Genomic DNA, 56,098 nt, shown 5'->3' on the forward strand with positions numbered 1-56,098 from the left:
TCCTGATCCCTCCATCACGCGTTCGTGTGATTTCATGATGACGGGCCGGGCAAATCCATTACAGATTCAAAAAAACCTTATTACGTCCATACAGACAACCCCATCGCGAGGCTGAATCCTGTATTTTGACGGCATCTGTACTGGTCAACTGAATCGATCGCCATCGAGAGTACGCCATGACGCTCTACGTCAATCTTGCCGCCCTGCTCGGCACTCGCATTGAAAACGGTTTTTATCGCCCTGGAGACCGGCTGCCCTCGGTCCGCGCACTGAGCCTGGAGCACGGCGTCAGCCTGAGTACCGTGCAACAGGCGTATCGCTTGCTGGAAGACAACGGGCTGGCATCGCCGAAACCTAAATCAGGTTATTTCGTCCCGTCCGGACGTACGATCCCCGCCCTGCCGGTGGTGGGACGACCGGCGCAACGGCCCGTCGAAATTTCCCAATGGGAACAAGTCCTCGAGCTGATCCGCAGTGTGCCCAATGCCAATGTGATCCAGCTCGGGCGCGGCATGCCAGACGTCAGCAGCCCGACCCTGAAACCCCTGCTGCGCGCGCTGGCCAAGATCAGTCGGCGCCAGGACATGCCAGGGCTGTATTACGACAACATCTACGGCACCCAAAGCCTGCGCGATCAGGTCGCGCGCCTGCTGCTGGATTCTGGGTGTCAGCTCTCGGCCAACGATCTGGTGATCACCACCGGCTGCCATGAAGCGTTGTCCACCAGCATCCGCGCCGTTTGCGAGCCGGGCGACATCGTGGCGGTGGACTCGCCAAGCTTTCACGGCGCCATGCAGACCCTCAAGGGCCTGGGCATGAAGGCCCTGGAAATCCCCACCGACCCCATTACCGGCATCAGCCTCGATGCGCTGGAACTGGCGCTGGAACAGTGGCCGATCAAAGCCATTCAACTGACCCCCAACTGCAACAACCCGCTGGGCTACATCATGCCCGAGGCGCGCAAGCGGGCCCTGCTGAGCCTCGCTCAACGCTTTGATGTGGCGATCATCGAAGACGATGTGTATGGCGATCTGGCCTACAACTATCCCCGACCGCGAACGATCAAATCCTTCGACGAAGACGGTCGCGTCCTCCTGTGCAGCTCGTTCTCGAAAACCCTGGCGCCAGGACTGCGCATTGGTTGGGTCGCGCCGGGGCGCTATCTGGAGCGGGTGCTGCACATGAAATACATCAGCACCGGCTCGACCGCCACTCAACCGCAACTGGCGATTGCCGAATTTCTAGAATCTGGGCACTACGAACCGCATTTGCGGCGGATGCGCGGGCAGTATCAGCGCGGTCGCGACCAGATGACCGATTGGGTCATGCGCTACTTTCCGGCAGGCACCCGTGTCAGTCGGCCCCAAGGCGGTTTTATGCTGTGGGTTGAGCTGGTTGAGGATTTCGACACCTTGCGCCTGAATCGCGCGTTGCTCGACCAAGGCGTACAGATCGCCGTGGGCAGCATTTTCTCGGCGTCCGGCAAGTACCGCAATTGCCTGCGGATGAACTACGCCGCCAAACCGACGGCGCAGATCGAGGACGCCGTGCGCAAAGTAGGCTCGACCATCACCCGCCTGCTGGCCGAGACGGAACCGGCCACCCACTGACGTTTGCCCCGCCATGCGGGGCTAGGGAAAAAAGGGCTCTAAGCCACGACCGGCTGCGCCCCGAACGCACCACGGCGCAGGGACAAAATCACCAGACCGAAGGAACCCGCGGCCATGAGCAATGGCAGGGCATGCCCACTGACCCATTGGCTGCCCGCGCCTGCCGCCAGTGGCCCGAGCAAGCAGCCGATCCCCCACAGCTGAGCGATGTGTGCGTTGGCACGAACCAGTGAATCATCGCGATAACGCTCGCCGATCAGAATCAACGACAAGGTGAACAACCCACCGGCGCTGGCACCGAACAACACCCACACTGGCCAGATCAGCACGGTATCAAGCAGCAGCGGAATCGCCAGACTCGACAGCATGAGTAACAGCGCACAGCCCGAAAACAGCGTGCGTCGAGAAACCCTGTCAGCCAGCGCACCAATCGGCAATTGCAGGAGCGCATCACCGACCACCACCGTGCTGACCATGAATAATGCGACTTCCGGGGTAAAGCCCTGGCGCAGGCAGTAGATCGGCAGCAAGGTCAGAATCATTGCCTCGAACGCCGCGAACAGTGCCACCGCCCAAGCAATCGCTGGCAGTCCTCGGCAAAAGCCAAACAGATCGCTGAAGGTCACGTTGCAGGCTTCAGCGCTGGGCGCGCCGGTACGCCCCAGCAGCAACAGCGGCGAACAGAGCAGCAGCACGACGCCAACCCAAAAACCGTAATCCGCTTCGGCGCCGATAATGCCCAGCAGCAGGGGGCCGGCCAGTTGGCTCAGGGCATAGCTGCTGCCATACAGCGCCACCAACCGGCCGCGCCAACGCTCGACCACCAGTTGATTGATCCAGCTTTCGCCAAGAATGAACACGATGGTCAGGATGACCCCGATCAACAGACGCAACCCTACCCAGACCCAATAGTTGGGCAACAAGGCCAGCAAACCGATGGACAACGCCCCGGCCCACAAGCACAGACGCATCAACAGTGGCGTCCCGAAGCGCGCGGCCAGGCGGCTGGCGAAACTCGCCCCGACCAGCACGCCAATCGCCGGCATCGCCGCCATCACCCCGATGGCAAAAGAACCGTAGCCCCAGCTTTCCAGGCGCAAGGACACCAACGGCATGCTCACGCCCAAGGCCAATCCGACACTCAAGACCGAGGCCAGAACAGCGAAATAAGTACCCCAACGCATTGCCCACGCTCCTGTGGATAACGTGTACCGACGATCAAAACAAAACAGCCGGGCTTCCTGATGTGGAGAGCCCGGCTGCTTTTCGGTTGTCTTGCACACCGCTTGCGCGAGTTTATTCGCGCCTACAGTGGATCAAAACCCTGAAGGAGCGAATTCATTCGCGACCTAGCCGGATTACAACTTGATCCAGGTCGCCTTCAGCTCGGTGTACTTGTCGAACGCATGCAGCGATTTATCGCGGCCGTTGCCCGACTGCTTGAACCCGCCAAACGGTGCGGTCATGTCGCCGCCATCGTACTGGTTGATCCACACGCTACCGGCACGCAGCGCCTTGGCCGTCAGATGAGCCTTGGACAGGTTAGCGGTCCACACAGCCGCCGCCAGGCCATAAGCCGTGTCGTTGGCGATCTGGATAGCTTCTTCCACGGTATCGAAGGCAATCACCGACAGCACTGGGCCGAAAATTTCTTCCTGAGCGATTTTCATCGCATTGCTGACGCCGTCAAAAATCGTCGGCTCAACATAAGTGCCGCCCGTTTCCTGCAGCGTGCGCTTGCCGCCTGCGACCAACGTGGCGCCATCGGCATGACCCGACTCGATGTAAGACAACACCGTGTTCAGCTGCTGGGTGTCGACCACCGCCCCCACATTGGTTTGCGGGTCCAGCGGATTACCTGGCTTCCAGGCCTTGAGTGCTTCGATCACCAGCGGCAGGAACGTGTCCTTGATCGACCGTTCGACCAGCAGACGCGAACCCGCAGTGCACACTTCGCCCTGGTTGAAGGCGATAGCGCCAGCAGCCGATTCGGCGGCGGCTTGCAGATCCGGTGCGTCGGCAAATACGATATTCGGGCTCTTGCCACCGGCTTCCAGCCAGATGCGCTTCATGTTCGACTCGCCGGAATAGATCAGCAATTGCTTGGCGGTTCTGGTCGAGCCGGTGAAGACCAGCGTATCGACATCCATGTGCAAGGCCAGCGCCTTGCCGACGGTATGACCATAGCCAGGCAGAACGTTGAGCACGCCCGCCGGGATACCGGCTTCAACCGCCAGTTGGGCGATGCGAATAGCGGTCAACGGAGATTTTTCCGACGGTTTGAGGATGACCGAGTTGCCAGTGGACAGCGCTGGACCGAGTTTCCAGCAGGCCATCATCAGCGGGAAGTTCCACGGCACGATGGCCGCCACAACACCGATGGGTTCGCGCGTCACCAGACCCAGTTGGTCATGGGGCGTGGCGGCCACTTCGTCGTAAATTTTGTCGATCGCTTCACCGCTCCAGCTCAGCGCCTGGGCGGCTCCAGGGACATCAATGCTCAACGAGTCGCTGATCGGCTTGCCCATGTCGAGGGTTTCGAGCAGGGCCAATTCTTCAGCGTTCTGTTTCAACAGACCGGCAAAACGGATCATCGCCGCCTTGCGTTTGACAGGGGCCAGACGTGACCACACGCCAGAGTTGAACGTAGCGCGGGCACTGTCGACAGCACGCTGGGCATCGGCAGCCTCGCAGCTGGCAACCTGTGCCAGGACGCGGCCATCGACAGGGCTGATGCATTCGAAGGTGGCGCCAGAAACCGCAGCGGTGTATTCACCGTTGATGTAAGCACGGCCTTCGATCTTCAGATCTTTGGCACGCTGTTCCCAGTCAGCACGAGTCAGGGTGGTCATACGAGTGTCCTCCTGTTGTTTTTTGAATACGGATGGCATCAGCCAAGGGCAAACCCCACCCTAAACCAAGTGACTGGGAAATTTCCAATATATTTGACACTTCAGGCCAAACGGCGTTTTGTTGTTCATTTTATTCAACATGAAACGCGTTAGCGGGGAGCGAATCACGATGAACATCGAAAATATTGTCGACTTCAGCCAGGCCAACACCACGCCAGAACGCTACGTGCCCGCGCCAGAAAAAATCCTCAAGGGCAACCCGGAGCAAACCGTCTACAACCATTACAACAGCCCCTGCGGCCAACTCAGCGCTGGCGTTTGGGAAGGTGCAATCGGTCAATGGACGGTGAATTACACCGAACATGAGTATTGCGAAATCGTGCAGGGCGTATCGGTGCTACGCGACGAGGATGGCAACGCCAAAACCCTGCGTGCCGGTGATCGCTTTGTGATTCCTGCGGGCTTCAAAGGCACCTGGGAAGTGCTGGAAGCCTGTCGCAAGGTGTATGTGGTGTTCGAACAAAAGGTCTGAGCAACAGCTGCTTTCACTGAAATTCAGGCACAAAAAAACCCGCCTTCTCAGGCGGGTTTTTTTGTAAGAAGCGAAATCAATTACTTGATTTTGGCTTCTTTGTAGATCACGTGCTTACGAGCAACCGGATCGAATTTTTTAATTTCGATTTTGTCCGGAGTGGTGCGTTTGTTCTTATCGGTGGTGTAGAAATGGCCTGTGTTAGCGCTCGACACCAAACGGATCAATTCACGCATGACTATCTCCCTTAGACCTTAGCGCCATTGGCGCGAATTTCGAGAAGAATGACATCAATGCCACGCTTGTCGATGATACGCATGCCTTTGGCAGATACGCGCAGACGCACAAAACGATTCTCGGACTCGACCCAGAAGCGGTGATGCTGCAGGTTCGGCAGGAAACGACGACGGGTTTTGTTGTTTGCGTGGGAAATGTTATTCCCGGTTACCGGACCCTTACCGGTAACTTGACATACTCTCGACATGCCTCAGCCCTCTAAAACCACATGCCCAACCCGGCATGGGTTGGCCGCTTAATCTCTCAGTCATTTGGCGCCAGGCGCCGCGTTTCTTTAGGGGTCTTACCGGCCACACCTACAAACGAAGGAACCGGGCCCCTAGAAAAGAGCGCTGCTTTATACCAGAAACACCGAGGTGCAACAACAGCGCATGCACATTACCTTGTTTTGGCAGACCGTGTTTTGCCTTCAGGCTCAACCTGGGCGGGCGCGGCAAGAAACATACCGCTCGTCGCACCAGACGGATTGTCCTGCGCCGATGCATAGTCTAGGGTGAGTCTCTCACCAGACTGCGCCCGCAGATGGGGCCCTCTCTGACAGGAATATCGCCATGCGTTTTACGCGTTTCGCAGCCCTTTCGCTCCTGCTCGCGCCCTTTTTCAGCACATTGCCGGCTCAGGCTGCGACCACCCTCAGCGTCTGCACCGAAGCCAGCCCCGAAGGGTTTGATGTCGTGCAGTACAACTCGCTGACGACGACCAACGCCTCCGCCGACGTGCTCATGAACCGTTTGGTGGAGTTTGATGCGCAGAGCGGCAAACTGCTGCCCAGTCTGTCTGAAAGCTGGAGTGTCTCGGCGGATGGCCTGATCTACGACTTCAAACTACGCGCCGGAGTGAAGTTTCACCACACTGATTACTTCAATCCGACCCGTGACCTGACCGCAGAAGATGTGCAATTCAGCTTCCAGCGCATGCTCGACCCGGCCAACCCGTGGCACAAGGTCGCCCAAAGCGGCTTTCCACATGCACAATCGATGCAGTTACCCACACTGATCAAGAATATAGAAGCACCTGACGCTCTCACCGTCCGCTTTACCCTCAACCACCCGGATTCGACCTTCCTGGCAACGCTGAGCATGGGCTTTGCGTCGATCTATTCCGCCGAATACACCGCGCAGCTGCTGAAGGCGGGCACCCCGGAAAAGCTCAACAGCCAGCCCATCGGTACCGGCCCATTCGTCTTCAAGCGCTTTCAGAAGGACGCTGTGGTGCGTTATGTCGCCAACCCGGACTACTTCAGCGGCAAGCCTGCCGTTGACGCGCTGGTGTATGCGATCACGCCGGACGCCAACGTGCGACTGCAGAAAATCCGCCAGAACGAGTGCCAGATCGCCCTTTCACCCAAACCTCTGGATATTCAGGCTGCCAGCAAAGACCCACAGCTGAAAATCGAAAAAACCGCAGCGTTCATGACCGCTTTTGTCGCGATCAACAGCCAGCACCCGCCGCTGGACAAGCCTGAAGTTCGCCAGGCGATCAACCTCGCTTTCGATAAAAACAGCTACCTCAAAGCGGTATTCGAAAACACCGCTGAAAACGCGACCGGGGTTTATCCGCCCAACACCTGGAGCTACGCCAAAGACCTTCCCGGCTATCAGCATAATCAGGCCAAAGCCCGTGAGTTGCTGGCCAAAGCCGGTATCAAGGATGGCTTCAAAACCACGATCTGGACTCGCCCATCCGGCAGTTTGCTCAACCCTAACCCAAGTCTCGGCGCGCAATTGTTGCAGGCAGACCTGGCTGCAGTCGGGATCAAAGCCGAGATCAAGGTCATCGAGTGGGGCGAGTTGATTCGTCGCGCCAAGGCTGGCGAGCATGACCTGCTGTTCATGGGCTGGGCAGGCGATAACGGCGATCCAGATAACTTCCTGACACCGCAGTTCTCCTGCGCCGCCGTGACCTCAGGGACCAACTTCGCCCGTTATTGCGACCAGGGCCTGGACAAACTGATCAGCGCAGGCAAAGCCACCAGCGATCAAGCCGAGCGCAGCGCCTTGTACCTCAAGGCTCAGACGCAAATCCAGCAACAGGCCTTGTGGCTGCCGCTGGCACACCCCACCGCTGCCGCACTGACGCGCAAAGACGTACAGGGTTATCAGGTGAGTCCATTCGGTCGCCAGGACTTTTCCCACGTCACATTGAAGTAGATACAGAACGAAAATAGCGCGCTGTACACTTTTCGTACGACCAACAGGCCGCGCACCCACCGTGCGCGGCCTGTACTTCTCACATCAAGCCGGCTTCCACCATCGACAACGGGTCGCCATCACCGATGATGAAGTGATCGAGCACCTTCACGTCGATCATGTCCAGGGCGTCCTTGAGCAGGTGGGTCAGCTTGCAGTCATCCTCGCTGGGGTCGGGCACGCCGGACGGATGGTTGTGGCACAGGATCAACGCCGCCGCATTGTGCGCCAGGGCGCGCTTGACCACTTGCCGGGGATGGACCTCGGCGCAGCTGATCGACCCTCGAAACAACGCCTCGAACGCCAACACCCGATGCTTGGTGTCCAGAAACAGGCAGGCGAAAACCTCGTGCGGCTCGTGCCTGAGCTGCGCCTTGAGGTAATCGCGCACCCCTTGCGGGTTCTCCAGGCTTGAATCGCGCTTCAAACGTTCGGCCATATGCCGACGAGACATCTCCATCACCGCCTGCAACTGTGCGAACTTTGCCGGGCCCAGCCCCAACTCCAGACAGAAGGTTTGCAGGTCAGCCTCCAGCAACGATCTGAGGCTGCCGAATTGCTTCAGCAAATGTCGCGCAAGGTCCACGGCGCTTTTTCCGGTAACACCCGTGCGCAAAAAAATCGCCAACAGTTCGGCATCGGAAAGGCTCGCCGCCCCCTGCTCAAGAAGCTTCTCCCGCGGACGCTCGGCCGCAGGCCAATCACGAATACTCATAGCACCTCCATGTGTGTGGGGACCGCTGTTCCCGTGCGGTCGCTGTGCTATCTTAGCCCATCTTTTTGCGCGGCGATCTGGCCTGGGGAGGCGTCATCGCCGTCGCGTTCACTCGACTAAAAGGCACGCCTATGCAGCGGCTGTATCGAAAACGCATCGTTCTCGGCGTCGGCGGCGGCATCGCCGCCTACAAGAGCGCCGAGCTGGTCCGTCGGTTACGCGACCAGGGTGCAGAAGTGCGTGTTGTCATGACCCGCGGCGGCAGTGAGTTCATCACACCTCTGACCATGCAAGCCTTGTCCGGTAATCCGGTGCACATGGATTTGCTCGACCCGGCAGCAGAAGCCGCCATGGGTCATATCGAGCTGGCCAAGTGGGCCGACCTGGTGCTGATCGCCCCGGCCACCGCCGACCTGATCGCGCGCCTGGCCCAAGGCATTGCCAATGACCTGTTGACCACCGTCGTGCTGGCCACTGATGCCTCTGTAGCGATTGCGCCGGCAATGAACCAGGCGATGTGGCGCGATCCAGCGACGCAGGCCAACACCCACCTGCTCGAAGAACGCGGCATGCGCATGTTCGGTCCAGCATCGGGCAGCCAGGCCTGCGGTGATGTCGGCTTTGGCCGCATGCTCGAAGCGGACGAACTGGTGCAACGCGCCGCCGATTGTTTCCGGCGCGAGTCGCTGACCGGCAGGCACGTCCTGATCACCGCCGGCCCGACTCAGGAAAACATCGACCCCGTGCGCTACATCACCAACCACAGCTCGGGGAAAATGGGGTTTGCCTTGGCCGAAGCGGCGGTTGAAGCTGGCGCACGGGTGACCTTGATCACCGGCCCGGTCAATCTGCCAACCCCGGACCGCGTCACCCGGATCGACGTAGTCAGTGCGCGCGACATGCTCGCCGCCTGCGAAGCCGCGATCCCCTGCGATCTGTTTATCGCCTCCGCAGCGGTGGCCGATTACCGCCCCGAAGTGGTCGCACCGCACAAGCTCAAAAAAGACCCCAACAACGGTGACGGCCTGTTGTTGCAGATGGTCCGCAACCCAGACATTCTTGCCACCATTGCTGGCCGCCCGGACCGTCCATTCAGTGTCGGCTTCGCTGCCGAAACCGAACATCTGCTCGACTACGCCGCACGCAAGCTCAAGGACAAGAACCTGGACCTGATCGTCGCCAACGATGTGGCTAACCCCAGCATCGGTTTCAATAGCGAGGAGAATGCGTGCAGCGTGATTGACCGGGCACTGCACGAAACTTTTTTTGCCCAGACCAGCAAAGGCAAGATTGCCCGCCAGCTGATCACTTTTATCGCCGACCGTCTGAACCAGGTTTAATCACGCATGTATGCTTTACAAGCCAAGATCCTCGACCCCCGCATTGGTAGCGACTTCCCTCTTCCGGCCTACGCCACCGAGGGCTCCGCCGGTCTCGACCTGCGCGCGATGCTGCAAGAAGACACGATCATCGAACCGGGCCAGACCCTGCTGATCCCCACAGGGCTGTCGATTTACATTGGCGATCCCGGTCTCGCCGCGTTGATTCTGCCGCGCTCGGGCCTTGGCCATAAACACGGCATCGTGCTGGGCAATCTGGTCGGTTTGATTGACTCCGATTACCAGGGCGAGTTGATGGTGTCCTGCTGGAATCGCGGCCAGACCGCCTTCAAAATCTCAATCGGCGAACGCCTTGCTCAACTGGTGCTGGTGCCGGTCGTACAAGCGCACTTCGAGTTGGTCGAAGAGTTCGACGAAAGCCAGCGTGGTGCTGGCGGTTTTGGTCACTCAGGCAGCCACTGAAACACCGTCTAAAATGGCCACTTGAACCCTGACCCGGCCGTTTGGGCTCTAACGGGCACCAAACGGCTCAGGAAAGACCCTTTGCGATTCAGGATGAATACCGGGGAGAGGTGATGTGAAAGGCTTTAACCGCACTGCCACAGCAAACAATCACTCGCAACCCCCCGACAGCCCGTCATCGGCTTCCCGTCAGCCCATTCTTTCGCCCGGCCTTGTTTCGGCTGTCGCAGGGCTACTCACGGCCAGCGTGTTGTTGTGGCTGGCGTTATTCAGCCAGCCGCACCAGCAAACCCGGCTCAGCCAGGCTTGGGGTTCTAGCCAGGCCAGCGCCTTGGGCCTGGCACTCAAACAACTGAACGCCGAGACGCAAGCCGCCGCGCTCGACGGCGCACTTACTCAAGCACTGCAAAGCAAAGACCCGACCTCGATCAGCCAGGCTGAAAATCAGCTGCGCTATCACGACAGTGTGGTGGGCGCACGGCTCAACCCTCTCGGCCGGACCGACGTGGATGCACAAGCTCCCGTGCCGGTGAATTTTTCCACCCTGGACATGCTCAACAAAGCCGCACTCGGCCAGACGCCCTCCCCCGAAGCGCGCAAAGTCGGCGAGCGCTGGCTGGTCTATAGCGTTGCACCGCTACGGGCGAGCCCGGGCGCACCGATCACCGGCACGCTGTTGCTGGCGTTCGACCTGCAACGGGTGCTGAGCGCGCTGCCGGTTTTGCTCGCTGATATTGGTCAGGTCCAGGTAACCCAACAGTTCGGCGCCAGTCCCGGGCAAGTTCTGCTACAACGCGGTCAGCCTGCAGCAGGTTCGTCACAGGCGTTCGATACCGGCCAGCCCAACTGGAAGCTCGACTTCACGCCGGGCCCGGCGCTCGACTCATCAGTGCCCTGGCTGTTTCTGGCACTGGCGGCGCTGGTCGCTCTAGCCGGTGTCGTGCTTGGGCTGTACCTCAACGACAGTGCCTTGCAGCGCCGCATTTCGGCAGATGCCCGACAGCTGGACCAACTGCTTCAAGAACTCTCAGGCGGAAAAGCCGTCAAAGCTTTCGGATTAAGCCTGCCGGCCCTGAACGGGCTGGCCCAAAGCCTGGCCAGATTTTCGCTGCGCAATGCGCCATCGACCACGGTCCAAGGCGCATCACGTGACAAGAACAGCTTCAATAACGACTTAGCGACAAGCAGTGCCCCAGCGTCGACTCAGCCCAATGCCCCGCGTACTGAGTGGGTCGATCCGCTGTTTCAAGATACCGACATTCTCGATATCGACTTCCTCGACGAAAACCAGGATTTCCTGAGATTGGAGCACCCCCCAGTTATGAGCAGTACAGCATTGGTGGCACCTAAATTTCCTGACACCATCTTCCGCGCCTACGATATTCGTGGCGTCGTCGGTGACACCCTCTTCGCAGAAACGGCTTACTGGATTGGTCGCGCCATCGGCTCCGAGAGTCTGGCCAAGAATGAACCTAACGTCTCCGTAGGCCGCGATGGCCGCCTGTCCGGCCCGGAACTGGTACAGCAACTGATTCAGGGCCTGCACGACAGCGGCTGCCACGTCAGCGATGTCGGCCTGGTACCGACCCCTGCGCTCTATTACGCCGCCAACGTGCTTGCCGGTAAAACCGGTGTGATGCTGACCGGCAGCCACAACCCGCGAGACTACAACGGCTTCAAGATCGTCATTGCTGGCGACACCCTGGCCAATGAACAGATCCAGGCTTTGCACACGCGCCTGAAAACCAACGATCTGACCACCGGCAAAGGCAGCATCGAGAAAGTCGACATTCTTGATCGCTACTTCAAGCAAATCACCGAAGACGTTGTCCTCGCCCGACGCATGAAGGTCGTGGTCGACTGTGGAAACGGCGCGGCGGGCGTCATCGCTCCGCAACTGCTTGAAGCCCTGAACTGCGAAATCATCCCGCTGTTCTGCGACGTCGACGGCAACTTCCCGAACCACCACCCTGATCCAGGCAAACCGGAAAACCTCGTTGACCTGATCGCCAAGGTCAAGGAAACCGGTGCCGACCTGGGCCTGGCCTTCGACGGTGACGGTGACCGCGTAGGCGTCGTCACCAACACCGGCAACATCGTGTTCCCGGATCGCTTGTTGATGCTGTTCGCCAAAGATGTAGTGTCACGCAATCCCGGTGCCGATATCATTTTCGACGTCAAATGCACCCGCCGCCTGACCCCGTTGATCCGCGAATACGGCGGTCGTCCGGTGATGTGGAAGACCGGTCACTCGCTGATCAAAAAGAAGATGCGCGAAAGCGGTGCGCTGCTGGCAGGCGAAATGAGCGGGCACATCTTCTTCAAGGAACGCTGGTTCGGTTTCGACGACGGCATCTACAGCGCGGCACGCCTGCTGGAAATTCTCAGCCAGGAGAAAGGCACCGCTGAAGAAGTCTTCGCGACCTTCCCGAATGATATTTCCACACCGGAAATCAATATCGATGTGACGGACGTGACCAAGTTCAGCATCATTGAAGCGCTGCAACGCGATGCCCAATGGGGCGACGCACAGTTGACCAGCATTGATGGTGTGCGAGTGGACTACCCCAAAGGCTGGGGTCTGGTGCGTGCATCCAACACCACGCCGGTCTTGGTATTACGCTTCGAGGCCGATACTGAAGCCGAATTGCAGCGCATCAAGGACGTGTTCCACGCCCAGCTCAAGAACGTTGCGCCCGACCTCAAATTACCGTTTTGAATGAACCCTTGTTTTCACTGGAGCCCTGAATGACCCTCGAACACGATGCCGCTGCTAATGTAGCCAAAGTTTTGTCCGAAGCGCTGCCTTACATTCGCCGATTTGTCGGCAAGACGCTGGTGATCAAATACGGCGGCAACGCTATGGAGAGCGAGGAGCTGAAAACCGGCTTTGCGCGCGATATCGTGCTGATGAAAGCCGTCGGTATCAACCCGGTAGTGGTTCACGGCGGGGGCCCGCAAATCGGCGACCTGCTCAAGCGCCTGTCCATCGAAAGCCACTTCATCGACGGCATGCGCGTCACTGACGCACAAACCATGGACGTGGTGGAAATGGTCCTGGGCGGCCAGGTCAACAAGGACATCGTCAACCTGATCAACCGCCACGGCGGCAGCGCCATTGGCTTGACCGGCAAAGACGCTGAACTGATTCGCGCGCGAAAGCTCACGGTCACCCGGCAGACGCCAGACATGACCAAGCCGGAAATCATTGATATCGGCCAGGTCGGTGAAGTGGTCGGGGTTAACACCGACCTGCTGAACATGCTGGTCAAAGGCGACTTTATTCCGGTGATCGCGCCCATCGGCGTTGGCCCTAACGGTGAGTCGTACAACATCAACGCCGACCTGGTTGCAGGCAAAGTCGCCGAGGCCCTCAAGGCCGAAAAACTGATTTTGCTGACCAACATCGCCGGCTTGATGAATAAACAAGGCGAAGTCCTGACCGGACTGACCACCGAACAAGTCGATGGCCTGATCGCCGACGGCACCATCTACGGCGGCATGCTGCCCAAGATCCGGTGCGCACTGGAAGCGGTTCAGGGCGGAGTCAACAGCTCGCACATCATCGACGGGCGCGTGCCCAATGCCGTGCTGCTGGAGATCTTCACCGACAGCGGCGTCGGCACCCAGATCACCAATCGCAAGCGGCATTGATTGATCGATACGTCACGCACAACTGAAAGGCCCCGTCCGGTTCACACCGGACGGGGCCTTTTTTTTCAGAGCCTATCAATGCTGTAACTGCTGAACCCGCACTCGATCAACCGCAAAATCGGCCTCAGCCTGTTTGCGCGAACCCTGATAACGCTCGACTTCAGCCTTGAGGCTTTGCTGGTCGTCACGCAGGCTGTTCATCTGATCGAGTAACGGCTGCGGTACGGCACGACCGGCACGTTCCTGGGCCGCAGCCTGCCCCTGAAGAGTGCTCTGCTGAGAGATCAAGCCTTGCAGATTGCCCTGTGCCACGGCAATCAAGGCATCCAGCTCGGCGAGCTTGCGGGTCTTGGCACTGTCGACATCGCTCACGCTGCTGTACAAATGCAGCAGTTGAGCATTGGCGTCGGCCTTGGCCTTGTCGGTCTGCTGACGCTGGATTTCCTCTGCCGTGGGGGCTGGCGGCACGACCTGTATCACTCGGCCTCGCTCATTGAGCACCTGGTAACCTTTGCCGACATACTCCGGCGGCACGCCTTGACGGTCGAGAACGATCCCACCCTTGTTGTCGACGTAGCGATAGAGCAACACAGGCGTTTTATCAGCAGCCTGTACAGCCATCACATTCAACGCCAATAGCAGCCCCGCGGTGTTCAGCTTGAGCATAAATGCAGCATCCTCAAATTCCGTACTGCGTCCGATAAGCCTCGACCGCAGGCAAATATTGCTTGAGTTGTGGGTCATCGGCCAAAAATTGCAGCACCTGATTCAAGGACACGATGCTGATCACCGGGATACCGAAGTCACGTTCGACCTCCTGAATCGCCGACAGCTCACCATTGCCGCGTTCCTGACGATTCAGCGCGATCAACACACCGGCCGCTGTCGCGCCCTGGTCCTTGATGATCTGCATGACCTCACGAATGGCCGTACCGGCAGTGATCACATCGTCGATGATCAACACGTTGCCTTGCAATGGCGCGCCGACCAGGCTTCCGCCTTCGCCGTGAGCCTTGGCTTCCTTGCGATTGAAGCACCATGGCAGATCCAGCTGATGATGTTCAGCCAAGGCCACGGCCGTCGTGGCCGCCAGGGGAATGCCCTTGTAGGCCGGGCCGAACAGAACATCGAAAGAAATGCCGCTCTCAACCACCGCCTGGGCGTAGAAACGACCGAGCTGAGCCAGGGCAGAACCGCTGTTGAACAGGCCGGCATTGAAGAAATATGGACTGGTCCGTCCAGACTTCAAAGTGAACTCACCGAAGCGCAAAACACCGCGATCGATGGCAAAACGAATGAAGTCGCGCTGATATGCCTGCATGAAAAAAGCCCCAAATACCACGGATTTAGCTAATTAGGTAGAGCTCGGGTATCATACACGCACGTGATTTTTGGGGCCATTTATGCGGATCATCAGTGTGAACGTAAATGGCATTCAGGCTGCAGTCGAGCGTGGTTTGCTCAGTTGGCTACAAGCCCAGAATGCTGACGTCATCTGCCTACAGGACACCCGCGCCTCTGCCTTTGAACTGGACGACCCAGCCTTCCAACTGGATGGCTACTTCCTTTATGCCTGCGATGCTGAAGTCCCTGCCCAAGGCGGTGTGGCGCTCTACTCGCGGTTGCAACCAAAGGCTGTTATCAGCGGACTTGGCTTCGAAACAGCCGACCGTTACGGGCGCTATCTGCAAGCGGATTTCGACAAGGTCAGTATTGCGACCTTGCTGCTTCCTTCGGGAATGAACGGCGACGAAGACTTGAACCAGAAGTTCAAGCTTATGGACGATTTCGCGCGCTACCTGGATAAGCAACGACGCAAGCGTCGTGAATACATCTATTGCGGCTCGCTGTATGTCGCGCAACAGAAGCTAGATATCAAAAACTGGCGTGACAGCCAGCAATCTCCAGGCTTTCTTGCGCCAGAACGCGCATGGATGGACGAGATTGTCGGCACCATGGGCTATGTCGACGCCCTGCGTGAAGTCAGCCGTGAAGGCGATCAGTACAGCTGGTGGCCGGATAACGAACAAGCCGAAATGCTCAACCTCGGTTGGCGCTTCGACTATCAACTGCTGACCCCGGGTCTGCGCCGCTTCGTACGCAGCGCTCGCCTGCCACGTCAGCCACGCTTCTCGCAGCACGCTCCATTGATTGTGGATTACGACTGGACGTTGACCATCTGACGTCCAGCCGCCCACAAAAAAGCCGACTTCGTGTCGGCTTTTTTGTGGCTGCTGGTTTTGCGTTACTTGATCAAGCGCCAGGTAAACGGATACCGATAGGCAATCCCGTCGTTGGCCTTGACCCCGCCGATAATGGTCAACACCAGCGCGCCGACGCCGACCAGTACCAACAGCGGGAAGCCGATAATCACGACCATCAACAGGAAGCAGATCATTGCGGCAATCGCCACGGTGATCTGAAAATTCAGAGCTTCCTTGCCTTGGGCATCAATGAAAGGATCGGTCTCTTTCTTGATCTGCCAGAGAATCAATGGCCCCAGCAGATTGCCGAAAGGGAAGATCAGGCCAAAAAACGCCGCAAAGTGACAGAGCATCGCCCATTGACGAACCTCGGCACTGGGGGTCGGTAGCGGAAGCTGGCTGTCACTCATGATGCTTATCCTTAGCAGGTGTGATGGCTGAATCTATACCCGTGCCGATCAGTCGGCCAGCGCAGCTCGCTGCAGTTCGAACAGCTCGGCCATGCCGATGTTCGCCAATGCCAGCATCGCGTTCAGCTCTTCTGGCTGGAACGGCGCGCCTTCAGCGGTGCCCTGGACTTCGATAAAGCCGCCAGCACTGGTCATCACCACGTTGAGATCGGTCTCGGCAGCGGAGTCTTCCAGGTAGTCGAGGTCAAGTACTGGCTCACCCTGATACATACCCACCGACACCGCAGCAATCATCTGCTTGAGTGGATCGCCACCTTTGAGGCCGCCGCGCTTCTTGATGACTTTCAAGGCATCGACCAACGCAACCATGGCACCGGTAATGGACGCGGTACGCGTACCGCCATCGGCCTGGATCACATCGCAATCGACATACAGCGTCACTTCGCCCAGCTTGGACATGTCCAACGCTGATCGCAGGGAACGACCGATCAAACGTTGAATCTCCAGGGTACGCCCGCCTTGCTTGCCACGGCTCGCTTCACGCTGGTTACGATCACCAGTGGCGCGCGGCAGCATGCCGTACTCAGCCGTCAACCAGCCTTGGCCCTGACCTTTAAGGAAGCGCGGCACGCCGCTCTCGACGCTGACCGTGCAAATCACTTTGGTGTCACCAAACTCGACCAGTACAGAACCCTCGGCGTGTTTGGTGTAGTTGCGGGTGATGCGGATCGAGCGGAGCTGATCGGCAGCGCGGCCACTTGGACGTTTCATTTGGGAATACCTGTACTGAGACGGAAAACTGCCGGGCATTATAGAGGTCACAACCCGAGCTGGGCACCTCTAATAAAGTTGCCGGGCCGATTCGGAGCTGCCAACAGCATTGCAGCCTGCACAAGAGCGACGCTCGGTAACGCCTTATGGCGTCGCCAGTTTGGGAGCATGCACCGCACTGCGCTACAATCCTGCGCCTTCGAAGCCTGTCGGCTATTTGTGACATTTATTCGGGCAGTCCTGCGCCCACGACAGTCTTCTCACCGACTGAACCCACGAGGTATTTCCCATGGTGCACAGCATGACGGCCTTCGCCCGAGTAGAACGGGCCGGCACCCAAGGCACGCTGAGCTGGGAACTGCGCTCGGTCAATCACCGTTATCTTGAGCCGCACCTGCGCCTGCCGGAGTCCTTTCGCGACCTGGAAGGCGCGGTCCGCGAAGCTCTGCGTCAGGGCTTGTCGCGCGGCAAGGTGGAATGCACGTTGCGCTTCACCGAAGAAACCGCTGGCAAACCGCTGCAGGTTGATCTCGAGCGCGCCGCACAATTGGTCGCCGCAGCAGAGACCGTAGCCAGCCTGATCAAGCAACCGGCCCCTCTGAATCCGCTGGAAGTACTTGCCTGGCCCGGCGTATTGGTGGCCGATGCCAGCGATCCGCAGGCGCTCAATAACGATGCACTGGCCCTGTTCAGCGAGGCGTTGAGCGAACTGAAAGCCGGTCGCGGCCGTGAAGGTGCCGACCTGGCCAAACTTCTAGACGAACGGCTAGTCTCGATAAACGAAGAAGTCGCAACCCTGCGTACGCTGGTGCCGCAGATGCTTGCGACCCAGCGCCAAAAGGTAATGGATCGCTTTGCCGACATGAAGGCCGAGCTTGATCCTCAGCGCCTGGAACAGGAAATGGTCCTGCTCGCACAGAAAAGTGACGTCGCCGAAGAACTGGACCGTCTCAGCACCCACGTTACCGAGGTGCGTCGCGTCCTCAAGACGGGCGGACAAGCAGGTCGGCGCCTGGACTTCCTGATGCAGGAACTCAACCGCGAAGCCAATACATTGGGCTCCAAAGCCTTCGACCCGCGCAGCACTCAAGCGGCGGTCAACCTCAAGGTGTTGATCGAGCAGATGCGTGAACAAGTGCAGAATATTGAGTAAGGCTACCCCAACATGACCCACAGTACCGGCACCCTTTATATCGTTTCTGCACCTTCTGGCGCGGGCAAAACCAGCTTGGTAAAGGCCCTGATCGACGCCCAGCCGCAGATCCGTGTCTCGGTCTCGCACACCACGCGCGCCATACGTCCGGGCGAAGTCGACGGGGTGAACTATCACTTTGTCGACCGCGCCGAGTTCGTGCGGATGATCGAGCACGGCGATTTTCTCGAGCAGGCCGAAGTCTTCGGCAATATGTACGGCACCTCGCAGAGCCGCCTGCAGCAAACGCTTGATGAAGGCCATGACCTGATTCTGGAAATCGACTGGCAAGGGGCTGAACAAGTCCGCAAATTGCTGCCGGACGCACGCTCGATTTTCATCCTGCCACCGACCCAGCAAGCGTTGCGTCAACGCCTGACCAACCGCGGCCAGGACAGCGACGAGATCATCGAAGGACGCATGCGTGAAGCCGTCAGCGAGATGAGCCATTATGTGGAATACGATTTCATTGTGATCAACGATGACTTCGCCACCGCCCTGGAAGACCTTAAAGCGATCTTCCGCGCCAACCAGTTAAAGCAGAAACCACAACAGCAGCGTTTCAGCGATTTGCTTCGTCAACTGCTGGCTTGAAATACCGCTTTCGGGCATTTTAAACGTGCGTAAGCAACGTATTGGGGTGCCCCTGAAAAATCAGCGCTTCCCTAAACGCTGGTGTTTTTTTAAACTGTTCAGTCCGCTCGCCCATCCGGGCACCGCGCATACTGCATTTGCTACGAGGAATACCCATGGCCCGCGTGACCGTTGAAGACTGCCTAGACCACGTCGTTAATCGCTTTGAGCTGGTCATGCTCTCTACCAAGCGTGCCCGTCAATTGGCGACCGGCGGTAAAGAACCGAAACTGCCTTGGGAAAATGACAAGCCTACCGTTATGGCTCTGCGTGAAATCGCAGCGGGCCTGATGAATTACGCAGTCATTGCAGAAGCTGAAATCGTTGAAGATGAGCCGTTGTTCGGTAACTTCGAGGACGAGTCCAACGAGGCCGTCTAAGTCTATGCCTGGTCGACGTAGTACGGCACAGGGCAAAAGCCATCGGCAGGGGGTAACACCTTGCCGAGCATAGACGCCCTCGCCGATCGTCTGTCGGCCTACCTCGGTAAAGACCAGGTCAATCTGGTCCGCCGAGCGTATTTCTATGCCGAACAAGCCCACGATGGCCAACGCCGTCGTAGCGGTGAAGCCTACGTCACGCACCCTCTAGCGGTCGCGAATATCCTTGCCGACATGCACATGGACCATCAAAGCCTGATGGCGGCCATGCTGCATGACGTGATTGAAGACACCGGAATTGCCAAGGAAGCGCTCTGTGCGCAGTTCGGCGAAACCGTGGCCGAATTGGTCGATGGGGTCAGCAAGCTGACTCAGATGAACTTCGAGACCAAGGCCGAGGCGCAAGCTGAAAACTTCCAGAAAATGGCCATGGCCATGGCCCGCGATATCCGCGTGATCCTGGTCAAGCTGGCTGACCGGCTGCACAACATGCGCACGCTGGAAGTCCTGTCCGGAGAAAAGCGCCGGCGGATCGCCAAGGAAACCCTGGAAATCTATGCGCCCATCGCCAATCGCCTGGGCATGCACAGCATTCGCATTGAGTTCGAAGACCTCGGGTTCAAGGCCATGTACCCAATGCGCTCCTCACGTATTGGCCAAGCGGTCAAACGGGCACGGGGCAATCGCAAAGAGCTGGTCAACAAGATCGAGGAGTCCCTGAGCCATTGCCTGGCCGTGGACGGTATCGAAGGCGAAGTCAGCGGTCGGCAGAAACACCTGTACGGCATCTACAAGAAGATGCGCGGCAAACGCCGGGCCTTCAACGAAATCATGGACGTTTACGCGTTCCGCATCATCGTCGACAAAGTCGACACCTGCTACCGCGTGCTGGGTGCTGTGCATAATTTGTACAAACCGCTGCCCGGGCGCTTCAAGGATTACATCGCGATTCCCAAGGCCAACGGCTACCAGTCCCTGCATACGACGCTGTTCGGTATGCATGGCGTGCCTATCGAAATCCAGATCCGCACCCGTGAAATGGAAGAGATGGCGAACAACGGGATCGCGGCGCATTGGCTGTACAAATCCAATGGCGACGAGCAGCAACAAGGCACGCATGCCCGCGCTCGTCAGTGGGTCAAAGGCGTGCTGGAAATGCAGCAGCGTGCCGGCAACTCGCTGGAATTCATCGAAAGCGTGAAGATCGACCTGTTCCCGGACGAGGTCTACGTGTTCACGCCCAAAGGCCGGATCATGGAGCTGCCCAAAGGCTCCACGGCGGTCGATTTCGCTTACGCAGTCCACACCGATGTCGGCAACAGCTGCATAGCCTGTCGGATCAATCGTCGCTTGGCACCGCTCTCCGAGCCGCTGCAAAGTGGCTCGACGGTTGAAATCGTCAGCGCGCCAGGTGCGCGTCCGAACCCGGCGTGGCTGAATTTCGTGGTCACCGGTAAAGCTCGCACGCACATTCGCCACGCCCTCAAGCTGCAACGCCGCTCTGAATCCATCAGCCTGGGCGAACGCCTGCTGAACAAGGTGCTCAACGGCTTCAATAGCACCCTGGAGAAGATTCCAGCCGACCGCGTGCAAATGATCCTTACCGAGTACCGCGTGGAGGTCATCGAAGACCTGCTCGAAGACATTGGCCTGGGCAACCGCATGGCCTATGTCGTCGCCCGCCGCTTGCTGACCAGCGAAGCCGAGCAACTGCCAAGCTCCGAAGGTCCATTGGCGATTCGCGGCACCGAAGGGTTAGTCCTCAGCTACGCCAAGTGCTGCACGCCGATCCCGGGCGACCCGATTGTCGGCCATCTGTCCGCAGGCAAGGGCATGGTTGTGCACCTGGACAACTGCCGAAACATCAGTGAAATCCGCCACAATCCGGAAAAATGCATCCAGCTGTCCTGGGCCAAGGATGTGACGGGCGAATTCAACGTCGAACTGCGCGTCGAACTGGAACATCAGCGCGGCCTTATCGCCCTGCTGGCCAGTAGCGTGAATGCCGCGGACGGCAATATCGAAAAAATCAGCATGGACGAGCGCGATGGTCGCATCAGCGTGGTCCAACTGGTAGTCAGCGTGCACGACCGCGTGCACCTGGCCCGCGTGATCAGAAAACTGCGCGCCCTGACAGGGGTCATTCGCATCACCCGCATGCGCGCGTAGCCAACCACTTCATCAGGAGTTCTTCATGACCAAGACCGTTATCACCAGCGACAAAGCACCTGCAGCCATCGGCACTTACTCTCAGGCGATCAAAGCTGGCAATACCGTCTACATGTCCGGGCAGATCCCGCTGGACCCGAAAACCATGGAACTGGTCGAAGGCTTCGAAGCCCAGACCGTTCAGGTGTTCGAGAACCTGAAAGCCGTGGCTGAAGCAGCCGGAGGTTCGTTCAAGGACATCGTCAAACTGAACATCTTCCTGACTGACCTGAGCCACTTCGCCAAGGTCAACGAGATCATGGGCAAATACTTCGACCAGCCTTACCCGGCCCGCGCCGCCATTGGTGTTGCTGCGCTGCCAAAAGGCTCGCAGGTCGAAATGGACGCCATCCTCGTTATTGAATAACCTCCCCGACGGAGCGCTGGCCGTTCCGCCCACCCTGCAAAGGAAGGACTCCGCTATGCGCTTTGCGCTTGCCCTCTCGCTGCTCGCCACGCTATTGAGCGGCTGTGCCAGCCACGCCGACCGTAACCCCGACGGCATCTGGATCAACCAGACCGCTATCGATGCCGCCTCCAAAGGTGGAAATCTGCGCCAGGCGCTGCTTGCCAACGGGCCTAACCTGGAATGGCACGTCGACACAAAAGCCAGGCAGGCCGCCTTCTCTAACGGCTTCGAGCTGAGTGAAGGCAAAATCGTCAGTGCCGCCGATGGCAAATGGCACGTCGATTTCTACGGTAACTTCTTCGAAGACCTGAGCCTCAAGGGCGACGAACTGGTTCAAGGCGTCAGCGACTCGAGCCCGGAACAACGCTTCGTGCAGCCTGAAAATCCCGCGCCTGCCGACGCACCGCCAGGCAGCAGTTTCGAGAAAGCCCTGTATAGCGCCTACATGGGCGGTAAATGGAAAATTGTCGACGGCGAAGGCGCTGGCGGCGTCGTTCAGTTCCAGCCTGACGGCAGCATTATCGGCTTGCCGGGCAATGATCGTTACGCCCTATGCCTGGCCGGTGATTGCGCAGCCATGAGCGGCGAACACGACAGCCTCTGGCTGGAAAAAGCCCAAAAAGGCAATGCCTGGATCTTTGTCCGCAAAGACAAGCAGATGGAAATACTCCAGGCCGTCAATCAGGCCAAGGCCGACGAAATGCCGGACCTGCGTCCTGGTGCACGTCACTGGTTGCTCGAGCGGAACTGAAGCCGCACGGTCTGCCCTTCGCTCCCACACCCCCCGTGGGAGCGAATTTATTGGCGATACAGGCCTGTCGGCGATGCAGGGTTCAGACCCCTATTTCTGCCCTTCAAGCACCGCAGCGTAGCCCTCGCGATAACTCGCATAACGCGGCACCCAGCCCAAGGCCCGGGCCCGGGCATTGCTGCAGCGCTTGCTGCCGGCGCGGCGCACGCTGGCCTCAGCCGACCACTCGGTAACCCCCAGATACTCACGCAGCCACGCAACCACCTCAGCCAAGGGCGCGGGCGCATCATCGACACCGATATAGCACTCATCCAGCGCAACGCCACGGGCATCCGCCTGTAGCAGGTACGCCAATAGCCCTGCGGCATCGTCGACATGAATGCGATTGCCATATAACGGCGGCTCGGCCACGACGCGATAACCTTGACGAACTTGCGTCAGCAACCACTCGCGGCCCGGCCCATAGATGCCCGTCAGGCGCACCACGCTGGCGGGGATGCCGCTGTGCAATGCCAAGTGCTCGGCCTCAAGCATCAGGCGACTGGAATACCCCGTCGCCTGGGTAGCCGATGACTCATCGACCCACTCTCCCTGCTGTTGCCCATACACACTACTGCTGGACACGAACACCAGACGCCTGGGCTTCTGCCCGTGTTGCTTGAGCCAGCTCAATACATTGCGCAGGCCATCCACATACGCTGCCCGGTAACCGGCCTCGTCATGATCGGTCGCAGCAGCGCTGTAGACCAGGTAATCAATCGGCGAGGTTGGCCAGGCGCTTGGGCAGTCAGCATCGAACAGGTCACCTGCGATGCCTGTTACCCCGGCAGGCAAGCGCGCAACAGACCGGCGCAAACCAGACACGGTCCAGCCCTGAGCAAGCAGTTGGCTGGCGAGACGGCCTCCAACATCACCACAACCAGCAATCAAAACAGACGGGGCAGACATGTCGGAGCTCCACAATAAAAAACGTGCGACAACGGCGCGGTAAACAGCCGAAAATGACGTTTGAATTTAATCAGAAACCTACGGTTTATAGGGAAAGATACCGCACCACTTGTTGTTAACAAGAATTATTTGCAATAATCGGGAACCGTTTGCTCTGCCCTTCCGGTCATATGCCTAGCGCGAAGTGGCAGAACGAAGCCCCCTTTTTCCTCTCAGGTCAGGCCAGCATGACACGTATCCAATCCCTCGCTTCGCCCACCAAGCTTGCCAGCCTGCCGCGCGCATGGCGCGGTATTGCTGCGTTGATGCTCAGCCTGATGCTGGCTCCCAGCGCGTTTGCCAATGAACCGGTCGCTGCTGCTTCGCCCTCCGTCCAGGCTGTCGCTGCCGCACCCGCCAATGGCATTGTCGACCCTGCCGCCGCCCCGGTTGTAGAGCAACGTGAAGACGCAGCCGTTGTCGATGACAACAGCCTCGGTATGGCCAACGACCTGTCGCCTTGGGGCATGTACCAGCATGCCGACATCATCGTGAAAGTCGTCCTGATTGGTCTCGCCATCGCCTCGATCATCACCTGGACAATCTGGATCGCCAAAGGCGTTGAGTTGTTGGGCGCCAAGCGGCGCCTGCGCGGCGAAATCGTCAACCTGAAAAAGGCCCGTACCCTCAAGGAAGCCAGCGACAGCGCCAGTAAAGAAGGGACGCTGGGCCACCTGTTAGTGCATGACGCCCTCGAAGAAATGCGCCTGTCGGCCAACAGCCGCGAGCGCGAAGGCATCAAGGAGCGGGTCAGCTTCCGCCTGGAACGTCTGGTTGCAGCCTGTGGCCGCAACATGAGCAACGGCACCGGCGTGCTCGCGACCATCGGTTCCACCGCGCCCTTCGTCGGCCTCTTTGGCACCGTATGGGGCATCATGAACAGCTTCATCGGCATCGCCAAAACCCAGACCACCAACCTTGCCGTGGTGGCCCCCGGTATTGCCGAAGCCTTGCTGGCTACCGCGCTTGGGCTGGTTGCCGCGATTCCGGCCGTGGTGATCTACAACGTTTTCGCCCGCTCCATCGCGGGTTACAAAGCCCAGGTTTCCGATGCCTCGGCACACGTTCTGCTGCTGGTCAGTCGTGACCTCGATCACCTGCCGGCCGAGCGTAGCCAGCAGCCTCACGTGGTTAAAGTGGGGTAAACCATGGGCCTGCATCTGAACGAAAACAGTGGCGACGATCTCGTCGAGAACCACGAAATCAACGTCACGCCGTTTATCGACGTCATGTTGGTGCTGCTGATCATTTTCATGGTGGCCGCCCCGTTGGCGACGGTCGATATCAAAGTCGACCTCCCCGCCTCCACCGCCAAGCCTGTTGCTCGGCCCGAGAAACCGCTGTTTCTCAGCGTCAAGACTGATCAGAGCCTATTCCTCGGCGAAGAAAAAATCAGTCGTGAACAGCTTGGCCAAGTGCTCGATGCCAAGACCAGGGGCAAGAAGGACACGACGATTTTCTTCCAGGCCGACAAGGGCGTGGACTACGGCGACCTGATGGAGGTGATGAACGCCTTGCGCGGTGCCGGTTACCTGAAAGTCGGCCTCGTGGGCCTCGAGACGGTTGGCAAGAAATGACGACTCTGCGCCAAAAACTGACGCGCTATAGCGGTAGTTTGTTGTTGGTGCTCGCCGTGCACGCCATCGCGATTATCGTCGCGATGCGCTGGTCGGCACCCCAGGCAATCGAACTGCCTCCTGCTGCGATGATGGTCGAACTGGCGCCGTTGCCAGCACCCGCGCCACCGCCGCCCAAGGTCGTGCAGCCGCCGCAACCACCGACGCCGGTGGAAACCCTGCCGTTGCCGAAACTCACTGAAGCGCCAAAGCCGGAAATTGCCATTCCAAAGCCGGTTATCAAGCCAAAAGCCAAACCACAGCCGCCCAAACCGCAGAAGAAACCGGAGCCGCCGCAAGAAAAGCCGGCCGAGGAGAAACCAGTGGATACGCCGCCGACCGACGCCAAGCCTGAAAAAGCCGCCGCGGCGCCGCAGCCATCCAGCACACCGTCGGACAGTCATGCGAAGCGCAACTGGCAATCCGATTTGCAGCAGCATCTGGCCAAGTACAAACGCTACCCCGAAGATGCGCGCCGTCGCGGCACCCAGGGGACGGTCAGTCTGCGCTTTGTCGTCGATGCCGACGGCAGGGTCCTGTCCTTCTCGCTGGCGGGCAACTCCGGCAGCACCGCGTTGGATCGAGCCACTCTTGAAATGATCCGACGTGCGCAACCGTTGCCCAAGCCGCCCGCTGAAGCACTGACTAATGGCGCAGTGGAAATACTCGCCCCTTTCGTTTATTCCCTGGATAAACGCTGAAATCGTAATTTTGATTGACTGGAGTACAGCTGATAACGTGCGTCTATCGATTGCAGCCGCTATGCTGGGGTCGCTACCTCATGGACGCACGCTATGACCCTTACAGAATTGCGCTACATCGTTACGCTCGCCCAGGAACAACATTTCGGACACGCCGCCGAGCGCTGCCACGTCAGCCAGCCGACCCTCTCGGTGGGCGTGAAAAAGCTGGAAGATGAACTTGGCGTGCTGATTTTCGAGCGCAGCAAGAGTGCCGTTCGCCTGACCCCGGTCGGCGAAGGGATTGTCGCTCAAGCTCAAAAAGTGCTCGAACAGGCTCAAGGCATCCGCGAACTGGCTCAGGCTGGCAAGAACCAGCTGACCGCACCGCTCAAAGTCGGCGCGATCTACACCGTTGGCCCGTACCTGTTCCCGCACCTGATCCCGCAACTGCACCGGGTCGCCCCGCAAATGCCGTTGTACATCGAAGAAAACTTCACCCATATCCTGCGCGACAAACTGCGCAACGGTGAGTTGGACGCGATTATCATTGCGCTGCCATTCAATGAAGCCGATGTACTGACCCTGCCGCTGTACGACGAGCCGTTCTACGTACTGATGCCTGCGGACCACCCATGGACCCAGAAAGAGTCCATCGATGCCGCTGCGCTGAACGACAAGAGCCTGTTGCTGCTCGGCGAAGGTCACTGTTTCCGTGATCAGGTACTCGAAGCGTGCCCGACAGTGGCCAAAGGCAGCGAAGGCGTCAAGCACACCACCGTCGAATCCAGTTCGCTGGAAACCATTCGGCACATGGTTGCCTCAGGACTGGGTATCTCAATCCTGCCTATGTCAGCCGTCGACAGCCATCACTATGCACCTGGCATCATCGAAGTGCGTCCGCTGACCCCGCCCGTGCCGTTCCGCACCGTGGCGATCGCCTGGCGCGCGAGCTTCCCTCGGCCCAAGGCGATCGAGATTCTCGCCGACTCCGTGCGCCTGTGCTCGGTGACCCGGCCTAAAGTAGAAGCGAGCTAAGTCGCAACATGAGCGAGTTGTCCCACGTCTCCGTCACGGCGCTTAAAGGCGTCGGCGCGGCCATGGCCGAGAAACTGGCCAAAGTAGGCCTCGAGAATCTTCAGGACGTCCTGTTCCACCTGCCCCTGCGCTATCAGGACCGGACCCGTGTCGTGCCCATCGGCGCATTGCGTCCGGGCCAGGACGCGGTGATAGAAGGGGTGGTCAGCGGCGCCGATGTGGTCATGGGCAAGCGCCGCAGCCTGCTGGTGCGCCTGGGCGACGGTACAGGCACGCTCAGCCTGCGCTTTTATCACTTCAGCAATGCGCAAAAAGAGGGCATGAAACGCGGTACCCACCTGCGCTGCTACGGTGAAGCCAGGCCCGGCGCGTCCGGGCTGGAAATTTATCACCCGGAATACCGCGCACTGACCGACGATGAGCACATCCCGGTTGAACAAACCCTCACGCCCATTTATCCAACCACCGAAGGCCTGACCCAGCAGCGTTTGCGCCAGCTGTGCCAGCAAAGCCTGGCGCTGCTGGGCCCCAAAAGCCTGCCCGACTGGCTGCCTGAAGAGCTGGCGCGCGACTATCAACTGGCGCCGCTGGATGAAGCCATTCGTTATTTGCACCATCCACCCGCGAACGCCGACCTGGAAGAGCTTGCCCTCGGCCATCACTGGGCCCAGCACCGCCTGGCATTCGAAGAGTTACTGACCCATCAACTGTCGCAACAACGCCTGCGTGAAAGCTTGCGCTCGCAGCGCGCCCCGGCATTGCCCAAAGCCACAAAGCTGCCACCACAGTTCCTCGCCAACCTTGGTTTTGCGCCCACTGGCGCGCAGCAACGGGTCGGCAACGAAGTCGCTTATGACCTGAGTCAGCCAGAACCCATGCTGCGCCTGATTCAGGGCGACGTCGGCGCGGGCAAAACCGTGGTCGCTGCTCTGGCGGCCTTGCAGGCACTGGAGGCGGGTTATCAGGTGGCGCTGATGGCGCCGACCGAAATTCTGGCTGAACAGCATTACGTCAACTTCAAACGCTGGCTCGAACCCCTGGGTATTGATGTCGCGTGGCTGGCAGGCAAGCTCAAGGGCAAAGCCCGGGCCGCCTCGCTGGAGCAGATTGCCAGCGGCACGCCCATGGTCGTGGGCACCCATGCGCTGTTCCAGGATGAAGTGCAGTTCAAGAATCTGGCGCTGGTGATCATCGATGAACAACACCGCTTCGGCGTGCAACAGCGCCTGGCCCTGCGCAAAAAGGGCGTCGGTGGCCTGATGTGTCCGCATCAGCTGATCATGACCGCGACGCCCATCCCGCGCACCCTGGCCATGAGTGCCTATGCCGACCTCGACACCTCGATCCTCGACGAGCTGCCGCCAGGACGTACACCGGTCAATACCGTATTGGTGGTCGACAGTCGCCGGGTTGAAGTCGTCGAACGCGTTCGCGCGGCCTGCGCCGAAGGGCGTCAGGCCTATTGGGTCTGCACCCTGATCGAAGAATCCGAAGAGCTCACCTGCCAAGCCGCCGAAACCTCATTCGAAGAGCTGACCAGCGCCTTGGGCGAATTGCGCGTGGGCTTGATCCATGGGCGCATGAAACCTGCGGAAAAAGCGGCCGTCATGGCCGAGTTCAAACAAGGCGCCCTGCAACTGTTGGTGGCAACCACCGTCATCGAAGTCGGCGTCGACGTGCCCAATGCCAGCCTGATGATTATCGAAAATCCCGAACGCCTGGGCCTGGCGCAACTGCACCAGTTACGCGGGCGCGTCGGTCGGGGCAGCGCCGCGAGTCATTGTGTATTGCTCTATCATCCCCCCCTGTCGCAGATTGGGCGGCAACGACTGGGCATCATGCGCGAGACCAATGATGGTTTCGTCATCGCTGAAAAAGATTTAGAACTGCGCGGTCCTGGCGAAATGCTCGGCACCCGACAGACTGGCCTGCTGCAATTCAAGGTCGCCGACCTGATGCGTGACGCAGACCTGTTGCCGGCCGTTCGAGACGCTGCACAAGCCTTGCTCGAACGCTGGCCCCAACATGTAAGCCCACTGTTGGAGCGCTGGTTACGCCATGGCCAGCAATATGGACAGGTATGAAGAGAGTGCGTCGATAACGACGCCGGATAACTAAGCTGGTTATACTCCCTAAACTGTAACAATCTGGATACACGTCATGACAGAAGTTGCCTTCGCCGATGCAACCCCGCCCGCTCCGTCTGTCATTCGGGCGCTGTTCGGCAAATTAGCCGTCAGCTACCGGGAAGTCATGGATGACACGAGCCTTCCTGCCTCGCAGAGAGTCCAGCCCATCCTCCTCGGCGACGCCATTGGCACGCTGCTGGTTCTGTTCCCGCAGAGTCATTTACTGGACCTCAACCGCCTCGCCGAGTTGACCGGACGCACGCTGACCGCCATTCCCCAGGAACGTCTTGATCACATGCTCGGTAAACACAACCAGAGCATGCTGCCTGGCTTACCTGCGCTGAACGGCTCACCGTGCCTGTATGAAGAGCGCTTGCTACAAGAGCCGACGCTACTGATCAATTCCGGCGAGCCGGGCCTGTTGCTGGAAATTTCCAGCGAGGCCTTCAAAGGTATGATGAGCAAAGCCAGCGCGGCAACTTTCGGCGAACCACTGAGCTTGATCCGGCCCAACCTTGACCGGCCAGACGATGACCGCGAGGAAATCATCAAGGCGATGCATGCCTTCACCGCCCGTCGCATTCAGCAACGCCTGGAAGAGACGCTGGAAATTCCACCGCTGGCCGAGACCGCGCAAAAAATCATCAAGTTGCGGGTCGATCCCAACGCCACGATTGACGACATCACCGGCGTAGTCGAGACCGACCCCGCGTTGGCGGCACAAGTGGTCAGCTGGGCTGCTTCGCCTTACTACGCATCGCCCGGCAAAATCCGCTCGGTGGAAGATGCCATCGTCCGCGTGCTTGGCTTCGACCTGGTGATCAACCTGGCCTTGGGCCTCGCACTGGGCAAAACCCTGAGCCTGCCCAAGGACCATCCGCAACACACCACGCCTTACTGGCAGCAGTCGATCTACACTGCGGCCGTGATCGAAGGCCTGACCCGCGCCATGCCTCGCGCGCAACGCCCGGAAGCCGGTCTGACGTACCTCGCCGGTTTGCTGCACAACTTCGGTTACCTGCTGCTGGCCCACGTCTTCCCGCCGCACTTCTCGCTGATCTGCCGCCATCTGGAGGTCAACCCGCACCTGTGCCACAGCTACGTCGAGCAACATCTGCTCGGCATCAGCCGCGAACAGATCGGTGCCTGGTTGATGCGCTACTGGGATATGCCTGAAGAGCTGGCCACGGCGCTGCGCTTCCAGCACGATCCGTCCTACGCTGGCGCTCATTGCGAGTACGCGAATCTGGTGTGCCTGTCGGTACGCTTGCTGCGTAAAAACGGCATCGGTTCAGGGCCGGAAGAGGACATCCCGGATGAACTGTTCGAACGCCTGGGCCTGCCACGCGAAAAAGCCGAAGAGTCCGTGAAAAAGGTACTGGACGCCGAAGTGCTGCTGCGCGAACTGGCGTCGCAATTCGCGACGTAGTGAGGGCGTCTGCGATAGGAACCCCCGGCGGCAACCACCGCCCAGCGGGAGACTGGTGATGCCGGTCGGTGTTCAGGTCATCGAGGGAAGACAACCCATGCCCTCCAGCGTGGCCTCCACCGCCTCGTCCAGCGGAGTGTGCGGTTCTTGGCCGAGTGTGGCTTGCACGTGCGCGCTGCTCATCCGAACCGGCGTGTACCACAGGTATCGCATCTCAAGTAGTTCGCGAAACGTCGCCACAAAAGGTGAAACCAGCTTAACCAGCCACCAAGGAAAAGCACGTAGCTTCGGCTGCCTACCACCACGCCCTGTTACGACGCGGCAGATCGCTTCAGCCATTTGCATTCCGTTGGCGTCCCAATGGCCAGCCATGTGAAATACCGCAAACGGCGCCAAGGCATCGCGACGCTCTAGCAATTGCACCATCGTGCGTGCCGCATCGGGAATATAGGACCATTGATGACCCACGCCGGCCAGGTTGGGAAGATTTATGGTCGCCACCGGCTGGCCCGGCTTAACCAAACCTTGCGAAAACCAACTACTGCCAGACTTCGGCCCGAAGAAGTCGCCGGCCCGTACGATAATCACCCGGCATCCCTGAGTCGTTGCAGACGCCAGGCGACGCTCCAGTTCCACACGAATGGCACCCTTGCGGGTTTTCGGTTGCTGCGGTGAATCTTCATGAAGCACTGGAAAGGCGCTCGGACCAAAGTTGTACACAGTGCCGGGCAGTACGACAGTGGCACCTTGCGCGCTCGCCGCTGCAAGGGTGTTGTCGAGCATAGGCAGCACAAGCTCGCCCCAACGGCGATATCCCGGCGGGTTCACTGCATGCACAATCACCGAGCAGCCAAGTGCTGCTACCATGACATCGTTGCGATTCATCGCATCACCGACGATCCAGGTAATGCCGTCCCGTTTCCCTGCGGCGTGCTGCTCTCCTCGCCGGAGTGCGCGCACATCCCACCCGCTATCGCACAGCTGCCGCGCCATTTCGCCACCAATGCCACCGGTGGCGCCGAGAACCAGCACCGTGTTGTTGCCCGCCATGTTGAATCTCCGCTGCGTTGGAATGGAGAAAGTCTGGGCCGGATTACACCCGAATAGAATTGTTCAAGATGAGGCTGCTGCTATACATTTATGTATGGACTACGACATTAGCTGGGAACTTTACCGCTCCTATTTAAGCGTGCTGCAAGAAGGATCATTGTCCGGTGCGGCACGTGCAATGAGTGTGGCGCAACCGACGGTAGGCCGGCACATTGCGGCGCTCGAAAAGCAGCTCGGCGTGACCCTCTTCACCCGCTCTCAACGAGGCCTATTGCCTACCGAAGCAGCATTAGCGCTGAAGCCCTATGCCGATTCGATGAGGGCACATGCCACGGCCTTGAAACGAGCAGCTGAAAGTCTTGGGGACGGAGTCAAGGGAACGGTGCGCATCACTGCGAGCGAAGTCATCGGTGCAGAAGTCCTGCCACCCGTCATAGCGCGACTGCAGAGCAATTACCCAGCGTTGAAAGTCGAACTCGTTTTGACCAACCGGGTGCAAGACCTGCTTCATCGAGAGGCCGATATTGCAGTTCGTATGGCACAGCCTAAGCAAGACTCGCTCATTGCGCGACGCGTTGGAGAGATCGAGATCGGTTTGCATGCACATGAGCGCTATCTGCAAGCTCGTGGCACGCCCAGCACCTTGGTCGACCTCTCGCAGCACGCGCTGATCGGTTTCGACGAGGAAACACCATTTTTGCGCGCTGCTAGACAAGCGCTACCAGAATGGCAACGAGACAACTTCACACTGAGAAGCGATAGCGATCTCGCGCAACTGGCGATGATCCGCGCGGGCGCGGGTATTGGTGTGTGCCAAGTAGCGCTAGCCAAGCGCGACCCGGCATTGGTCCGCGTGCTTGCGCAACAATTTGGGGTCAGGCTGGAAACATGGCTGACCATGCACGAGGATTTACGCAACAGCCCACGCTGCAAAGTTACGTTTGATGCGCTTCTGCAGAGGCTTCAGCAACACATGTCCTAGGGAAACCCTTATACGGCGCCAGGCTTTCAGCACGATCCGCCGCTTGCCTGCAGGGGTTTTCTGATCAGGCCACTTTCTTCTTCGGCTTGAGGAACTTGGTCAAGCCCTGAAACCAGATCACCAGGCCCGGATTACCCGTGATCTGGATGTCCTTGTCCTGAATCCCCTGCATAAATGCCAATTGCTTGTTTTTAGCCCGCATCGTGGCGAAACCGAACCCAGCATCCTTGAACGAAATCGAGAACGCTGGCTCGGCGACCACGCCTGGACGGCTGGTGAGACGCTGGCTGCTCACGACGAAATGGCGCGCGACCGTGCCGTCGAATGTCTGCAGCTGGAAGGTCAATTCCTTACCGGCCAATTGATTCTGAAAAGCGGGATTGTTGCGGCTGGCTTTGGCCATCATTCGGCCAAGCATCCACAGGAGAAAACGAAATTTCATGCACACAGCCTCAACAGGGGCGCCGCTCAGGTCAAAAGCGGCCAGCGGTGCAGTGTAGCGGTTTGCCGCCCCGACAACAGTAGTGAAATGTTACTTGATCGGCGAGGATCGCTACAGAAGTCGGATTGTTCGACAATTAAACGTCTGCGCACCACACATTCTTCAAAGCCAAAAAAAGGGCATCCAACCTGATTGGAGTGCCCATTTTTGCTGCTGTTCGCTTCCCGCTGAAACCTCAAGCAGATTAAGGGTTAACGCTGTCTTTCAAAAATTTGCCAGGTTTGAAGGCTACGGTGTTACTCGCCTTGATTTTGACTGGCTCACCAGTTTGCGGGTTTTTGCCGGTGCGGGCACCGCGGTGACGCTGCAAGAAAGTGCCAAATCCCACCAGGGTGACGCTGTCTTTACGATGCAGTGCGCCAGTGATCTCTTCAAGCACCGCGTTGAGTACCTTGTTGGCTTGTTCTTTGGTGAGATCCGCTTTTTCAGCAATGGCGGCTGCGAGTTCTGGTTTACGCATATAAAGCCTCTTTGACGTTTTTTTGTTGTTATGTCCGTGCTGTTCTTCCCGAACAGCGACCAAGGCGCCGCAACAGCTCTACTATGCGGCAGACGAGAATGAGGATGGCATGCCATCGGGGCCCGCGCCAGCCTGTGCGCGACGTTTGTAGAAACAAAAATGGGGCTTATCCGACAGAACGACCTGTATTTACGCCAAGAGGGGCGGCAAGCCTTTGTTCAGTGCCATTTTTTCCATGACAGCGGTGCCGGTCAGGGCGTAACCCAGCAGGTTACCGTTGGCGTCCCGGCACAGGGCTTTGATATCGGCACCCTGCCCTTCAACGGTCCACACCCCTTCCATGCCGCGCGGTACTGGCGAAACCACCAACGGACACACCGGCGTTTTGACGGTGATCGGCATAGGGCCATAACTGACAGCGGTCGGGTTGCCGGCAAGGGTTTGCGCCAGTGCGCGCGCGCAGCTCATCAACGGCATGACGTAGAGCAGATTCAAGCCATCAACTTCCGCGCAGTCGCCCAGGGCGAAAATATTGGCATGGGATGTCTGCAAATGACGATCAACCACAATCCCGCGACCGGTCTGCAAACCTGCCGCAGCAGCCAGATCGACACGTGGACGCAACCCAATGGCCGACACAACCACGTCACACGAAAGCACTTCTCCATCGGAAAGATGGGCCTCAAGCCCATGCTCGGTGCGTAGCAGGCGCGTCATCACCGGCCCTAGATGGAAGCGAGCCCCAAGCCCTTCCAACCCCGCTTGCACCGCAGCAGCGGCTACCGGGTGAAGCAAGGTGGGCATGACTTGCTCGCAAGGTGCGACCAGGTCCACTTCATAACCACCGAGGATCAGGTCGTTGGCAAACTCACAGCCAATCAAACCGGCGCCCAGCAGCAATACCCGATGTTTACCTGCGGCCGCAGCGCGAAACCGCGCGTAATCCTCAAGATCGTTGATCGGAAATATCGCGTCACTGGCATCACCTTCTACAGGAACACGCACGGTTTCAGCGCCCCAGGCGAGGATCAGGTCGCGGTAGTACACGACCTCTTCGCCGATCCACAGGCGCTTGTGTCCCGGATCGATGCCGCTGATACGCGTATGGGTGCGCACTTCTGCTTTCAATTGCTCAGCCATGGCGCCGGGTTCGGCCATGCTCAAGCCATCGGCTTCCTTGTTCTTCCCAAAACCGGTGGAGAGCATTGGTTTTGAGTAGGAACGCCCGTCATCCGCAGTAATCAGCAGCAGCGGCGTTTCGCCATCGAGCTTGCGAAATTCCCGGGCGAGATTGTAGCCCGCCAGGCCAGTGCCCACGATCACGACAGGTGCGTTCATTCGGTTCTCCTGATTGAGGTGTAAAAGGTCGAACGGCAGATCAGCCGATTTCGATCATTTCAAAATCCATTTTGCCCACACCACAGTCCGGGCATAGCCAGTCCGCGGGCACATCTTCCCAGCGGGTTCCCGGCGCGATGCCATCGTCCGGCCAGCCGTCGGCCTCGTTATAGATCAAGCCACACACAATGCACTGCCACTTCTTCATCGGTAAATACTCTCGGTTCTCAGGCTGTCCTGGCCCAAGCGGTCGATGGGTAACTCGATTGCCGCCAGGCTCAGGGCGTTTTGTACTGATCGGTGCGCTCATATGCAAGCGCGATCGACGCAACAGGGCGGTCCTCAGGGGTCAGGCCCAGCAATCAAACATGCTAAGCTCGCCACTTCGACTGTTGCCAATAATTACCCACCGTGTCCCACCAACGCCTTCTTCTTGTTGCCCCTGACTGGCTCCAGCAAAATCAGCTGATGGAGTTACCCGATTCTGTGACCCTCGATTGGCTATTCAATCAGGACTCGCTGACCCGCCGCCTAACTCGCCTTTCTGCCAATAGTTTCAGCGTGACCCCCCTGTTCGAGGGCTGGCAAACCCTGCGTGCGGACGAATGTGCAGCACTGGACTTGCCCGCTCAAAGCCTTGGCTGGGTGCGCGAGGTGTATTTGCGCGGCAATGCCCAAAAGTGGGTCTTTGCCCGTAGCGTCGCGGCACAAAGCGCCCTGCTGGAAGGCGGATTGAACATGGATGAGCTGGGCACGCGGTCACTGGGCGAGTTGCTGTTTTGCGACGCGGCGTTCGAGCGCGGCGCCCTCGAGGTGTGCCACTACCCCGGCGCGTGGCTGCCCGCTGATGATGCTGTCGAAGGCTTGTGGGGTCGACGCTCATGTTTCAGCCGTGGCGCCTTGAGCTTGTTGGTGGCTGAGGTCTTTCTGCCGAATCTGTGGCACGCGACTGAAGTCGCCGGGCCCGTTGTTACGGAGCATCATTGATGTACCTGAGCCTGCTTAAATCGCTGAACCGCCTGAATCCACGGGCCTGGGACTTTATCCAGCTGACCCGCATCGACAAGCCCATCGGCATTTACCTGCTGCTGTGGCCGACCCTGTGGGCGCTGTGGATCGCGGCCAAGGGCGTGCCGTCTTTGAGCAATCTGCTGATTTTCGTGATCGGCGTGATTCTGATGCGTGCCGCCGGTTGCGTGATCAATGACTTCGCCGACCGTAAAGTCGACGGCCACGTAAAACGCACCGAGCAGCGCCCGCTGGTCAGCGGCAAGGTCCGCTCGCGTGAAGCGCTGGTGTTGTTCGCGGTACTGGTGGGCTTGAGTTTTCTCCTGGTGTTGCTCACCAACTCGCAGACCGTCTGGCTGTCGTTCGGCGGCTTGGCACTGGCGGCGTGCTACCCCTTCATGAAACGCTACACCTACTACCCGCAGGTGGTGCTGGGCGCAGCGTTTTCGTGGGGCATGCCGATGGCGTTCACCGCCGAGACCGGCGACCTGCCGGCAGCGGCCTGGTTGCTGTACATCGCTAATCTGCTGTGGACTGTGGGCTACGACACCTACTACGCGATGACCGACCGCGAAGACGACCTGAGAATCGGGGTCAAATCCACAGCGGTGCTGTTCGGCGATGCCGACCGCGTGATCATTCTCAGTTTGCAGGGCCTGGCGCTGGGCTGTCTGCTGCTGGCCGGGTCACGCTTTGAGCTGGGCACGTGCTTCCACGCAGGTCTGCTGGTGGCCGCTGGGTGCTTTGTCTGGGAGTTCTGGTACACACGCAATCGTGAGCCGCAACGCTGTTTCAAAGCGTTTCTGCATAATCATTGGGCGGGGTTGGCCATTTTTGTCGGCATCGTCGCCGACTATGCACTGCGTTAACCGTCAGCGTTCAAGCAGACGGCTAACGCAACTGCCAGGCGCTTAATGCTTGGCGGCGTGCCACATGTCCATTTTGCCGTCGCCCATCATGTCTCCCGCCTTTTTGTCCATTTTGAAGGTGTAGAGCGGTTTGCCGTCATAGGCCCATTGCATCGTGCCATCATCGCGCTTGATCGTTGTCCACTCGCCAGCCGCTTTGCCGTCGGCAGGCGCCATCAGGGGTGGCCAGCTTTCAGCGCACGAGCCATTGCACATTGATTTACCGTTAGCGTCCTTGTCGAAGGTATACAGCGTCATTCCCTTCTGATCGACCATCATTCCGTTCTTGACCATGGCAGGGTCGGCAGCGAACGCCATCCCGGACGAAGCCAGTACCGCCGCGGTAAGCAAGCCAAGCAAGGTTTTCGAGATTTTAGCCATTTTAGATACATCCTCTTTTGTTTTAAGAGCGAACTCTAAGCTTAGACTCAAAATACGCAGGCATACTGGCCACTCCCAAGCTGTCACACGACTGCAATAATTCCGTTATCTAATGCGACTCAAGACAGTTAAATGACAAGAGGACAGAGCATGGCTGGCAGGAGCATTCTGATAGTTGACGACGAAGCGCCTATTCGCGAAATGATCGCCGTTGCGTTGGAAATGGCCGGCTACGATTGCATGGAAGCCGAAAACTCCCAGCAAGCCCATGCCATCATCGTTGACCGCAAACCGGACCTGATTTTGCTCGACTGGATGCTGCCTGGCACCTCGGGCATCGAATTGGCCCGCAGACTCAAGCGAGATGAGCTGACCGGCGACATCCCGATCATCATGCTCACCGCCAAAGGTGAAGAGGACAACAAGATCCAGGGCCTGGAAGTCGGTGCCGACGACTACATCACCAAGCCGTTCTCACCCCGCGAACTTGTCGCACGCCTCAAGGCGGTGTTACGCCGCGCCGGGCCGAGCGATGTCGAAGCACCAATTGAAGTGGGCGGCCTGTTACTCGATCCGATCAGTCACCGCGTCACCATCGACGGCAAGCCCGCAGAAATGGGCCCGACCGAATACCGTTTGCTGCAATTTTTCATGACCCATCAGGAACGCGCCTACACCCGTGGCCAATTGCTCGATCAGGTGTGGGGCGGCAATGTGTATGTCGAAGAGCGCACCGTAGACGTACATATCCGGCGTCTGCGAAAAGCCCTCGGCGACGCCTACGAGAATCTGGTTCAAACTGTTCGCGGCACGGGCTACCGTTTTTCCACCAAGAGCTGATCCCGCGCGTCTTAGCGCGTCGGCTGCTGACAGGCCTGATTGACCGCCCACTCGACAAGGATGCGTTTGAATTGAACCAAAACTGGCATGGCACCCTGATCCGTCACATGCTGCTATTGGTGACCGCCTGCTTGGTGATCGGTTTGGTCAGCGGTTATTACGGCTGGAGCCTGGCGATTGGGCTGGCGGTTTACCTGACATGGACACTCAAACAATTACTGCGCCTGCACCAGTGGCTACGCCAGCATAAACCCGACGAGCCGCCGCCTGACGGTTATGGCTTGTGGGGCGACGTGTTCGACAGCATTTATCAGCTGCAACGCCGTGACCAACGCGTTCGTGGCCGATTGCAAGCGGTGATCGACCGCGTTCAGGAGTCCACTGCGGCCCTCAAAGACGCAGTGATCATGCTCGACAGCGACGGCAACCTGGAATGGTGGAACCGCGCGGCGGAAACCTTGCTCGGCCTGAAAACCCCGCAAGACAGCGGTCAGCCTGTCACCAACCTGGTGCGTCATCCACGCTTCAAAGAATACTTCGAGCAGAACAATTACCTTGAGCCGCTGGAGATCCCCTCGCCGATCAATGATCGCGTGCGCGTGCAGCTGCTCATCACCCGCTATGGCAATAACGAACACCTGATGCTGGTCCGCGATGTGACCCGCCTTCATCAGCTTGAGCAGATGCGCAAAGACTTCGTCGCCAACGTCTCTCATGAGCTACGCACGCCACTGACGGTGATCTGTGGCTATCTGGAAACCTTGCTCGATAACGTTGAAGAGATAAACCCGCGCTGGACTCGTGCTCTGCAGCAGATGCAACAGCAGGGCGCGCGTATGCAAACCCTGCTCAATGACTTGCTGTTGCTGGCCAAACTAGAAGCCACCGACTATCCATCGGGCAACCAGCCGGTCCTCGTACCAACGCTGTTGCAGACCATCAAAAATGACGCCCAAGCGTTGTCCGGGCAGCGCAACCAGCGCATCACTCTGGAAATCGACAGCACACTCGGACTCAAGGGCAGCGAGCCCGAACTGCGCAGTGCGTTTTCCAATCTGGTGTTCAATGCGGTGAAATACACCCCGGCCGAAGGCGCAATCCACATCCGCTGGTGGGGCGACGAGCAAGGCGCACACTTGCGCGTACAGGATTCAGGCCCCGGCATCGAGGCCAAGCATCTGCCGCGCCTGACCGAACGGTTCTACCGCGTCGACTCCAGCCGAGCGTCCAATACCGGTGGCACAGGGCTTGGCCTGGCCATCGTCAAGCACGTGCTGTTACGCCATCGAGGCACACTGGATATCAGCAGCGTGCTGGGCAAAGGCAGCAGTTTTACCTGCCATTTTGCCCCTGCCCAAGAGATCAAGCTCTGAGCAAACCCTAGGCAAGCTGGCCGGTAGCCGCTACATTGCGCTCTTATGCTCGCCACTTTGGCTGCGGCAACCCCCTCGATAATACGGAACCTTTAAAACTCCACCATGGACCCTTCCCCTAGTTATAACCTGGCCTCACTTTTTGCCGATTTCGGCATGATTCTTTTTGCAATGGTCCTGGTTCTGCTCAACGGCTTTTTCGTTGCCGCCGAGTTCGCCATGGTCAAGCTGCGCTCGACCAAGGTCGAATCCATCGCCGTTAAAAACGGCTGGCGCGGTCATATCCTGCGCACGGTCCACAGTCAGCTGGACGCCTATCTTTCAGCTTGCCAGTTGGGTATCACCCTCGCCTCCCTCGGCCTTGGCTGGGTCGGTGAGCCTGCGTTTGCCCACTTGTTGGCACCGCTGCTGGACATGGTCGGCGTACAGTCGCCGGAATTGATCAAGGGCATATCGTTCTTCAGTGCGTTTTTCATCATCTCTTACCTGCACATCGTCGTCGGCGAGCTGGCCCCCAAATCCTGGGCGATCCGCAAACCCGAGCTGTTGTCGTTATGGACGGCCGTGCCGCTGTATATGTTCTATTGGACCATGTACCCGGCGATTTACCTGCTCAACGCCAGCGCCAACGGCATCCTGCGCATCGCTGGCCAAGGCGAACCCGGCCCGCATCACGATCATCAATACAGCCGTGAAGAACTGAAGCTGATTCTGCATTCGAGCCGAGGCCAGGACCCGAGCGATCAAGGCATGCGCGTGCTGGCCTCCGCCGTCGAAATGGGCGAACTGGAGGTGGTCGATTGGGCCAATTCCCGCGAAGACCTGGTGACCCTCGACTGCAATGCACCGCTCAAGGAAATCCTGGCCCTGTTCCGCCGTCACAAATTCAGCCGCTACCCGGTCTACGATGCAGAGCGTGGCGAATTCGTCGGCCTGCTGCACATCAAGGACTTGTTGCTGGAACTGGCCGCGCTGGACCATATCCCCGCGTCGTTCAACCTCTCCGAGCTGACCCGGCCATTGGAGCGCGTATCCAAACACATGCCCCTGTCACGCCTGCTGGAGCAGTTCCGCAAGGGTGGCGCGCACTTCGCACTGGTTGAGGAGGCCGACGGCAAAGTCATCGGTTACCTGACCATGGAAGACGTGCTGGAAGTATTGGTCGGCGATATCCAAGACGAACACCGCAAGGCCGAACGCGGCATTCTTGCCTACCAACCCGGCAAGCTGCTGGTGCGGGGCGATACGCCGCTGTTCAAGATCGAGCGCCTGCTGGGTATCGATCTGGACCACATCGACGCGGAGACACTCGCCGGATTGATCTACGAGACCCTGAAGCGGGTGCCCGAAGAAGAGGAAGTGCTGGAAGTCGAAGGCCTGCGCATCATCATCAAGAAGATGAAAGGGCCGAAAATCGTCCTGGCCAAGGTGCTCAAGCTCGATTGACCTGGAAAGGCCCATTCGTTCCCACGTGATGACGCAATCTACTGTGCGGTCTGTGTGGGAACGAGTTCATTCGTGATAGGGGTGTTCCGGACCGCCTCAGTTCCCGCCTACCGCAAAATTCGGCAGGCTGTCGACGCGCTCCGCGAACCGATAGGGAATCGACTCCAGCCCCAGCCCACCGTTACGCTGCACCACGAAATGCAGATGGGGCCCGCTGCTGTTACCGGTATTGCCGGAACGCGCCAGCGCGCTGCCGACAACGACGCGCTGACCTTCCTTGACGCTCACCGAGCCACGCATCAGGTGTAAATAGACACCCATGGTGCCGTCGTCGTGCAGTATCCGGACAAAATTACCTGAAGGGTCCGCACCGTGGCCCGATTGACCATTCTCGGTTTTAACCACCGTCCCCGCCCGAGCGGCAATGATTGGCGTGCCTTCGGGCATGGCAATGTCCATCGCGTAACGGCTTTTAATACCAAAGTGGCTGAAGGCGCCATTGGGACCCTGGCTCAAGCGAAAAGGCCCGCCCTGCCAAGGCAGCGGGTAACTGTAACCCTGAGGCTGACGCCCAGGGTCGCCCAGCGAGTAGCGCAGCTTGGGCGTGTAACTCAGCGCCTTGCCCGCCTGCCGGGGACTGAGCACGGCCAGACGCACAGCGCTGTGGGCGGGAATGACACGGTGGATCGGCTGCCCCGTGGTGCCCAGCACATTCTTCAGCGCCGTGACCTGCAACTCCACCTCGACAGGCGCATACGAATCGTTGCGCACAAACAGGCTGTGCACGCCCTTGTCCTTTTTGATGTTCAGATGCACCTGTTTTTCAAGGTGCTCGACGATCCGCTCGCGAGGCACCACCACCGTAGCACCCGCCGTTGGCCTGTCGGTAAACGAGACCACGCCATTGGCATCGGTGAATTTATAGATGGTCACCGCCACCGACGATTGCGCGGTCAGCAACAGAGCACACAGGAGTAAGCAGCGCTCGAGCATCGTGATTGATATCTGGGTAGTGGGAGGCAGGGAGAGCGTAGCAGCGATTTGCCGCCATTTGGGGGTGGCGGTATCAATCAGTAGCAAAGAGGCAGGGAAATCAGACAAACCGCGTCAGCACCTTCGCAGGCAAGCCTGCGAAGGTGCTGACGCTCAGGGATCAACCCCCCGGTACGAAGTGCTTTTGCGCCGTGCCGCGGGCGATCAGGCGGGAGACGTAGTCGAGTTTCTGTGCGTCCTGGTCGACAAAGCGGAAGGTCAGTTGCAGCCAATCGCTGTCGGGTTTGGGTTCGTAGGCGACGATGGCGTGTAGGTAGCCGTTGAGACGGGCGACTTCGGCGTTCTCGCCTTGTTCAAGGTCGAGTACGGCGCTGTCGAGCACCTGTGGCAGGACGTCACCGCGACGCACCACCAGCAGCGCTTCCTTGAGGCTCAGCGCCTTGATCACGCATTGCTGGTTACCACTGGGCAACCGCAATTGGCCTTGACCGCGGCCGCCAAGGGCTGGCGCAGCAGCAGGCGCAGAGGCCCGGGCAGACGAGTTGATCAACGGCGCCGCTTTCGGCCCGGTAGCTGGCGCAGCGGCCGGCCTGACCACTTCCGCCTTGCCACCGGTCAGGGCGCTGAGGGAATCGTTACCGAACGCCGAGTTCATCTTGGTTGGCGCGCTGGCCAACAGGGTGTCGAGCTTGCCGACTCTGGCCAGCGCCTTCTTGACCTTGGTCAGCAGCTGCTCATTGGTGAACGGCTTGCCAATAAAGTCGGTGACACCGGCCTGGATCGCCTGGACCACGTTTTCCTTGTCACCACGGCTGGTGACCATGATGAACGGCAAGGCCTTGAGGTTGTCCTGCCCACGGCACCAGGTCAGCAGTTCCAGACCGGACATCTCCGGCATTTCCCAGTCGCATAACACCAGATCGAACGCCTGACGCTCCAGCAAGACCTGAGCCTTGCGACCGTTGACGGCGTCTTCGATGTGAATGCCGGGAAAGTAGTTACGTAAACCTTTTTTCACCAGATCGCGAATAAATGGCGCGTCATCCACCACCAGTACACTGACTTTACTCATTGATCTTTCCTTTAAAATCCCGACAAGCATAGCGCTGGTTGATGGCCAATTGCTAAACCGATTAACGACGCCAGGACTTTTCGTTCGCGGGCGGCTTGAACTCAAAGCCCGTAACGAAAACGCCCGACAATGAGCCGGGCGTTTTTTTGCAGGCAGTCTTATTTATCGTCAGGTTTGACCAGAACATTAGCGCTATCGTCAATGACGCCCTGCACTTCTTCCCTCATGCGCTTGAGGCCCATATGGCGGACGTCGGTACCGCGCACCAGATAGATGACCAGCTCCGAAATATTACGGGCATGGTCGCCGATACGTTCCAGCGAACGCAGCACCCAAATCACGCTCAACACCCGCGAGATAGAACGCGGGTCTTCCATCATGTACGTGACCAGCTCGCGCAGCGCGGTTTTGTATTCGCGGTCGATGGTCTTGTCGTACTGGGCCACGGACAGCGCCAGATCGGCATCGAAGCGAGCGAACGCATCAAGTGCATCACGGACCATGTTGCGCACCTGATCGCCGATATGCCGCACTTCAACGTAACCACGCGGCGATTCGCCTTCTTCACACAGCTGAATGGCGCGCTTGGCAATTTTGGTGGACTCATCACCGATGCGCTCCAGATCGATCACAGACTTGGAAATGCTGATGATCAAACGTAGGTCGGAGGCCGCTGGCTGACGACGCGCAAGAATACGCAGACATTCTTCATCAATGTTGCGTTCCATCTGGTTGATCTGGTCGTCGATGTCACGAACCTGCTGGGCCAGGCCCGAGTCGGCTTCGATCAACGAGGTCACCGCATCGTTGACCTGTTTCTCGACCAAGCCACCCATTGCCAGCAGATGGCTGCGCACTTCCTCCAGTTCGGCGTTGAACTGCTGGGAGATGTGATGAGTAAGGCTGTCTTTATCGATCATGCTTATTGTCCTTGGAACGTCCAGTTAACTACGAGACCGCAGCAGTACTTCAGGGCCAACGAGCCAGGCCCTAGCCGTAACGACCGGTGATGTAGTCTTCTGTCTGTTTTTTCGCCGGGTTGGTGAACAGCGTGTCGGTATCACCGAACTCGACCAGTTTGCCCATGTACATAAAGGCGGTGTAGTCGGAGACCCGCGCCGCCTGTTGCATGTTGTGGGTCACAATGACAATGGTGTACTTGGCTTTCAGCTCGTAGATCAGCTCTTCGACTTTCAGCGTCGAGATCGGATCAAGTGCCGAGCACGGCTCATCAAGCAGCAGGACTTCCGGCTCCACAGCGATGGTACGTGCGATCACCAAACGTTGCTGCTGACCACCGGACAGTCCCAGTGCCGACTCGTGCAGGCGGTCTTTGACCTCCTCCCACAGTGCCGCACCCTTGAGCGCCCACTCGACCGCTTCATCGAGCACACGTTTTTTGTTGATGCCCTGAATACGTAGCCCGTACACCACGTTTTCATAGATGGTTTTCGGGAACGGGTTGGGCTTCTGGAACACCATGCCGACGCGGCGACGCAGTTCAGCCACGTCTTCGCCCTTGCGATAGATGTCGTGGCCGTACAGGTTGATGGCGCCTTCCACACGGCAGCCATCAACCAGGTCGTTCATCCGGTTGAACGTGCGCAACAAGGTTGACTTGCCGCAGCCGGACGGGCCGATAAAGGCGGTCACGCGTTGTTTCGGGATGTTCATGCTGACGTCGAACAACGCCTGCTTGTCGCCGTAGAACAGGCTCAGACCCGGCACTTCGAGCGCAACGGTTTCATTCGCCAGATTCAGGCCTTGCTTATCGCGTCCCAGGGCGGACATGTTGATGCCATGGGTATGGGTTTCGTGCTGCATAGGGTTACTCCATACGCTAACAATTCGTTTCATCGAACCGCCCTCCTCGCATGAGTGGGCGGCGCTCTTCAAATCAGCTATCCAGCGCTTTGTACTTCTCGCGCAGGTGGTTACGAATGGCCACCGCAGACAGGTTGAGCAAGGCGATCACCAGTACCAGCAGCAGCGCCGTGGCGTACACCAGCGGCCGCGCGGCTTCGACGTTCGGGCTCTGGAAGCCGACGTCATAAATATGGAAGCCCAAGTGCATGATCTTCTGGTCAAGGTGCAGGTACGGGTAGTTGCCGTCCACCGGCAGCGACGGCGCCAGTTTCACTACACCCACCAGCATCAACGGCGCCACTTCACCGGCAGCACGGGCGACCGCCAGAATCATCCCGGTCATCATCGCCGGGCTGGCCATGGGCAGCACGATCTTCCATAGGGTTTCAGCCTTGGTTGCGCCGAGTGCCAGCGAGCCCTCGCGAACGGTACGCGGAATACGCGCCAAGCCTTCTTCGGTGGCAACGATCACCACGGGAACGGCCAGCAGTGCGAGGGTCAGAGACGCCCAGAGCAAGCCTGGCGTGCCGAAGGTCGGCGCTGGCAAGGCTTCAGGGAAGAACAGCCGATCCACCGAACCGCCGAGCACGTAAACAAAGAAACCCAGACCGAATACCCCGTACACAATCGCCGGCACCCCGGCCAGGTTATTCACCGCGATACGGATCAACCGGGTGACCGGGCCTTGCCGTGCGTACTCTCGCAGGTACACCGCAGCCAGAACGCCGAACGGAGTGACGATCATGGCCATGATCAAGGTCATCATCACAGTGCCGAAAATCGCCGGGAAGATCCCGCCTTCGGTGTTGGCTTCACGCGGGTCTTCGCTGAGGAACTCCCACAATTTCTTGAAGTAGAAACCAAGCTTGGTAAAAGTGCCCATGGCATTCGGTTGGTAAGCGTGAACCACTTTGCCAACGCTGATCACCACTTCGGTGCCGTTGGCATCGCGGGCTGTCAGGCTGTCGCGATTGAATGCCTCATGCAACGAGCCCAGTCGCCCTTCAATCGCCTGGTAACGAGCGTCCAGTTCGGCGCGCTCGCTGTCCATGTCCGCTTGAGCGGCAGCATCGAGCTTGCCGTCGAGTTCCAGTTTGCGTTTGTGCAGACGCAGACGCTCGATGCCATGGTTGATGGCACCAATGTCTTTTTTCTCGAGCCTGCCAAGCTCACTGGCCAGGGTTTCGACGCGCTTGATTCGCTCTTGAAGAATCGGCCAGGCTGCTTCACCTTCGGCGATGACTTTGCCGTCTTCCTTGAGGTTGACCAGGTAGCCGTAGTAGTTACCCCACTCACGTCGCTCCAGGGTCATCAGCTCGGCAGGTTTGCTCTGTTCCGTCAGCCATTCGCCGACAACCCAGGTGAAATCGCTTGGGTTGGTATCACGGTTGCCGACCTTGAACAGCTCGCGAGTCATGAACTCCGGACCCACATCGGGTACCGGCAAGCCCGCACCCTTGAGGCGAGCGCGAGGTACTTCCTCGGCCTGTACCACTTCACCGATCAATACATGGTTAGTCTGATTGGGCACGTTGTACTGCGCGCGCACCACATCAGCCGGCCAGAAGTGACCCAAGCCACGGACGGCGATCACTGTCAGCAAGCCCAGAGTCATGATCACCGCGATGGACACAGCGCCCGCGCTCATCCAGACGCCAGGGGCACCGCTCTTGAACCAACTCTTGAGGGAGTTCTGTTTCACAGACTTCTACCTTCCTTAGAGAGACGAATATTTCTTGCGCAGACGCTGACGAATCAGCTCCGCTAAGGTGTTCATCACGAAGGTGAACATCAGCAGCACCAGCGCTGCCAGGAACAGCACTCGATAATGGCTGCCGCCGACTTCGGACTCTGGCATCTCAACCGCGACGTTCGCCGCCAGAGTACGCATGCCTTCGAACAGGTTCATGTCCATGATCGGTGTATTACCGGTGGCCATCAGCACGATCATGGTCTCGCCGACAGCGCGGCCCATGCCGATCATCAAGGCCGAGAAAATGCCAGGGCTGGCGGTGAGGATCACCACCCGCGTCATGGTCTGCCATGGCGTCGCACCCAGGGCCAGCGAGCCCAGAGTCAGACCGCGCGGCACGCTGAATACGGCGTCTTCAGCGATGGAGTAGATGTTCGGAATCACTGCGAAACCCATGGCCAGCCCGACCACCAGTGCGTTGCGCTGATCATAGGTAATGCCCAGGTCGTTGGTGATCCACATGCGCATGTCGCCGCCGAAGAACCAGGTTTCCATATACGGGCTCATGCCCAACGACAACCAGCCCACCAGCAACACCACAGGTATCAGGATCGCGGCTTCCCAACCATCCGGCACTCGCAGCCGGAATGACTCAGGCAAGCGGCTCCAGATAAAGCCCGCCAACAGAATACCAATCGGTGTCAGCAGCAACAGGCTGAAGATCCCCGGCAAATGCCCTTCCAGATACGGCGCCAGAAACAGGCCAGCGAAAAAGCCGAGAATCACTGTCGGCATCGCTTCCATCAGTTCGATCACCGGCTTGACCTTGCGGCGCATGCCCGGGGCCATGAAGTAAGCGGTGTAGATCGCAGCGGCAATCGCCAGGGGCGCCGCCAGCAGCATCGCGTAGAACGCCGCTTTCAAGGTGCCGTAGGTCAATGGCGCGAGGCTCAGCTTGGGCTCGAAGTCAGTGCTCGACGCAGTGGACTGCCAGACGTACTTCGGTCCGTCGTAGTTTTCGTACCAGACCTTGCTCCACAGCGCGCTCCACGAAACTTCCGGGTGCGGGTTGCGCAGGCTCATTGGCAGCAACTTGCCGCCCTCTTCGACGATGACCTCGTCAGCACGTGGCGACAGTCCCATGACACCTGGGCCCTGAGCCACCTGATCGACCAACAGCGTGCGATGCGCGGTGCTATGGAACACCCCGAGCTTGCCGGAAGCGTCGAGGGCGACGAAGCCTTTACGGCGCTCTTCGCCGGTGATTTGTACGATCGGCGTGGTGCCCATCTGGAAGTCACGGATGTGCTCCAGGCGCAACTCGCCGTCGGTATCGCGGGCCATGAACCACTGAGCCAGACCGCCCGTGGTGCTGCCGATAATCAGCGACACACCGCCGACCAATTGCGTACTGGCGGAGACTTCAGCGTTACCGTCTTCCAGCAGTTTGTAGCGGCCGTTGAGGCTGCGATCACGCAAGCTGAAGACGTCGGCCTGAGCGCGACCGTTGATCACGTACAGCCACTGCTGGCGCGGATCGATAAAGATTGCCTTGACCACTTCGGTCATGTGCGGCAGTTCGATGCGGGTCAACTCGCTGGTGGTCTCCCCGGTCATCATGTTTTCTTCCTGGGACAAGGAGAGCACATGCAATTGCGAGCCGGTGGAACCCGCTACCATCAGGACTTTGTCGCTGGCGTTGAGGCTGACGTGCTCCAAGGGCCGGCCTTGTTCGTCCAGGCTCAGCGCCGCTTCGCCAAATGGATACGTGATGGTCGGACTGATGGTCTTGACGTTGCCCGGGTAGGTGATCAGGTAGTTGTGTTTGAACACCAGTGCCTGACCGTTGGACAGACCCAGCACCATCAACGGGCTGCCTGGCTGATCTTTACCGATAGCCGTCACAGTCGTGCCCGTCGGAATCGGCAAGGCGACATGCTTGAGCTCGGTCCCGTCGTCGATGCGGAAGAACAGCGCTTCACCCTTGTCGGATACTCGCAGGCCAACCTTGTTCTGCTCTTCGATGGCAATCATCAGTGGCTTGCCCGCATCCTGCATCCAGGCCGGATTGAGCGCCTTCTCGGTGGTCAGTTTCGCACCTTGGAACAAGGGCGCGACCACGTAAGCAAGATAGAAGAAAATCAGCGTAATAGCGGCCAGCACTGCCAGGCCACCGACCAGTACATACCACTGGGTCAGACGGTCTTTAAACGCGCGTATACGGCGTTTTCGCTTGAGCTCGGGCGTATTGAAGTCAATTCGCTCGGGAGGGGAATTTTGAGTCATGGTGGAATTGGCCAGATCATTCATGCGCTCACCCTAGCGGTCCTTTATTACAAAAACATGACAGTGCGGTGACGCAAAAAATCCGCAGCCCAAAAGTACTGGCAGCGGACTACGAAATTAGTAGCGGGACCCCGTTGAATCAGGTCCCGCTCAGGTATTGAGATCGGGGCAAAAAGTGCGTGCCCCGCGTCAACCCTTACTTAGCAGCGCCTTCCTGCAAGCCCAGGTCAGCCAGTGCTTTTGCAGCAACCTTGGCTGGCAACGGGATGTAACCGTCTTTGATCACGACTTCTTGACCCTGTTTAGACAGGACCATTTTCACGAACTCGGCTTCCAGCGGTGCCAGAGGCTTGTTCGGCGCTTTGTTCACGTAGATGAACAGGAAGCGCGACAGTGGGTATTTGCCGTTCAGTGCGTTTTCTTCGCTGTCTTCGATGAATTCAGTGCTGCCTTTCTTGGACAGGGCAACCGTCTTCACGCTGGACGTTTTGTAGCCGATACCTGAGTAACCGATGCCGTTCAACGAGCTGCTGATCGAGCTTACAACCGAAGCAGAACCTGGCTGTTCGTTAACGTTAGCGCGGAAGTCGCCTTTGCACAGGGCTTCTTCTTTGAAGTAGCCGTAAGTGCCGGATACCGAGTTACGACCGAACAGTTGGATCGGTTTGCCAGCCAGGTCGCCGGTCACGCCAACATCACCCCAGGTTTTGGCTTCGGCTTTGGCGCCACACAGACGGGTCGCGGAGAAGATCGCGTCCACTTGTTCCATGGTCAGGTGCTGAATCGGGTTGTCTTTATGTACAAAAATAGCCAAGGCATCGACCGCGACCGGGATTGCAGTTGGCTTGTAGCCGTACTTCTGCTCGAAAGCCGCCAATTCGGTGTCTTTCATTTTGCGGCTCATCGGGCCCAGGTTCGAGGTGCCCTCAGTCAACGCAGGTGGTGCGGTGGCCGAACCGGCTGCTTGAATCTGAATGTTCACGCTTGGGTATTCTTTTTTGTAAGCCTCAGCCCACAAGGTCATCAAGTTTGCCAGGGTATCGGAGCCGACACTGGACAGGTTACCCGAGACACCGGTGGTCTTGGTATAGCCTGGAATAGCTGGGTCAACAGCAGCAACCGCAGTGGCGGTGGCAACGCCTGCGGCGACGAAAGTCAGAGCCGCCATCAATCGCTTAAGTCTCATGCCTTGCTCCTAGCAAAATTGGATAGGTATTGGATCGACGCCAAGTATCTAAGGGCCGTGTGAACACTCTATGAAAGCAATGTGACAATTAGATGAAAGGCCATCATCGACTTTCAATGATAGCCGTTCAGTTCAGGAGGGGGCGGCGGCATTCGCCCAGCAGGCAAGGCGATTCAACACTCAGCGTTGCTTGCGCAACAAATGGATGCCAATCAGCATGCCCATGACGCAGAGGGCTGCCACGTACCAGGCCGGCCCCATTGGACTGGTCTTGAGCATGAGGGTCACCACCATCGGCGTCAGACCGCCAAATATCGCGTACGCCAGGTTGTACGAGAACGACAGTCCCGAGAACCGCACGGCTGCCGGAAAGGCCTGGACCATGACGAACGGCACCGCACCGATGACGCCGACAAATAACCCGGTGACGGCGTACAACGGAAACAGCCAGTCGGGGTGCGCCAAAAGGCTGTGATAGAACGTCCATGAACTGACAAGCAACGCCAGGCAACCGAGGATAAACACCCAGCCAGCGCCAAAGCGATCCGCCAGAGAACCCGCGCCGACACAGCCCAGGCTCAGGCAGACAATCGCCAGACTATTGGCCTTCAGCGCCGTCGCGGGGGAGAAGCCGTAAACCGTTTGCAATACCGTTGGGGTCATCAGGATCACGACGATGACGCCAGCCGACAACAGCCAGGTCAATAGCATCGATAACAGGATCGCCCCGCGATGGTCGCGCAACACGGCCTTGAGCGGCACCTCTTCGGCCAGCGCCTTGCGCAGCTGCAGCTCGGCGAAAACCGGCGTTTCATGCAGCCAGCGGCGCAGGTAAACAGACAGCAGACCAAATACGCCCCCAAGCAAAAACGGAATCCGCCATGCGTAATCGAGCATCTCCTCAGCGCTGTAGAGGCTATTGATCAGGGTGGCGACCAGCGAACCCAGCAAAATGCCCGAGGTCAGGCCGGCGGTCAGGGTGCCGCACGCGTAGCCAATGCTGCGCGGCGGCACATGCTCGGACACAAATACCCAGGCGCCAGGCACCTCACCGCCAATCGCCGCACCCTGAATAACCCGCATCAACAGCAGCAGAATCGGCGCCCACAGGCCAATCTGCGCGTACGTCGGCAACAAGCCCATGATCAGGGTCGGTACGGCCATCATGAAAATGCTCAGGGTGAACATTTTCTTGCGCCCCAAAAGGTCGCCGAAGTGCGCCATAACGATGCCACCCAGCGGTCGCGCCAGGTAACCGGCAGCAAAAATACCGAAGGTCTGCATCAGTCGCAGCCACTCAGGCATATCCGCAGGGAAAAACAACTTGCCGACCACAGTGGCAAAAAACACGAAAATGATGAAGTCGTAAAACTCCAACGCTCCGCCCAAGGCAGAAAGCGACAAGGTCTTATAGTCGCTGCGGGTCAGCGGGCGCGAGGGCTGCACGGTACTTGAGGACACAGTGGACATGGCAAGGGCTTCTCTTGGGATTGCTGAGCATCAGCAACGCTGGCTGAGGCTTGACGGCTTGCACACTTCCTCACTAAGGAAAACGCTGACATGGGCATCAAAATTGCCCTTATAGCGAAAAGTACAGAGTCGATCGGGTCCGGCACGATAGCAAATTCTCTAAAAAGCACACAGTCAGGCGCTTTACGCAGTCAAAATGAGAACCGAGTGGTCGTCGCATGGTCCATCGATCGATATACTCGCAGACCGTAAGAGACAATCCAGCGTACTCCGGGTTGCTGTGCGAAATCGCCGCTGAGCCCAATCCAGCCGCTTTCGCAGAGTTTCCCCTTAAGGCATCGCTGAAAGCGGATGAACGCAATTTGTTCATGAACATCGTTTTCACTGAGACCTGTTAACCGCACCAAAACATTAAAGAGTCATGGGTCGAGGCACCCTAGGCATGATTGAACTCGAACAAGAAGATCCGATACCGCAGGGCGACCTTGCATTGCAAATTACTGCTTTGCCCCGCGAAACCAATGGTTTCGGCGATATTTTCGGCGGCTGGCTGGTCTCGCAAATGGACTTGGCGGGAACTGCCATGGCCAGTAAAGTCGCTGGCGGCCGCGTTGCGACCGTAGCCATTGATCGCATGGCATTCCTGATCCCGGTCGCAGTCGGCGCGCAATTGTCCTTCTATACCCAGGCCCTGGACATCGGCCGCAGCTCGATCCAGATGATGGTCGAAGTATGGAGCGATGACCCACTGTCCAGCGAATGGCGCAAAGTCACCGAAGCGGTGTTTGTGTTCGTCGCCATCGATGGTAGCGGCCGCACTCGCTCGGTACCGGCACGGCGATAAGCCTGGGTATCGGTCTGCTGGGGTAAACTCGTTGACTGTCGCACGGTCTACTTTTATCACTGTACTTGAGTGAGCACCCCCGCATGCCAACGCCCCATGTCGAATCCGTCAAACTCGGTGAGCTCAACTGCTGGCGCATCCGCCACGGTCAGGCCGAGTTACTCGTCGCCCAGCAAGGCGCGCACATCCTCAGCTACCAAGTGGACGGCGAGCCGCCACTGATCTGGCTAAACGACAAAGCTGTCTTCAAACAAGGCAAGCCGATCCGCGCCGGTATTCCGATTTGCTGGCCCTGGTTTGGCAATCTGGAGCGCAACCCTGCCAGCGTACAGGCGATGCGCAACAGCAGCGAACCGGCCAACGCCCACGGCGAAGTCCGGGTACTAGACTGGGAATTGCTGGGCATTGGCAATGATGGCGACGCGTTACTCGCCGAATTCGTATTGCCGCAGGCTGAAGGTCATTTGCCTGGTTGGCCGCATAACGTCGCCCTCAAACTGAGCATTCGTCTGGACGAGCAGTTGCATGTCAGCCTGCTCAGCTACAACGCTGGCACCGAAGACGTTACCTTCAGCCAGGCATTGCACAGTTATTTCGCGGTCAGCGATGCACGACAGGTCCACGTCGAAGGCCTGGACGGCTCGCGTTACCTGGACACATTGAAAAACTGGGAAGACGAGCATCGGCAGGACGGCGACCTGCATTTCACGGCCGAGACGGACCGCGTTTACCTGGACACACCGCACCATCTGAGCATCGTCGATCCGGGCTGGCAGCGACGGATTCAGATCATGACCAGCGGCTCAAAGTCAGCGGTGCTGTGGAATCCGTGGGTCGACAAGACCAGGACCTTAAGCGACATGGCCGAAGACGGCTGGCAGCACATGGTTTGTGTCGAGACCGCCAACGTCCTGTCCGATGTCGTCACGTTGGCGCCAGATGCCATGCACACCCTGAGTGTCAGCATCTGGGCCGAGCCGCTGGCGGCGTTGCCGGAAGCGTAACCGCTACAGGTCCGCTTCGACCACGACGCGGACCTTCGAAGCATCCAGCGCGTAGGCTGCATCGGCCATGTTATTGCTGACCGCCTCGACCTTCAGCGTGCCGATCACCCACAGCGGCGTGTAGATATCGTCCAGCTTCAGGCCTTTTGGATAACGCACCAGCACCAGTTGATTGGGTGGCGGCGGCGGCACATGGATGCATGCGCCCGGATATGGCACGAGGAAGAACAGGGTACTGCGGCCTTTCGCGTCTGTTTCCAGCGGCACGGGATAACCACCAAGACGGATATTTTTGCCATTCATGGCGGGTACGGTCTTGGCCGAGTACATCACGGCAGGCAAGCCTTTGCTCTGCTTCAAACCGCCTTTGCTATCGAACGTCCCCTGCGCTTCCGGGGAGTTGTGATCGATTTCAGGCATGGCCTCGAGGGCTTTTTGATCCGACTTGGGCATCAGCTCGAGCCAATCGGTTTCTGGCAGCTCGGCGCGGGCCAGCCCGGAAGCCAACAGCAGCGCTATAAGGAGGAGACGGCGCATGGGAGAGCTCGGCAATGTATGTGGTCTCACTAGCTCTCTGCGCAGCAATAGCGCAGAGAGCCGATGAATAACTGTCAGTCTTTTTTGATCATGCCGTAAAGCACCAGCAGCACCACCGCACCCACCAATGCGCCGAGGAAACCCGCGCCCTGGCCTGCCTGATAAATGCCCAGCGCCTGACCCCCGTAGGTCGCAGCCAGCGAGCCCCCGATACCCAGCACAATGGTCATGATCCAACCCATGCTGTCATCGCCTGGCTTGAGGAAGCGAGCCAGCAAGCCCACGATCAAACCGATAAAAATGGTTCCGATAATACCCATGCCTTTTCCTCTGTATTAATTGGACGAACCAAGGCCTGATGACGGCATTAGCGTCCTGTCATCAGAGAACCGCTGGCAGGATTGGTTCCACATACGTCTATTGCAGCTATTACAGCTTGATCAGCGCTTCGACTTTTTTGATCTGCCGATCAAGGGTGGCGCGATCAGCACAGCGCAAGGTGGCGTGACCCACTTTGCGCCCAACCTTGAACGCCTTGCCGTAGTGATGCAGATGGCAGTCATCGATGGCGACGACCTTGTCCACAGCCGGCACTTCACCGATGAAGTTGAGCATGGCGCTTTCGCCGACCTTGGCAGTGGAGCCCAACGGCAAACCCGCCACCGCCCGCAGGTGGTTTTCGAACTGGCTGCACTCGGCGCCTTCGGTGGTCCAATGCCCCGAGTTATGCACACGGGGTGCAATCTCGTTGGCCTTCAAACCGCCATCGACTTCAAAGAACTCGAACCCCAGCACGCCGACGTAATCGAGTTGCTTGAGTACGCGACCGGCGTAATCCTCAGCCAGCGCTTGCAGCGGATGCGCGGTGCTGGCAATCGACAGACGCAAAACCCCATTTTCGTGGGTGTTGTGCACCAGCGGATAAAAGCGCGTTTCGCCATCGCGGCCGCGCACGGCAATCAGCGACACTTCACCCGTGAAGGGCACGAAACCTTCCAGCAAACAGGCAACACTGCCCAACTCAGCAAACGTGCCGACCACATCAGCCGCTGTACGCAGTACTTTCTGGCCCTTGCCGTCATAACCGAGGGTGCGGGTTTTCAGCACGGCAGGCAGACCAATGCTGGCCACTGCGGCGTCCAGATCGGCTTGCGACTGGATATCAGCGAAGGTAGGCGTTGGAATGCCGAGGTCCTTGAACATGCTCTTTTCGAACCAGCGATCACGGGCAATCCGCAGCGCTTCGGCACTTGGATAAACCGGCACGAACTGCGACAGGAACGCCACGGTTTCTGCTGGCACACTTTCGAATTCGAAGGTCACCAGATCGACTTCATCGGCCAACTGGCGCAGATGATCCTGATCGCCGTAATCGGCACGCAGATGTTCGCCCAACGCAGCGGCACAGGCATCCGGCGCCGGGTCGAGAAAAGCGAAACTCATGCCTAGCGGGGTCCCTGCCAGAGCCAACATGCGACCCAACTGGCCGCCACCGATTACACCGATCTTCATGGAAAAACCTCAGGCGTCGCGTGGGTCTGGATTGTCCAGGACGCTGTCTGTCTGCTCAGCGCGGAATTTCTTCAGCACTGCATGGAATTGCGGGTGCTTGGCGCCGAGGATACTGGCCGACAACAATGCGGCGTTGATTGCGCCCGCTTTGCCGATAGCCAAGGTCGCCACAGGAATCCCGGCAGGCATCTGCACGATAGAGAGCAGGGAATCAACGCCCGACAACATCGACGACTGTACGGGCACGCCCAGCACGGGCAGATGAGTCTTGGCCGCACACATGCCTGGCAAATGAGCCGCACCGCCAGCACCGGCAATGATCACTTCAATGCCACGGGCTTCAGCCTGTTCGGCGTACTGGAACAGCAAATCCGGCGTCCGGTGGGCTGACACCACTTTGACTTCGTAAGGGATGCCTAGCTTTTCCAGCATATCGGCGGTGTGGCTAAGGGTGGACCAATCGGACTTGGAGCCCATGATCACGCCAACCAGTGCGCTCATCGTCGTGCCTCTTCTATTGGACGCCCGCAGGCGCGTCAAAAAACAAACAAGCCACGCGGGAGAACCGGCGTGGCTTGCTGTACGAATTATGGCCGGTCGAACCGGCCAAAGGCCGCGCAGTATACCGTAAAGCACAGGGAAGACAGCCCCCTTGGTGACCATCTGTCCGCAGGGCCCTGGCGAGGTCTGCACACGGCACCCGCGACCGAAATCCTTCATGGCAAAAGGTCCTACATCTTCTGTACGCAACTTACTACTTTAGGTGACGCCAACAGCAACTAACAAATCGCAACCGTTTCGGCTTAGCTGCTTTCATGTCTGAAGCAAACACAGTTCCGGGCAGACCCCGTCATCCAGT

At 58.7% G+C, this 56,098-nt stretch carries 56 protein-coding genes; 28 read left to right on the forward strand and 28 right to left on the reverse strand.

Annotation, left to right across the window (positions count from 1 at the left end):
- Nucleotides 1–176: 176 nt before the first annotated feature.
- Nucleotides 177–1,610, forward strand: a complete 1,434-nt coding sequence (locus QN399_RS10755) for a PLP-dependent aminotransferase family protein (protein ID WP_322176992.1) — start codon at nucleotides 177–179, stop codon at nucleotides 1,608–1,610.
- Nucleotides 1,611–1,648: 38 nt separating this feature from the next.
- Here QN399_RS10755 and QN399_RS10760 read toward each other — a convergent pair whose 3' ends face one another.
- Nucleotides 1,649–2,794 (reverse strand): MFS transporter, encoded by a 1,146-nt coding sequence (locus tag QN399_RS10760; RefSeq protein ID WP_219063045.1) that lies wholly within the window; start codon nucleotides 2,792–2,794, stop codon nucleotides 1,649–1,651.
- 174 nt (nucleotides 2,795–2,968) lie between these two features.
- Nucleotides 2,969–4,462, reverse strand: a complete 1,494-nt coding sequence (locus tag QN399_RS10765) for an aldehyde dehydrogenase (RefSeq protein WP_330200923.1) — start codon at nucleotides 4,460–4,462, stop codon at nucleotides 2,969–2,971.
- Between the two features lie 169 nt (nucleotides 4,463–4,631).
- Here QN399_RS10765 and QN399_RS10770 point away from each other — a divergent pair, with 169 nt between their 5' ends.
- On the forward strand, nucleotides 4,632–4,994 hold the full coding sequence (locus QN399_RS10770; RefSeq protein ID WP_330200924.1) for a cupin domain-containing protein: 363 nt from the start codon (nucleotides 4,632–4,634) through the stop codon (nucleotides 4,992–4,994).
- Between the two features lie 80 nt (nucleotides 4,995–5,074).
- Here QN399_RS10770 and rpmG read toward each other — a convergent pair whose 3' ends face one another.
- The gene (rpmG, locus tag QN399_RS10775) at nucleotides 5,075–5,230 is read right to left on the reverse strand and encodes a 50S ribosomal protein L33 (protein ID WP_219063048.1); all 156 of its coding nucleotides are present in this window, start codon (nucleotides 5,228–5,230) and stop codon (nucleotides 5,075–5,077) included.
- Nucleotides 5,231–5,241: 11 nt separating this feature from the next.
- Nucleotides 5,242–5,478: a 50S ribosomal protein L28 gene (rpmB, locus tag QN399_RS10780; protein ID WP_219063049.1), complete on the reverse strand. Its 237-nt coding sequence runs from the start codon at nucleotides 5,476–5,478 to the stop codon at nucleotides 5,242–5,244.
- Between the two features lie 364 nt (nucleotides 5,479–5,842).
- Between rpmB and QN399_RS10785 the strand changes: the two genes are divergently transcribed.
- Nucleotides 5,843–7,441, forward strand: coding sequence for an ABC transporter substrate-binding protein (locus QN399_RS10785; protein WP_330200925.1), 1,599 nt, complete (start codon nucleotides 5,843–5,845; stop codon nucleotides 7,439–7,441).
- Between the two features lie 79 nt (nucleotides 7,442–7,520).
- On the opposite strand, the gene radC is transcribed toward QN399_RS10785, so the two are convergent.
- Nucleotides 7,521–8,195 carry a DNA repair protein RadC gene (radC, locus tag QN399_RS10790; protein WP_322176996.1) on the reverse strand — a complete coding sequence of 225 codons (675 nt, stop codon included), beginning with the start codon at nucleotides 8,193–8,195 and terminating at the stop codon, nucleotides 7,521–7,523.
- A gap of 131 nt (nucleotides 8,196–8,326) precedes the next feature.
- Between radC and coaBC the strand changes: the two genes are divergently transcribed.
- From coaBC to argB, 4 genes are all read left to right on the forward strand, one after another.
- Nucleotides 8,327–9,535: a bifunctional phosphopantothenoylcysteine decarboxylase/phosphopantothenate--cysteine ligase CoaBC gene (gene coaBC, locus QN399_RS10795; protein WP_330200926.1), complete on the forward strand. Its 1,209-nt coding sequence runs from the start codon at nucleotides 8,327–8,329 to the stop codon at nucleotides 9,533–9,535.
- 6 nt (nucleotides 9,536–9,541) lie between these two features.
- Complete coding sequence (gene dut, locus QN399_RS10800; RefSeq protein WP_330200927.1) at nucleotides 9,542–9,997, forward strand: dUTP diphosphatase; 456 nt, start codon at nucleotides 9,542–9,544, stop codon at nucleotides 9,995–9,997.
- 115 nt (nucleotides 9,998–10,112) lie between these two features.
- Nucleotides 10,113–12,716, forward strand: a complete 2,604-nt coding sequence (locus QN399_RS10805) for a phosphomannomutase/phosphoglucomutase (protein WP_330200928.1) — start codon at nucleotides 10,113–10,115, stop codon at nucleotides 12,714–12,716.
- A 29-nt stretch (nucleotides 12,717–12,745) separates the two neighbouring features.
- Nucleotides 12,746–13,651 (forward strand): acetylglutamate kinase, encoded by a 906-nt coding sequence (argB, locus tag QN399_RS10810; RefSeq protein ID WP_219063054.1) that lies wholly within the window; start codon nucleotides 12,746–12,748, stop codon nucleotides 13,649–13,651.
- A gap of 75 nt (nucleotides 13,652–13,726) precedes the next feature.
- Here argB and QN399_RS10815 read toward each other — a convergent pair whose 3' ends face one another.
- Both QN399_RS10815 and pyrE read right to left on the reverse strand, forming a co-directional pair.
- Nucleotides 13,727–14,317, reverse strand: a complete 591-nt coding sequence (locus QN399_RS10815) for a DUF4124 domain-containing protein (RefSeq protein WP_322176999.1) — start codon at nucleotides 14,315–14,317, stop codon at nucleotides 13,727–13,729.
- 13 nt (nucleotides 14,318–14,330) lie between these two features.
- Complete coding sequence (pyrE, locus tag QN399_RS10820) at nucleotides 14,331–14,972, reverse strand: orotate phosphoribosyltransferase (RefSeq protein ID WP_322177000.1); 642 nt, start codon at nucleotides 14,970–14,972, stop codon at nucleotides 14,331–14,333.
- Nucleotides 14,973–15,054: 82 nt separating this feature from the next.
- Between pyrE and QN399_RS10825 the strand changes: the two genes are divergently transcribed.
- Nucleotides 15,055–15,834, forward strand: a complete 780-nt coding sequence (locus tag QN399_RS10825) for an exodeoxyribonuclease III (protein ID WP_322177001.1) — start codon at nucleotides 15,055–15,057, stop codon at nucleotides 15,832–15,834.
- 62 nt (nucleotides 15,835–15,896) lie between these two features.
- On the opposite strand, the gene QN399_RS10830 is transcribed toward QN399_RS10825, so the two are convergent.
- Both QN399_RS10830 and rph read right to left on the reverse strand, forming a co-directional pair.
- On the reverse strand, nucleotides 15,897–16,265 hold the full coding sequence (locus tag QN399_RS10830; protein WP_322177002.1) for a DUF4870 domain-containing protein: 369 nt from the start codon (nucleotides 16,263–16,265) through the stop codon (nucleotides 15,897–15,899).
- A gap of 48 nt (nucleotides 16,266–16,313) precedes the next feature.
- Nucleotides 16,314–17,036 (reverse strand): ribonuclease PH, encoded by a 723-nt coding sequence (gene rph, locus QN399_RS10835; RefSeq protein WP_322177003.1) that lies wholly within the window; start codon nucleotides 17,034–17,036, stop codon nucleotides 16,314–16,316.
- 289 nt (nucleotides 17,037–17,325) lie between these two features.
- Between rph and QN399_RS10840 the strand changes: the two genes are divergently transcribed.
- The 6 genes from QN399_RS10840 (at nucleotide 17,326) to QN399_RS10865 (ending at nucleotide 22,609) form a co-directional block, all read left to right on the forward strand.
- Nucleotides 17,326–18,189, forward strand: coding sequence for a YicC/YloC family endoribonuclease (locus QN399_RS10840; RefSeq protein ID WP_322177004.1), 864 nt, complete (start codon nucleotides 17,326–17,328; stop codon nucleotides 18,187–18,189).
- Nucleotides 18,190–18,201: 12 nt separating this feature from the next.
- Nucleotides 18,202–18,822, forward strand: a complete 621-nt coding sequence (gene gmk, locus QN399_RS10845) for a guanylate kinase (RefSeq protein ID WP_322177005.1) — start codon at nucleotides 18,202–18,204, stop codon at nucleotides 18,820–18,822.
- A 155-nt stretch (nucleotides 18,823–18,977) separates the two neighbouring features.
- The gene (gene rpoZ, locus QN399_RS10850; RefSeq protein ID WP_322177006.1) at nucleotides 18,978–19,241 is read left to right on the forward strand and encodes a DNA-directed RNA polymerase subunit omega; all 264 of its coding nucleotides are present in this window, start codon (nucleotides 18,978–18,980) and stop codon (nucleotides 19,239–19,241) included.
- A gap of 60 nt (nucleotides 19,242–19,301) precedes the next feature.
- Nucleotides 19,302–21,410, forward strand: a complete 2,109-nt coding sequence (gene spoT, locus QN399_RS10855) for a bifunctional GTP diphosphokinase/guanosine-3',5'-bis pyrophosphate 3'-pyrophosphohydrolase (RefSeq protein ID WP_219063063.1) — start codon at nucleotides 19,302–19,304, stop codon at nucleotides 21,408–21,410.
- A gap of 25 nt (nucleotides 21,411–21,435) precedes the next feature.
- Nucleotides 21,436–21,816: a RidA family protein gene (locus QN399_RS10860; protein WP_003229509.1), complete on the forward strand. Its 381-nt coding sequence runs from the start codon at nucleotides 21,436–21,438 to the stop codon at nucleotides 21,814–21,816.
- Between the two features lie 55 nt (nucleotides 21,817–21,871).
- Nucleotides 21,872–22,609, forward strand: coding sequence for a hypothetical protein (locus QN399_RS10865; RefSeq protein ID WP_330200929.1), 738 nt, complete (start codon nucleotides 21,872–21,874; stop codon nucleotides 22,607–22,609).
- A 90-nt stretch (nucleotides 22,610–22,699) separates the two neighbouring features.
- On the opposite strand, the gene QN399_RS10870 is transcribed toward QN399_RS10865, so the two are convergent.
- A complete protein-coding gene (locus tag QN399_RS10870; protein ID WP_323567080.1) occupies nucleotides 22,700–23,557 on the reverse strand; it encodes an SDR family oxidoreductase in 858 nt (285 codons plus the stop codon).
- A 227-nt stretch (nucleotides 23,558–23,784) separates the two neighbouring features.
- Here QN399_RS10870 and exbB point away from each other — a divergent pair, with 227 nt between their 5' ends.
- The 6 genes from exbB (at nucleotide 23,785) to QN399_RS10900 (ending at nucleotide 30,488) form a co-directional block, all read left to right on the forward strand.
- Nucleotides 23,785–24,741, forward strand: a complete 957-nt coding sequence (gene exbB, locus QN399_RS10875; RefSeq protein WP_323566379.1) for a tonB-system energizer ExbB — start codon at nucleotides 23,785–23,787, stop codon at nucleotides 24,739–24,741.
- Between the two features lie 3 nt (nucleotides 24,742–24,744).
- The gene (gene exbD, locus QN399_RS10880) at nucleotides 24,745–25,173 is read left to right on the forward strand and encodes a TonB system transport protein ExbD (protein WP_322177010.1); all 429 of its coding nucleotides are present in this window, start codon (nucleotides 24,745–24,747) and stop codon (nucleotides 25,171–25,173) included.
- Nucleotides 25,170–25,913, forward strand: a complete 744-nt coding sequence (locus QN399_RS10885) for an energy transducer TonB (RefSeq protein WP_323566380.1) — start codon at nucleotides 25,170–25,172, stop codon at nucleotides 25,911–25,913. The genes exbD and QN399_RS10885 overlap by 4 nt, the downstream gene beginning before the upstream one ends.
- A gap of 93 nt (nucleotides 25,914–26,006) precedes the next feature.
- On the forward strand, nucleotides 26,007–26,930 hold the full coding sequence (locus QN399_RS10890; RefSeq protein ID WP_330200930.1) for a hydrogen peroxide-inducible genes activator: 924 nt from the start codon (nucleotides 26,007–26,009) through the stop codon (nucleotides 26,928–26,930).
- An 8-nt stretch (nucleotides 26,931–26,938) separates the two neighbouring features.
- Nucleotides 26,939–29,014, forward strand: coding sequence for an ATP-dependent DNA helicase RecG (gene recG / locus QN399_RS10895; protein ID WP_322177013.1), 2,076 nt, complete (start codon nucleotides 26,939–26,941; stop codon nucleotides 29,012–29,014).
- Nucleotides 29,015–29,090: 76 nt separating this feature from the next.
- Complete coding sequence (locus QN399_RS10900) at nucleotides 29,091–30,488, forward strand: HDOD domain-containing protein (protein ID WP_322177014.1); 1,398 nt, start codon at nucleotides 29,091–29,093, stop codon at nucleotides 30,486–30,488.
- Between the two features lie 72 nt (nucleotides 30,489–30,560).
- On the opposite strand, the gene QN399_RS10905 is transcribed toward QN399_RS10900, so the two are convergent.
- Nucleotides 30,561–31,538 (reverse strand): NAD-dependent epimerase/dehydratase family protein, encoded by a 978-nt coding sequence (locus QN399_RS10905; protein ID WP_322177015.1) that lies wholly within the window; start codon nucleotides 31,536–31,538, stop codon nucleotides 30,561–30,563.
- Nucleotides 31,539–31,632: 94 nt separating this feature from the next.
- Here QN399_RS10905 and QN399_RS10910 point away from each other — a divergent pair, with 94 nt between their 5' ends.
- Nucleotides 31,633–32,520 carry a LysR family transcriptional regulator gene (locus tag QN399_RS10910; protein ID WP_330200941.1) on the forward strand — a complete coding sequence of 296 codons (888 nt, stop codon included), beginning with the start codon at nucleotides 31,633–31,635 and terminating at the stop codon, nucleotides 32,518–32,520.
- Nucleotides 32,521–32,584: 64 nt separating this feature from the next.
- On the opposite strand, the gene QN399_RS10915 is transcribed toward QN399_RS10910, so the two are convergent.
- The 4 genes from QN399_RS10915 to QN399_RS10930 all read right to left on the reverse strand — a co-directional run bounded on the left by QN399_RS10915 (nucleotide 32,585) and on the right by QN399_RS10930 (nucleotide 35,028).
- Nucleotides 32,585–32,962: a helicase gene (locus QN399_RS10915; RefSeq protein WP_330200931.1), complete on the reverse strand. Its 378-nt coding sequence runs from the start codon at nucleotides 32,960–32,962 to the stop codon at nucleotides 32,585–32,587.
- A gap of 244 nt (nucleotides 32,963–33,206) precedes the next feature.
- Nucleotides 33,207–33,482, reverse strand: a complete 276-nt coding sequence (locus QN399_RS10920; RefSeq protein WP_219063073.1) for an HU family DNA-binding protein — start codon at nucleotides 33,480–33,482, stop codon at nucleotides 33,207–33,209.
- Between the two features lie 189 nt (nucleotides 33,483–33,671).
- Nucleotides 33,672–34,820 carry an FAD-dependent oxidoreductase gene (locus tag QN399_RS10925; protein ID WP_322218581.1) on the reverse strand — a complete coding sequence of 383 codons (1,149 nt, stop codon included), beginning with the start codon at nucleotides 34,818–34,820 and terminating at the stop codon, nucleotides 33,672–33,674.
- A gap of 40 nt (nucleotides 34,821–34,860) precedes the next feature.
- Nucleotides 34,861–35,028: a rubredoxin gene (locus tag QN399_RS10930; protein WP_017528588.1), complete on the reverse strand. Its 168-nt coding sequence runs from the start codon at nucleotides 35,026–35,028 to the stop codon at nucleotides 34,861–34,863.
- A gap of 203 nt (nucleotides 35,029–35,231) precedes the next feature.
- Between QN399_RS10930 and QN399_RS10935 the strand changes: the two genes are divergently transcribed.
- Together QN399_RS10935 and ubiA are read left to right on the forward strand one after the other, a co-directional pair.
- Complete coding sequence (locus QN399_RS10935) at nucleotides 35,232–35,807, forward strand: chorismate lyase (RefSeq protein WP_322218584.1); 576 nt, start codon at nucleotides 35,232–35,234, stop codon at nucleotides 35,805–35,807.
- Nucleotides 35,807–36,697 carry a 4-hydroxybenzoate octaprenyltransferase gene (gene ubiA / locus QN399_RS10940; protein WP_322177019.1) on the forward strand — a complete coding sequence of 297 codons (891 nt, stop codon included), beginning with the start codon at nucleotides 35,807–35,809 and terminating at the stop codon, nucleotides 36,695–36,697. Before QN399_RS10935 ends, ubiA begins: the two co-directional genes overlap by 1 nt.
- A 42-nt stretch (nucleotides 36,698–36,739) precedes the next feature.
- Here ubiA and QN399_RS10945 read toward each other — a convergent pair whose 3' ends face one another.
- Nucleotides 36,740–37,117, reverse strand: a complete 378-nt coding sequence (locus QN399_RS10945) for a hypothetical protein (RefSeq protein WP_322218590.1) — start codon at nucleotides 37,115–37,117, stop codon at nucleotides 36,740–36,742.
- Between the two features lie 150 nt (nucleotides 37,118–37,267).
- Between QN399_RS10945 and phoB the strand changes: the two genes are divergently transcribed.
- From phoB to QN399_RS10960, 3 genes are all read left to right on the forward strand, one after another.
- A complete protein-coding gene (phoB, locus tag QN399_RS10950; protein ID WP_219063077.1) occupies nucleotides 37,268–37,957 on the forward strand; it encodes a phosphate regulon transcriptional regulator PhoB in 690 nt (229 codons plus the stop codon).
- Between the two features lie 107 nt (nucleotides 37,958–38,064).
- On the forward strand, nucleotides 38,065–39,330 hold the full coding sequence (phoR, locus tag QN399_RS10955) for a phosphate regulon sensor histidine kinase PhoR (protein WP_322182947.1): 1,266 nt from the start codon (nucleotides 38,065–38,067) through the stop codon (nucleotides 39,328–39,330).
- Between the two features lie 105 nt (nucleotides 39,331–39,435).
- Complete coding sequence (locus QN399_RS10960) at nucleotides 39,436–40,776, forward strand: hemolysin family protein (RefSeq protein ID WP_322177021.1); 1,341 nt, start codon at nucleotides 39,436–39,438, stop codon at nucleotides 40,774–40,776.
- 96 nt (nucleotides 40,777–40,872) lie between these two features.
- Here QN399_RS10960 and QN399_RS10965 read toward each other — a convergent pair whose 3' ends face one another.
- The 8 genes from QN399_RS10965 to QN399_RS11000 form a co-directional block, all read right to left on the reverse strand.
- The gene (locus QN399_RS10965; RefSeq protein ID WP_330200942.1) at nucleotides 40,873–41,769 is read right to left on the reverse strand and encodes a peptidoglycan DD-metalloendopeptidase family protein; all 897 of its coding nucleotides are present in this window, start codon (nucleotides 41,767–41,769) and stop codon (nucleotides 40,873–40,875) included.
- Nucleotides 41,770–41,929: 160 nt separating this feature from the next.
- Nucleotides 41,930–42,841, reverse strand: coding sequence for a response regulator (locus QN399_RS10970; RefSeq protein WP_322218593.1), 912 nt, complete (start codon nucleotides 42,839–42,841; stop codon nucleotides 41,930–41,932).
- A 158-nt stretch (nucleotides 42,842–42,999) separates the two neighbouring features.
- Entirely contained in the window at nucleotides 43,000–43,761 is a 762-nt protein-coding gene (phoU, locus tag QN399_RS10975; RefSeq protein WP_322177023.1) for a phosphate signaling complex protein PhoU, read from the reverse strand.
- Between the two features lie 70 nt (nucleotides 43,762–43,831).
- Nucleotides 43,832–44,665, reverse strand: a complete 834-nt coding sequence (gene pstB / locus QN399_RS10980; protein ID WP_219063106.1) for a phosphate ABC transporter ATP-binding protein PstB — start codon at nucleotides 44,663–44,665, stop codon at nucleotides 43,832–43,834.
- A 73-nt stretch (nucleotides 44,666–44,738) separates the two neighbouring features.
- Nucleotides 44,739–46,355: a phosphate ABC transporter permease PstA gene (gene pstA / locus QN399_RS10985; protein ID WP_322278480.1), complete on the reverse strand. Its 1,617-nt coding sequence runs from the start codon at nucleotides 46,353–46,355 to the stop codon at nucleotides 44,739–44,741.
- 69 nt (nucleotides 46,356–46,424) lie between these two features.
- On the reverse strand, nucleotides 46,425–48,710 hold the full coding sequence (locus QN399_RS10990; RefSeq protein ID WP_330200932.1) for an ABC transporter permease subunit: 2,286 nt from the start codon (nucleotides 48,708–48,710) through the stop codon (nucleotides 46,425–46,427).
- 172 nt (nucleotides 48,711–48,882) lie between these two features.
- Nucleotides 48,883–49,872: a phosphate ABC transporter substrate-binding protein PstS family protein gene (locus QN399_RS10995; RefSeq protein ID WP_219063083.1), complete on the reverse strand. Its 990-nt coding sequence runs from the start codon at nucleotides 49,870–49,872 to the stop codon at nucleotides 48,883–48,885.
- A gap of 180 nt (nucleotides 49,873–50,052) precedes the next feature.
- A complete protein-coding gene (locus QN399_RS11000; RefSeq protein WP_322177025.1) occupies nucleotides 50,053–51,342 on the reverse strand; it encodes an MFS transporter in 1,290 nt (429 codons plus the stop codon).
- Nucleotides 51,343–51,784: 442 nt separating this feature from the next.
- Here QN399_RS11000 and QN399_RS11005 point away from each other — a divergent pair, with 442 nt between their 5' ends.
- Both QN399_RS11005 and QN399_RS11010 read left to right on the forward strand, forming a co-directional pair.
- Entirely contained in the window at nucleotides 51,785–52,186 is a 402-nt protein-coding gene (locus QN399_RS11005; protein ID WP_322177026.1) for an acyl-CoA thioesterase, read from the forward strand.
- A gap of 83 nt (nucleotides 52,187–52,269) precedes the next feature.
- Nucleotides 52,270–53,190 carry a D-hexose-6-phosphate mutarotase gene (locus QN399_RS11010; RefSeq protein ID WP_322177027.1) on the forward strand — a complete coding sequence of 307 codons (921 nt, stop codon included), beginning with the start codon at nucleotides 52,270–52,272 and terminating at the stop codon, nucleotides 53,188–53,190.
- Nucleotides 53,191–53,193: 3 nt separating this feature from the next.
- Here QN399_RS11010 and QN399_RS11015 read toward each other — a convergent pair whose 3' ends face one another.
- The 4 genes from QN399_RS11015 to purE form a co-directional block, all read right to left on the reverse strand.
- The gene (locus tag QN399_RS11015) at nucleotides 53,194–53,727 is read right to left on the reverse strand and encodes a DUF3299 domain-containing protein (protein ID WP_322177028.1); all 534 of its coding nucleotides are present in this window, start codon (nucleotides 53,725–53,727) and stop codon (nucleotides 53,194–53,196) included.
- Between the two features lie 74 nt (nucleotides 53,728–53,801).
- The gene (locus QN399_RS11020) at nucleotides 53,802–54,047 is read right to left on the reverse strand and encodes a GlsB/YeaQ/YmgE family stress response membrane protein (RefSeq protein ID WP_322177029.1); all 246 of its coding nucleotides are present in this window, start codon (nucleotides 54,045–54,047) and stop codon (nucleotides 53,802–53,804) included.
- Between the two features lie 109 nt (nucleotides 54,048–54,156).
- Nucleotides 54,157–55,239: a 5-(carboxyamino)imidazole ribonucleotide synthase gene (locus tag QN399_RS11025; RefSeq protein ID WP_322177030.1), complete on the reverse strand. Its 1,083-nt coding sequence runs from the start codon at nucleotides 55,237–55,239 to the stop codon at nucleotides 54,157–54,159.
- 9 nt (nucleotides 55,240–55,248) lie between these two features.
- Complete coding sequence (purE, locus tag QN399_RS11030) at nucleotides 55,249–55,740, reverse strand: 5-(carboxyamino)imidazole ribonucleotide mutase (protein WP_219063090.1); 492 nt, start codon at nucleotides 55,738–55,740, stop codon at nucleotides 55,249–55,251.
- Between the last annotated feature and the right edge of the window lie 358 nt (nucleotides 55,741–56,098).

It is taken from the genome of Pseudomonas sp. 10C3 (assembly GCF_036346185.1).
Taxonomy (GTDB): Bacteria; Pseudomonadota; Gammaproteobacteria; order Pseudomonadales; family Pseudomonadaceae; genus Aquipseudomonas.

Coding starts and splice junctions, on each gene's coding strand:
- QN399_RS10755 (WP_322176992.1), top strand. CDS start 177: ATGACGCTCTACGTCAATCTTGCCGCCCTGCTCGGCACTCGCATTGAA.
- QN399_RS10760 (WP_219063045.1), bottom strand. CDS start 2,794: ATGCGTTGGGGTACTTATTTCGCTGTTCTGGCCTCGGTCTTGAGTGTC.
- QN399_RS10765 (WP_330200923.1), bottom strand. CDS start 4,462: ATGACCACCCTGACTCGTGCTGACTGGGAACAGCGTGCCAAAGATCTG.
- QN399_RS10770 (WP_330200924.1), top strand. CDS start 4,632: ATGAACATCGAAAATATTGTCGACTTCAGCCAGGCCAACACCACGCCA.
- rpmG (WP_219063048.1), bottom strand. CDS start 5,230: ATGCGTGAATTGATCCGTTTGGTGTCGAGCGCTAACACAGGCCATTTC.
- rpmB (WP_219063049.1), bottom strand. CDS start 5,478: ATGTCGAGAGTATGTCAAGTTACCGGTAAGGGTCCGGTAACCGGGAAT.
- QN399_RS10785 (WP_330200925.1), top strand. CDS start 5,843: ATGCGTTTTACGCGTTTCGCAGCCCTTTCGCTCCTGCTCGCGCCCTTT.
- radC (WP_322176996.1), bottom strand. CDS start 8,195: ATGAGTATTCGTGATTGGCCTGCGGCCGAGCGTCCGCGGGAGAAGCTT.
- coaBC (WP_330200926.1), top strand. CDS start 8,327: ATGCAGCGGCTGTATCGAAAACGCATCGTTCTCGGCGTCGGCGGCGGC.
- dut (WP_330200927.1), top strand. CDS start 9,542: ATGTATGCTTTACAAGCCAAGATCCTCGACCCCCGCATTGGTAGCGAC.
- argB (WP_219063054.1), top strand. CDS start 12,746: ATGACCCTCGAACACGATGCCGCTGCTAATGTAGCCAAAGTTTTGTCC.
- QN399_RS10815 (WP_322176999.1), bottom strand. CDS start 14,317: ATGCTCAAGCTGAACACCGCGGGGCTGCTATTGGCGTTGAATGTGATG.
- pyrE (WP_322177000.1), bottom strand. CDS start 14,972: ATGCAGGCATATCAGCGCGACTTCATTCGTTTTGCCATCGATCGCGGT.
- QN399_RS10825 (WP_322177001.1), top strand. CDS start 15,055: ATGCGGATCATCAGTGTGAACGTAAATGGCATTCAGGCTGCAGTCGAG.
- QN399_RS10830 (WP_322177002.1), bottom strand. CDS start 16,265: ATGAGTGACAGCCAGCTTCCGCTACCGACCCCCAGTGCCGAGGTTCGT.
- rph (WP_322177003.1), bottom strand. CDS start 17,036: ATGAAACGTCCAAGTGGCCGCGCTGCCGATCAGCTCCGCTCGATCCGC.
- QN399_RS10840 (WP_322177004.1), top strand. CDS start 17,326: ATGGTGCACAGCATGACGGCCTTCGCCCGAGTAGAACGGGCCGGCACC.
- gmk (WP_322177005.1), top strand. CDS start 18,202: ATGACCCACAGTACCGGCACCCTTTATATCGTTTCTGCACCTTCTGGC.
- rpoZ (WP_322177006.1), top strand. CDS start 18,978: ATGGCCCGCGTGACCGTTGAAGACTGCCTAGACCACGTCGTTAATCGC.
- QN399_RS10860 (WP_003229509.1), top strand. CDS start 21,436: ATGACCAAGACCGTTATCACCAGCGACAAAGCACCTGCAGCCATCGGC.
- QN399_RS10865 (WP_330200929.1), top strand. CDS start 21,872: ATGCGCTTTGCGCTTGCCCTCTCGCTGCTCGCCACGCTATTGAGCGGC.
- QN399_RS10870 (WP_323567080.1), bottom strand. CDS start 23,557: ATGTCTGCCCCGTCTGTTTTGATTGCTGGTTGTGGTGATGTTGGAGGC.
- exbB (WP_323566379.1), top strand. CDS start 23,785: ATGACACGTATCCAATCCCTCGCTTCGCCCACCAAGCTTGCCAGCCTG.
- exbD (WP_322177010.1), top strand. CDS start 24,745: ATGGGCCTGCATCTGAACGAAAACAGTGGCGACGATCTCGTCGAGAAC.
- QN399_RS10885 (WP_323566380.1), top strand. CDS start 25,170: ATGACGACTCTGCGCCAAAAACTGACGCGCTATAGCGGTAGTTTGTTG.
- QN399_RS10890 (WP_330200930.1), top strand. CDS start 26,007: ATGACCCTTACAGAATTGCGCTACATCGTTACGCTCGCCCAGGAACAA.
- recG (WP_322177013.1), top strand. CDS start 26,939: ATGAGCGAGTTGTCCCACGTCTCCGTCACGGCGCTTAAAGGCGTCGGC.
- QN399_RS10900 (WP_322177014.1), top strand. CDS start 29,091: ATGACAGAAGTTGCCTTCGCCGATGCAACCCCGCCCGCTCCGTCTGTC.
- QN399_RS10905 (WP_322177015.1), bottom strand. CDS start 31,538: ATGGCGGGCAACAACACGGTGCTGGTTCTCGGCGCCACCGGTGGCATT.
- QN399_RS10910 (WP_330200941.1), top strand. CDS start 31,633: ATGGACTACGACATTAGCTGGGAACTTTACCGCTCCTATTTAAGCGTG.
- QN399_RS10915 (WP_330200931.1), bottom strand. CDS start 32,962: ATGAAATTTCGTTTTCTCCTGTGGATGCTTGGCCGAATGATGGCCAAA.
- QN399_RS10920 (WP_219063073.1), bottom strand. CDS start 33,482: ATGCGTAAACCAGAACTCGCAGCCGCCATTGCTGAAAAAGCGGATCTC.
- QN399_RS10925 (WP_322218581.1), bottom strand. CDS start 34,820: ATGAACGCACCTGTCGTGATCGTGGGCACTGGCCTGGCGGGCTACAAT.
- QN399_RS10930 (WP_017528588.1), bottom strand. CDS start 35,028: ATGAAGAAGTGGCAGTGCATTGTGTGTGGCTTGATCTATAACGAGGCC.
- ubiA (WP_322177019.1), top strand. CDS start 35,807: ATGTACCTGAGCCTGCTTAAATCGCTGAACCGCCTGAATCCACGGGCC.
- QN399_RS10945 (WP_322218590.1), bottom strand. CDS start 37,117: ATGGCTAAAATCTCGAAAACCTTGCTTGGCTTGCTTACCGCGGCGGTA.
- phoB (WP_219063077.1), top strand. CDS start 37,268: ATGGCTGGCAGGAGCATTCTGATAGTTGACGACGAAGCGCCTATTCGC.
- phoR (WP_322182947.1), top strand. CDS start 38,065: ATGCTGCTATTGGTGACCGCCTGCTTGGTGATCGGTTTGGTCAGCGGT.
- QN399_RS10960 (WP_322177021.1), top strand. CDS start 39,436: ATGGACCCTTCCCCTAGTTATAACCTGGCCTCACTTTTTGCCGATTTC.
- QN399_RS10965 (WP_330200942.1), bottom strand. CDS start 41,769: ATGCTCGAGCGCTGCTTACTCCTGTGTGCTCTGTTGCTGACCGCGCAA.
- QN399_RS10970 (WP_322218593.1), bottom strand. CDS start 42,841: ATGAGTAAAGTCAGTGTACTGGTGGTGGATGACGCGCCATTTATTCGC.
- phoU (WP_322177023.1), bottom strand. CDS start 43,761: ATGATCGATAAAGACAGCCTTACTCATCACATCTCCCAGCAGTTCAAC.
- pstB (WP_219063106.1), bottom strand. CDS start 44,665: ATGCAGCACGAAACCCATACCCATGGCATCAACATGTCCGCCCTGGGA.
- pstA (WP_322278480.1), bottom strand. CDS start 46,355: ATGAGCGCGGGCGCTGTGTCCATCGCGGTGATCATGACTCTGGGCTTG.
- QN399_RS10990 (WP_330200932.1), bottom strand. CDS start 48,710: ATGAATGATCTGGCCAATTCCACCATGACTCAAAATTCCCCTCCCGAG.
- QN399_RS10995 (WP_219063083.1), bottom strand. CDS start 49,872: ATGAGACTTAAGCGATTGATGGCGGCTCTGACTTTCGTCGCCGCAGGC.
- QN399_RS11000 (WP_322177025.1), bottom strand. CDS start 51,342: ATGTCCACTGTGTCCTCAAGTACCGTGCAGCCCTCGCGCCCGCTGACC.
- QN399_RS11005 (WP_322177026.1), top strand. CDS start 51,785: ATGATTGAACTCGAACAAGAAGATCCGATACCGCAGGGCGACCTTGCA.
- QN399_RS11010 (WP_322177027.1), top strand. CDS start 52,270: ATGCCAACGCCCCATGTCGAATCCGTCAAACTCGGTGAGCTCAACTGC.
- QN399_RS11015 (WP_322177028.1), bottom strand. CDS start 53,727: ATGCGCCGTCTCCTCCTTATAGCGCTGCTGTTGGCTTCCGGGCTGGCC.
- QN399_RS11020 (WP_322177029.1), bottom strand. CDS start 54,047: ATGGGTATTATCGGAACCATTTTTATCGGTTTGATCGTGGGCTTGCTG.
- QN399_RS11025 (WP_322177030.1), bottom strand. CDS start 55,239: ATGAAGATCGGTGTAATCGGTGGCGGCCAGTTGGGTCGCATGTTGGCT.
- purE (WP_219063090.1), bottom strand. CDS start 55,740: ATGAGCGCACTGGTTGGCGTGATCATGGGCTCCAAGTCCGATTGGTCC.